At 56.8% G+C, this 57,671-nt stretch carries 53 protein-coding genes and 1 pseudogene (2 of these 54 running past the window's edge); 19 read left to right on the forward strand and 35 right to left on the reverse strand.

Going from position 1 to position 57,671, the window contains the following annotated elements; genetic code table 11:
* On the reverse strand, window positions 1–389 hold the 5' portion of the coding sequence (locus tag VXJ35_RS21185) for a peroxiredoxin (RefSeq protein WP_054763204.1). It extends 214 nt beyond the left edge of the window; the window shows 389 of its 603 coding nt (coding positions 1–389); the start codon lies at window positions 387–389; the stop codon falls past the left edge of the window.
* Between the two features lie 245 nt (window positions 390–634).
* On the opposite strand from VXJ35_RS21185, the gene VXJ35_RS21190 reads away from it, so the two are divergent.
* Entirely contained in the window at window positions 635–1,147 is a 513-nt protein-coding gene (locus VXJ35_RS21190) for a hypothetical protein (RefSeq protein WP_054763203.1), read from the forward strand.
* 19 nt (window positions 1,148–1,166) lie between these two features.
* Here VXJ35_RS21190 and nadC read toward each other — a convergent pair whose 3' ends face one another.
* Window positions 1,167–1,994 carry a carboxylating nicotinate-nucleotide diphosphorylase gene (gene nadC, locus VXJ35_RS21195; RefSeq protein WP_064023082.1) on the reverse strand — a complete coding sequence of 276 codons (828 nt, stop codon included), beginning with the start codon at window positions 1,992–1,994 and terminating at the stop codon, window positions 1,167–1,169.
* A 103-nt stretch (window positions 1,995–2,097) separates the two neighbouring features.
* Between nadC and ampD the strand changes: the two genes are divergently transcribed.
* On the forward strand, window positions 2,098–2,670 hold the full coding sequence (gene ampD, locus VXJ35_RS21200) for a 1,6-anhydro-N-acetylmuramyl-L-alanine amidase AmpD (RefSeq protein ID WP_064023632.1): 573 nt from the start codon (window positions 2,098–2,100) through the stop codon (window positions 2,668–2,670).
* Between the two features lie 12 nt (window positions 2,671–2,682).
* Here ampD and VXJ35_RS21205 read toward each other — a convergent pair whose 3' ends face one another.
* The 14 genes from VXJ35_RS21205 to VXJ35_RS21270 form a co-directional block, all read right to left on the reverse strand.
* Window positions 2,683–4,611 (reverse strand): dynamin family protein, encoded by a 1,929-nt coding sequence (locus VXJ35_RS21205; RefSeq protein WP_064023083.1) that lies wholly within the window; start codon window positions 4,609–4,611, stop codon window positions 2,683–2,685.
* A gap of 101 nt (window positions 4,612–4,712) precedes the next feature.
* The gene (gene pyrE / locus VXJ35_RS21210; protein WP_064023084.1) at window positions 4,713–5,351 is read right to left on the reverse strand and encodes an orotate phosphoribosyltransferase; all 639 of its coding nucleotides are present in this window, start codon (window positions 5,349–5,351) and stop codon (window positions 4,713–4,715) included.
* A 48-nt stretch (window positions 5,352–5,399) separates the two neighbouring features.
* Window positions 5,400–6,530, reverse strand: coding sequence for a radical SAM family heme chaperone HemW (hemW, locus tag VXJ35_RS21215; RefSeq protein ID WP_064023085.1), 1,131 nt, complete (start codon window positions 6,528–6,530; stop codon window positions 5,400–5,402).
* Window positions 6,531–6,541: 11 nt separating this feature from the next.
* Window positions 6,542–6,982 (reverse strand): VOC family protein, encoded by a 441-nt coding sequence (locus VXJ35_RS21220; protein ID WP_064023086.1) that lies wholly within the window; start codon window positions 6,980–6,982, stop codon window positions 6,542–6,544.
* 71 nt (window positions 6,983–7,053) lie between these two features.
* Window positions 7,054–8,139: a chemotaxis response regulator protein-glutamate methylesterase gene (locus tag VXJ35_RS21225; RefSeq protein ID WP_064023087.1), complete on the reverse strand. Its 1,086-nt coding sequence runs from the start codon at window positions 8,137–8,139 to the stop codon at window positions 7,054–7,056.
* Window positions 8,136–8,642, reverse strand: coding sequence for a chemotaxis protein CheD (locus VXJ35_RS21230; RefSeq protein WP_064023088.1), 507 nt, complete (start codon window positions 8,640–8,642; stop codon window positions 8,136–8,138). Before VXJ35_RS21230 ends, VXJ35_RS21225 begins: the two co-directional genes overlap by 4 nt.
* A gap of 13 nt (window positions 8,643–8,655) precedes the next feature.
* A complete protein-coding gene (locus tag VXJ35_RS21235) occupies window positions 8,656–9,495 on the reverse strand; it encodes a protein-glutamate O-methyltransferase CheR (RefSeq protein ID WP_064023089.1) in 840 nt (279 codons plus the stop codon).
* 8 nt (window positions 9,496–9,503) lie between these two features.
* Window positions 9,504–10,064, reverse strand: a complete 561-nt coding sequence (locus VXJ35_RS21240) for a chemotaxis protein CheW (protein WP_054763201.1) — start codon at window positions 10,062–10,064, stop codon at window positions 9,504–9,506.
* A 9-nt stretch (window positions 10,065–10,073) separates the two neighbouring features.
* Entirely contained in the window at window positions 10,074–13,058 is a 2,985-nt protein-coding gene (locus VXJ35_RS21245; protein ID WP_082881032.1) for a methyl-accepting chemotaxis protein, read from the reverse strand.
* A gap of 119 nt (window positions 13,059–13,177) precedes the next feature.
* Window positions 13,178–17,254, reverse strand: a complete 4,077-nt coding sequence (locus VXJ35_RS21250) for a methyl-accepting chemotaxis protein (protein ID WP_064023090.1) — start codon at window positions 17,252–17,254, stop codon at window positions 13,178–13,180.
* Between the two features lie 41 nt (window positions 17,255–17,295).
* On the reverse strand, window positions 17,296–19,476 hold the full coding sequence (locus tag VXJ35_RS21255) for a chemotaxis protein CheA (RefSeq protein WP_064023091.1): 2,181 nt from the start codon (window positions 19,474–19,476) through the stop codon (window positions 17,296–17,298).
* 3 nt (window positions 19,477–19,479) lie between these two features.
* Window positions 19,480–19,773, reverse strand: coding sequence for a lipid asymmetry maintenance protein MlaB (locus VXJ35_RS21260; RefSeq protein WP_064023092.1), 294 nt, complete (start codon window positions 19,771–19,773; stop codon window positions 19,480–19,482).
* A 64-nt stretch (window positions 19,774–19,837) separates the two neighbouring features.
* Window positions 19,838–20,206 carry a response regulator gene (locus VXJ35_RS21265; protein WP_054762806.1) on the reverse strand — a complete coding sequence of 123 codons (369 nt, stop codon included), beginning with the start codon at window positions 20,204–20,206 and terminating at the stop codon, window positions 19,838–19,840.
* A gap of 9 nt (window positions 20,207–20,215) precedes the next feature.
* Window positions 20,216–21,289, reverse strand: coding sequence for a methyl-accepting chemotaxis protein (locus tag VXJ35_RS21270; protein ID WP_157198255.1), 1,074 nt, complete (start codon window positions 21,287–21,289; stop codon window positions 20,216–20,218).
* Window positions 21,290–21,530: 241 nt separating this feature from the next.
* Between VXJ35_RS21270 and VXJ35_RS21275 the strand changes: the two genes are divergently transcribed.
* On the forward strand, window positions 21,531–21,866 hold the full coding sequence (locus VXJ35_RS21275) for an ASCH domain-containing protein (protein WP_064023093.1): 336 nt from the start codon (window positions 21,531–21,533) through the stop codon (window positions 21,864–21,866).
* Here VXJ35_RS21275 and VXJ35_RS21280 read toward each other — a convergent pair.
* The 5 genes from VXJ35_RS21280 to nth form a co-directional block, all read right to left on the reverse strand.
* Window positions 21,844–22,602 (reverse strand): DUF2063 domain-containing protein, encoded by a 759-nt coding sequence (locus tag VXJ35_RS21280; protein WP_064023094.1) that lies wholly within the window; start codon window positions 22,600–22,602, stop codon window positions 21,844–21,846. The two genes, VXJ35_RS21275 and VXJ35_RS21280, sit on opposite strands and share 23 nt — an antisense overlap.
* A complete protein-coding gene (locus VXJ35_RS21285) occupies window positions 22,602–23,450 on the reverse strand; it encodes a DUF692 domain-containing protein (protein ID WP_064023095.1) in 849 nt (282 codons plus the stop codon). The genes VXJ35_RS21280 and VXJ35_RS21285 overlap by 1 nt, the downstream gene beginning before the upstream one ends.
* 3 nt (window positions 23,451–23,453) lie before the next feature.
* Window positions 23,454–24,017 carry a DedA family protein gene (locus VXJ35_RS21290; RefSeq protein ID WP_064023096.1) on the reverse strand — a complete coding sequence of 188 codons (564 nt, stop codon included), beginning with the start codon at window positions 24,015–24,017 and terminating at the stop codon, window positions 23,454–23,456.
* Between the two features lie 30 nt (window positions 24,018–24,047).
* The gene (locus VXJ35_RS21295) at window positions 24,048–24,602 is read right to left on the reverse strand and encodes a hypothetical protein (protein ID WP_064023097.1); all 555 of its coding nucleotides are present in this window, start codon (window positions 24,600–24,602) and stop codon (window positions 24,048–24,050) included.
* Window positions 24,603–24,706: 104 nt separating this feature from the next.
* On the reverse strand, window positions 24,707–25,342 hold the full coding sequence (gene nth, locus VXJ35_RS21300; protein ID WP_064023635.1) for an endonuclease III: 636 nt from the start codon (window positions 25,340–25,342) through the stop codon (window positions 24,707–24,709).
* A gap of 187 nt (window positions 25,343–25,529) precedes the next feature.
* Here nth and smbP point away from each other — a divergent pair, with 187 nt between their 5' ends.
* Window positions 25,530–25,865 carry a small metal-binding protein SmbP gene (gene smbP / locus VXJ35_RS21305; protein ID WP_064023098.1) on the forward strand — a complete coding sequence of 112 codons (336 nt, stop codon included), beginning with the start codon at window positions 25,530–25,532 and terminating at the stop codon, window positions 25,863–25,865.
* A gap of 86 nt (window positions 25,866–25,951) precedes the next feature.
* Here smbP and VXJ35_RS21310 read toward each other — a convergent pair whose 3' ends face one another.
* From VXJ35_RS21310 to VXJ35_RS21350, 9 genes are all read right to left on the reverse strand, one after another.
* The gene (locus tag VXJ35_RS21310; RefSeq protein ID WP_064023099.1) at window positions 25,952–26,785 is read right to left on the reverse strand and encodes a thymidylate synthase; all 834 of its coding nucleotides are present in this window, start codon (window positions 26,783–26,785) and stop codon (window positions 25,952–25,954) included.
* 86 nt (window positions 26,786–26,871) lie between these two features.
* Window positions 26,872–28,020 (reverse strand): DUF1624 domain-containing protein, encoded by a 1,149-nt coding sequence (locus tag VXJ35_RS21315; RefSeq protein ID WP_082881033.1) that lies wholly within the window; start codon window positions 28,018–28,020, stop codon window positions 26,872–26,874.
* Window positions 28,021–28,198: 178 nt separating this feature from the next.
* The gene (locus tag VXJ35_RS21320; RefSeq protein ID WP_054762819.1) at window positions 28,199–28,393 is read right to left on the reverse strand and encodes a hypothetical protein; all 195 of its coding nucleotides are present in this window, start codon (window positions 28,391–28,393) and stop codon (window positions 28,199–28,201) included.
* Window positions 28,394–28,690: 297 nt separating this feature from the next.
* Window positions 28,691–28,873 (reverse strand): hypothetical protein, encoded by a 183-nt coding sequence (locus VXJ35_RS21325; protein ID WP_064023100.1) that lies wholly within the window; start codon window positions 28,871–28,873, stop codon window positions 28,691–28,693.
* Window positions 28,874–28,875: 2 nt separating this feature from the next.
* Entirely contained in the window at window positions 28,876–29,142 is a 267-nt protein-coding gene (locus tag VXJ35_RS21330) for a hypothetical protein (protein ID WP_064023101.1), read from the reverse strand.
* A gap of 208 nt (window positions 29,143–29,350) precedes the next feature.
* On the reverse strand, window positions 29,351–29,977 hold the full coding sequence (locus tag VXJ35_RS21335; protein ID WP_064023102.1) for a DUF4276 family protein: 627 nt from the start codon (window positions 29,975–29,977) through the stop codon (window positions 29,351–29,353).
* Window positions 29,974–31,176 (reverse strand): AAA family ATPase, encoded by a 1,203-nt coding sequence (locus VXJ35_RS21340; RefSeq protein WP_064023103.1) that lies wholly within the window; start codon window positions 31,174–31,176, stop codon window positions 29,974–29,976. Before VXJ35_RS21340 ends, VXJ35_RS21335 begins: the two co-directional genes overlap by 4 nt.
* 383 nt (window positions 31,177–31,559) lie before the next feature.
* Window positions 31,560–32,783 carry a hypothetical protein gene (locus tag VXJ35_RS21345; protein ID WP_064023104.1) on the reverse strand — a complete coding sequence of 408 codons (1,224 nt, stop codon included), beginning with the start codon at window positions 32,781–32,783 and terminating at the stop codon, window positions 31,560–31,562.
* Between the two features lie 27 nt (window positions 32,784–32,810).
* Window positions 32,811–35,339, reverse strand: coding sequence for a TonB-dependent receptor (locus VXJ35_RS21350; RefSeq protein ID WP_064023105.1), 2,529 nt, complete (start codon window positions 35,337–35,339; stop codon window positions 32,811–32,813).
* 238 nt (window positions 35,340–35,577) lie between these two features.
* Between VXJ35_RS21350 and VXJ35_RS21355 the strand changes: the two genes are divergently transcribed.
* Both VXJ35_RS21355 and VXJ35_RS21360 read left to right on the forward strand, forming a co-directional pair.
* Window positions 35,578–35,991, forward strand: coding sequence for a GFA family protein (locus tag VXJ35_RS21355; RefSeq protein WP_064023106.1), 414 nt, complete (start codon window positions 35,578–35,580; stop codon window positions 35,989–35,991).
* Window positions 35,992–36,016: 25 nt separating this feature from the next.
* Entirely contained in the window at window positions 36,017–37,012 is a 996-nt protein-coding gene (locus tag VXJ35_RS21360; protein WP_157198256.1) for a Gfo/Idh/MocA family protein, read from the forward strand.
* A 135-nt stretch (window positions 37,013–37,147) separates the two neighbouring features.
* Here VXJ35_RS21360 and VXJ35_RS21365 read toward each other — a convergent pair whose 3' ends face one another.
* The 5 genes from VXJ35_RS21365 to VXJ35_RS21385 form a co-directional block, all read right to left on the reverse strand.
* Window positions 37,148–37,864 (reverse strand): VPLPA-CTERM sorting domain-containing protein, encoded by a 717-nt coding sequence (locus tag VXJ35_RS21365; RefSeq protein WP_064023107.1) that lies wholly within the window; start codon window positions 37,862–37,864, stop codon window positions 37,148–37,150.
* A complete protein-coding gene (locus VXJ35_RS21370) occupies window positions 37,861–38,103 on the reverse strand; it encodes a hypothetical protein (protein ID WP_157198257.1) in 243 nt (80 codons plus the stop codon). Before VXJ35_RS21370 ends, VXJ35_RS21365 begins: the two co-directional genes overlap by 4 nt.
* 228 nt (window positions 38,104–38,331) lie before the next feature.
* Window positions 38,332–40,875 carry a TonB-dependent receptor gene (locus VXJ35_RS21375; RefSeq protein ID WP_064023108.1) on the reverse strand — a complete coding sequence of 848 codons (2,544 nt, stop codon included), beginning with the start codon at window positions 40,873–40,875 and terminating at the stop codon, window positions 38,332–38,334.
* 171 nt (window positions 40,876–41,046) lie between these two features.
* Window positions 41,047–42,021 carry a FecR family protein gene (locus tag VXJ35_RS21380; RefSeq protein WP_064023109.1) on the reverse strand — a complete coding sequence of 325 codons (975 nt, stop codon included), beginning with the start codon at window positions 42,019–42,021 and terminating at the stop codon, window positions 41,047–41,049.
* 63 nt (window positions 42,022–42,084) lie between these two features.
* The gene (locus VXJ35_RS21385; protein ID WP_231914803.1) at window positions 42,085–42,606 is read right to left on the reverse strand and encodes an RNA polymerase sigma factor; all 522 of its coding nucleotides are present in this window, start codon (window positions 42,604–42,606) and stop codon (window positions 42,085–42,087) included.
* A 375-nt stretch (window positions 42,607–42,981) separates the two neighbouring features.
* Between VXJ35_RS21385 and VXJ35_RS21390 the strand changes: the two genes are divergently transcribed.
* The 13 genes and pseudogenes from VXJ35_RS21390 to VXJ35_RS21450 form a co-directional block, all read left to right on the forward strand.
* Window positions 42,982–43,488, forward strand: coding sequence for an RNA polymerase sigma factor (locus tag VXJ35_RS21390; RefSeq protein ID WP_064023110.1), 507 nt, complete (start codon window positions 42,982–42,984; stop codon window positions 43,486–43,488).
* An 82-nt stretch (window positions 43,489–43,570) separates the two neighbouring features.
* Window positions 43,571–43,723, forward strand: a pseudogene (locus tag VXJ35_RS21395) (FecR/PupR family sigma factor regulator); the annotation flags it as partial.
* A gap of 336 nt (window positions 43,724–44,059) precedes the next feature.
* Entirely contained in the window at window positions 44,060–44,722 is a 663-nt protein-coding gene (locus VXJ35_RS21400) for a FecR family protein (RefSeq protein WP_231914929.1), read from the forward strand.
* A 776-nt stretch (window positions 44,723–45,498) separates the two neighbouring features.
* Window positions 45,499–46,008 carry a sigma-70 family RNA polymerase sigma factor gene (locus VXJ35_RS21405; RefSeq protein WP_197495920.1) on the forward strand — a complete coding sequence of 170 codons (510 nt, stop codon included), beginning with the start codon at window positions 45,499–45,501 and terminating at the stop codon, window positions 46,006–46,008.
* A gap of 6 nt (window positions 46,009–46,014) precedes the next feature.
* Complete coding sequence (locus VXJ35_RS21410) at window positions 46,015–46,980, forward strand: FecR domain-containing protein (protein ID WP_064023112.1); 966 nt, start codon at window positions 46,015–46,017, stop codon at window positions 46,978–46,980.
* Window positions 46,981–47,402: 422 nt separating this feature from the next.
* Window positions 47,403–49,832 carry a TonB-dependent receptor gene (locus VXJ35_RS21415; RefSeq protein WP_064023113.1) on the forward strand — a complete coding sequence of 810 codons (2,430 nt, stop codon included), beginning with the start codon at window positions 47,403–47,405 and terminating at the stop codon, window positions 49,830–49,832.
* 89 nt (window positions 49,833–49,921) lie between these two features.
* Window positions 49,922–51,148, forward strand: a complete 1,227-nt coding sequence (locus VXJ35_RS21420) for a PepSY domain-containing protein (protein ID WP_064023114.1) — start codon at window positions 49,922–49,924, stop codon at window positions 51,146–51,148.
* Window positions 51,149–51,247: 99 nt separating this feature from the next.
* Window positions 51,248–51,754, forward strand: coding sequence for an RNA polymerase sigma factor (locus tag VXJ35_RS21425; protein ID WP_064023115.1), 507 nt, complete (start codon window positions 51,248–51,250; stop codon window positions 51,752–51,754).
* Window positions 51,747–51,875: a hypothetical protein gene (locus tag VXJ35_RS21430; protein WP_269454918.1), complete on the forward strand. Its 129-nt coding sequence runs from the start codon at window positions 51,747–51,749 to the stop codon at window positions 51,873–51,875. The genes VXJ35_RS21425 and VXJ35_RS21430 overlap by 8 nt, the downstream gene beginning before the upstream one ends.
* A gap of 254 nt (window positions 51,876–52,129) precedes the next feature.
* Complete coding sequence (locus VXJ35_RS21435) at window positions 52,130–54,565, forward strand: TonB-dependent receptor (protein WP_064023116.1); 2,436 nt, start codon at window positions 52,130–52,132, stop codon at window positions 54,563–54,565.
* Window positions 54,566–54,880: 315 nt separating this feature from the next.
* Window positions 54,881–56,104, forward strand: a complete 1,224-nt coding sequence (locus tag VXJ35_RS21440) for a PepSY domain-containing protein (protein ID WP_064023117.1) — start codon at window positions 54,881–54,883, stop codon at window positions 56,102–56,104.
* Window positions 56,105–56,231: 127 nt separating this feature from the next.
* Window positions 56,232–56,765: an RNA polymerase sigma factor gene (locus VXJ35_RS21445; RefSeq protein ID WP_231914804.1), complete on the forward strand. Its 534-nt coding sequence runs from the start codon at window positions 56,232–56,234 to the stop codon at window positions 56,763–56,765.
* Between the two features lie 59 nt (window positions 56,766–56,824).
* Window positions 56,825–57,671, forward strand: partial view of a FecR family protein gene (locus VXJ35_RS21450; RefSeq protein ID WP_064023119.1) — the 5' portion only. Its footprint extends 119 nt past the window's final position; the window shows 847 of its 966 coding nt (coding positions 1–847); its start codon is at window positions 56,825–56,827; its stop codon lies beyond the right edge, outside the window.

A 57,671-nucleotide genomic window follows, 5' to 3' on the forward strand; every position in this document is an offset into this window, starting at 1 on the left:
AGGAAGCTGCCGCGATAGGCTACGCCGCCTTCGGACTCTACGTCGTAGTCTTGGGCAATCGTGTGTTTCAGGTCTGCCGCCAGGGTATAGCGGACCGGGCCGATACCGCCTTGGTTGACCGGTGTGTTACGCCAGGCGTTGTGTGTGAAATGCGAATCGATGGAAACGCCGATCACTTCGACGCCACGACTTTTGAATTCGTCGATGCGGTGGTCCAACGCGATCAATTCGCTGGGGCAAACGAAAGTAAAATCCAGCGGATAGAAGAAAAGTACCGCATATTTGCCGCGTGTCGCTTCAGAAAAGCTGAATGAGTCAACAATTTGGCCATCGCCCAACACCGCAGGAACTGTAAAATCAGGGGCTTGCTTACCTACTAAAACGCTCATCGATTTTTCTCCATATTTATTTATAAAACAGAAGGTTAAGACATTTTTTCCGCCTCTGCGAGAAGGCTGAATCCTATTCTACACTAAATTAGTTGGTAATCGCCTAATAATCCCCGCAAATTCCGCTTGCAAGACAGTAAATTTCGCGCTAACGTGTAATCCACGGCTTACATAAATAACAGACGGTCTGCGTACATTGTTATTCCGACTATGCGGGCTGTTGTCAAACACCTGGTTTACGACGTATGGCAAAAGTAAAACACATCACTGAACCCGACGCATTCGGCTTTCAAGTCCGCATCGTCCGCCGCGGCAAAGAAAGCAGCCGTTATTTTTCCCACAAATTGTGGGGCAGCAAAACCAAATCGCTGAAGGCGGCCATTACTTGGCGCGACCAGATGTTGGTGGTGCTGAAAGGCAGTAAAACCCGCTTTCTGAAACCGCCGAAGAATAAAACCACTACCGGCGTAACCGGCGTTTCCAGAACCATTAAATTCGACCACCGCAAGGACAAAAGCTATCTTTGTTACACGGTGTTCTGGGTCAAAGACGGCAAGTCGCGCAACAAGACCTTCCAGGTCGGCAACGTCGAAACGGTGACCGCAGACGACGAATTGCATGCCTTCAGAACCGCGCGCCTGTTTCGCAGTTGCTACGAGCACGCCATCGACCACGACGCGGAATTCGACGACAGCAAATTCGCCAACTGGAAAAAATTGCGGCTCTACGAAAACGAGATGCTGAACGCGGTCAACTGACCGCGCCGGCGAGACCGGATCAGCCGATGCGCATATCGATGCGCATCGACAAATCCACAGCTTTGACATTTTTGGTCAGCGCGCCGATCGAGATAAAATCCACGCCGGTCTCGGCAATGCTGCGAATGTTGTCCAGCGTAATATTTCCGGACGCCTCCAGTTCGACTCGGCCTCGACTCAGGCTCACCGCTTTCACCAAGTCGGCCCGACTGAAGTTGTCGAGCATCACCCGATCGGGTTTTGCCGCCAAGGCCTGTTCGAATTCGTCCAGATTCTCGACCTCCACCTCCACCGGCACGTTTGCCCTGCTCCTGGCGGCACGCACGGCGTCGGCAATGGAGCCGGCAGCCAGGATATGGTTTTCCTTGATCAAAACGGCGTCGAACAAGCCGATCCGATGGTTGAAACAACCGCCGCACTTTACCGCGTATTTTTGTGCCAACCGTAATCCTGGCAAGGTTTTACGCGTGTCCAGCACCTTACAGCCAGTGCCGGCCACCGCATTCGCGTATTCGCGGGCGACGCTGGCTGTCGCCGACAGCGTTTGCAGCAAATTCAGCGCTGTGCGCTCCCCCGTTAACAGCGCCCTGGCCGGACCGCTCAGACGGCACAATACCGCCTCGGCAGCCAGCCAATCGCCGTCGCCGCACTGCCACTCTATCGCCACTTGCGGGTTGAGCCGTTCGAACACGGCATCGAACCAAGCCGTGCCGCACAACACCATGCCTTCTCGGGTCACAACGGTCGCGCTGGCTTGAATCTGTTCGGGAATGATGTTAGCGGTTAAATCGCCGTCGCCGATATCTTCGGCTAAATAGCGGTCTATCTCTGCGGGGTTGGGTTGCATGGCACGGTTGATTGTCGGAAACGGTGACAGCATTATAAACAAAGCCGGCCGGCCGCGGCTTATCCGGCCGAGTTACAATGGCGCAATTGCCGGAGCGAGAACGATGAAAATCCAAGACCATTACCTGGATCGGGCCCACCAAGTCCCGTCGCCGAATTGCGACGACAGACCTGATCCGCAAGACATCTCGCTACTGGTCGTCCATTGCATCAGCTTGCCGCCGGAACAATTCGGCGGGCCTTACATCGACCAACTGTTCTGTAACCGGCTCGATCCCGACGCCGATCCCTATTTCCGGGATATTCACCAATTACGGGTGTCGGCGCACCTGTTGATCCGCCGCGACGGCAGCATCCGCCAATACGTTCCATTCAACCGCCGCGCCTGGCATGCCGGCGTTTCCAACTATCTGGGCCGCGAACGCTGTAACGATTTCTCGATCGGCATCGAATTGGAGGGCTCCGTGACGCAAGCCTATACCGATGCGCAATACCTGCAATTGGCGGAGGCGGTTGCTGCCCTGTTGGCGGCCTATCCCGGATTATCCGCCCAGAGGATAGCCGGCCACAGCAACATCGCCCCGCAGCGCAAGACCGACCCCGGCCCGCTATTCGACTGGCGGCGTTTTCACGATTTGTTGAAATTGCGCGAAGAACCGAGCCAAAACCCGGTATAAAAACAAAACCGGCTAGTCGGCCGGCTCCAAATGCACCGATTTCATGATATCCAGCAACTCCTGGTACTGGGTTTGCAACGGCCCCAGTTCGGCTTCCAGCTGGGCGATACTTTCCGCCAAGCCGCCTTTGGATTCGTTGATCTTGCGCAACATGATCAACCGGCTTTCGATCTGCCGTTTATGGTCTTTGATCTGGTGCATCAACGGCGACAACACGCTATTGCTCCAGGTTACCGCGTCGCGTTGCGCCTGTTGCAAAATGTTGCGGGCCTTGGCGATCAAGGTGTTGTAAAGCTTATTGACCACGATGCTTTGTTCGGTCATCGTGGTTCTTGCACTATTGCGGAAGGCTTCGCCTTCCTCGAATATCTGCTCCAACTCGAATTGGTGCTGTTTGATCGAGAACAATTGCGGCTCGATTTCCTTGAAGCCGTATTCGTCCTGGAATTTCTTATGAATAGCCTTGATCAGGCGCCGGGTTTCCTCGGTCAAATCCACCGAATCCTGCAATAAATCGCGCAATTCGTCGAACAACTTGCGCATGTTTTGTTTCATGCCGTAAGTGGTCAGGCTCTTGCTCATGTCTTCCTTGGTACGACGAATGATCTCGTCGATTTTTTCCTTGGCGAACGAATCGATCAGCATTTTCGCCTGTACCGCAAACACTTTCCGGCTGGCCTGAAAGTTTTCGATATTCGCCATATAGGCGTTTTGCCGGTCGCGGGTTTCCGCCATCAACTTGCCGGTCAATTCCTGGTTCTCGAAATCGACTTGCTTGAATTCTTCCAACTGCTTCTGGGCATGGTTGATCTTGGCCTCCATCAGCTTGACCGACTCGCTGATCAAAAAACCGATTTCCTTATCCACCACGCCTTTCAGAATATCGCGGCGTTGATTCAAAATATCTTCGGACAGGTAATTCTCGAGCTGGCGCAAGCGGCTTTTTTCCAACAAGGCCTCGTCGCCTTTGACTTTCGCCAACAGCGCCTGCTTGGCCGAAACCGGGAAAATCACCTCTTTTTCCAGATTCAGAATCATCGCCGAGGTTTCGATCTGCTTCTGGATCGCCGCTTCGTAGCCGGTTTCGCCGGCCAAGTCGTCCCACATCGAGTCGATCTTGTTCATCACCACGGCCAAACCTTGGCGGCGGTTGCCTCGGGAACCGCAGACGTGGCTTTTCCACATTTCCAAATCGCTCTTGGTCACGCCGGTATCGGCCGCCAGCACGAACACGATGGCCTGGGCGCTGGGCAGCATGCTCAAGGTCAACTCCGGCTCGGTACCCAATGCATTAAGGCCCGGAGTATCGAGAATACACAAACCCTCTTTCAACAAGGGATGCGGAAAACTGATCATGGCGTGGCGCCAGCATGGCACTTCGACGGATTCCGGATTGATGATGCCCTGCTCGGCGGCTTCGCGCTCGTTCCAGAGTCCGAGCTTGTCTGCCATATCCTTGGATACCTTTTTGGTCGCGATCAACTCGCGGAACGCTTCCTGCATCTGGGTCGGCGAGTCGCAATTCAAATCGATCTGGGTCCAGCGGTCCGGGTTGCGCTTGTAATCCATCAACGAAATGTCTTCCAAGCGGCTTTCGATATTCAACAAACGGATGTAACTGCCGCCTTTTTCGTCCCAAAACAATTCGGTAGGCGACATCGTCGTGCGTCCCGGCGAGGACGGCAGCAAACGCACGCCGGTTTCGGCGAAAAACAACGAGTTGATCAACTCGGTTTTGCCGCGGGAAAACTCGGCGACAAAGGCCAGCGTCACGCGGTCGTTATGCAAGCCCTGCAAAATATTGAGCAAGGTATCGGTACTTTGCGGATCGTTGAAGCGGTAGCGATTGCGCCAGTCGCGATACATCTCGATGCCCTGAATCAGTTGTTCGCGCCAATGCGTGTACTCGTGCAACTGTTCTTTAAATTCCAGATTTCTCATGGCTCGCCTTTGTGCTGACTGTACTCAATATGGGGGCTAATAGTAACGGCTAAGTGTAGACCAATAATCCACAAGCATTAGCCGGTAGCGCGCGTCGCGGCTCAAATTCCGTATTGTTGGCGGTAAGCGCGAATCACCGGCAATTTGTCGGCATAAGCCGGATCTTGAGCGATAAACTCGATGATGTCGGCCAGGCCGATAATCGCCAGTACCGGAATGCCGAATTGGGCCGACACTTCCTGCACCGCCGACAACTCGTTTTGGCCTTTTTCCTGGCGGTCCAGCGCGATCACCACTCCGGCCACGGTCGCGCCGGCGGCGCCGATGATGTCCACCGATTCCCGCACCGACGTGCCGGCGGTGATCACGTCGTCCAGAATCCAGACCTTGCCTTGCAGCGGCGCACCGACCAGCGTGCCGCCCTCGCCATGGTCTTTAGCTTCCTTGCGGTTAAAGGCGAACGGGATGTCGGCTTTCAACCGGGAATAAGCGATCGAAGTCGTGCTGACCAACGGGATGCCCTTATAGGCAGGGCCGTACAGCACATCCACGTCTACACCGGCATTAATCAAGGTCTGCGCATAGAACTGGCCCAATTGGTCGAGTTGGGCGCCGGTATTGAACAAACCGGTATTGAAAAAGTAAGGGCTGATCCGCCCCGACTTTAATTGAAATTCGCCGAACTTCAGCACCCCGCAATCCAAGACGTACTGAATGAACTGTTTCTGGTAATCGAGCATGATGGGAATGTTACAAAATCAAATAGGGCTCATTATAACCGTGCCCCTCTAATCGATGAATTTTTCTAGGACCAGATCCAACAAATCCCAACCCCGCTCGGTGCAGACATAGTGCGTTTGTTGCCGGCTCAACAAGCCTTGCTCCAGGCAAATGGCCAAACCGGGCTGCAGACTGGACTCCGCCAAACCGGTTGCGGCATGAAATTGCGCAAAATCGAAGCCGGCCTTCAAGCGCAATTGGTTCATCAGAAACTCCAACGGCAATTGTGCTACCGGAATCGGCTCCGGTTTTGCCGCCCATCCGCCGTGCAAATAGTGCTCGGGGCTTTTCGGCTTGACGGTACGCACGATATCGCCCGGCAAAGTCCGACTGATTTTGCCGTGGGCGCCGGCACCGATACCCAGGTAATCTCCGAATTGCCAATAGTTTTTGTTATGCCGGGATTCCCGGCCGGATTTGGCGTAAGCCGAAACTTCGTACTGTTGAAACCCGTACCCGGCCAAGAGCTGTTGACAACGTTTCTGCGCAGCGAATATGGCATCGCCATCCGGCAAGCTGGGCGGAAATTTATGGAAGTAGGTATTGGGCTCCAGCGTCAACTGGTAGAACGAGATATGTGTCGGCGCTAGATCGATCGCAGTTTGCACATCGGCCAGCATCTGTTCGGGACTTTGTTCCGGCAAACCGAACATCAGATCCAGATTGAAGTTGTCGAATCCGGCCTTTACTGCAATCTCCGCCGCCGCAACGGCTTCATTGGCGGAATGCACCCGCCCCAGGATTTGCAAATGCCGATCCGAAAAACTCTGGATGCCGATGGACAAGCGATTGATGCCCAAAGCGCGGAATTCGGCAAACTTGGCGCTCTCGAAGGTTCCGGGATTGGCTTCCAGCGTAATCTCGCAATCGGCCGCCAACTCCACCATTCGTGTTATCCCAGCAAACAAGCGGCTTAGCGCATCCGGCGAAAACAAGCTAGGGGTGCCGCCGCCCATGAAAATACTGCCGATTTGACGCGGTGTCGGCAACAAGCTCAAGTCCGACCGCAAATCGGCCAGCAAGGCATCGATATAAAGCAGCTCCGGAATCGGTTCCTTAACGGCGTGAGAATTGAAGTCGCAGTAAGGGCATTTGCGGATACACCACGGAAAATGAATGTACAGGCTTAACGGAAGCAAAGCGCTATGCCTTACCAGACGCCGGTAGTCGCCATAGAGGCCCAAGGCTCTTGCGGCGCCAACGCCGCGCCTTTTTGCAGCAATTCGATGGATATTTGGTCCGGCGAACGAATGAAAGCCATATGGCCGTCGCGCGGCGGCCGATTGATGGTAACGCCTTGGTCGGCCAATTTTTGGCAGATTGCGTAGATGTCGTCCACTTCGAACGCCAGATGGCCGAAATTACGGCCGCCGCTGTAATCTTCTGGATCCCAGTTGTAAGTAAGCTCGAGCAGCGGCGCATCGTTCGCGGCGGCGCTCTGCCGATCTAACGCTGCCGCCAAATACACCAGGGTAAAGCGCCCGGCTTCGCTATCCATGCGCCGAACTTCGGCCAGACCCAGTTTGTTGCAGTAAAAATCCAGCGATTCGGCGAGATCTTTCACCCGCACCATCGTATGTAAATAACGCATGATTGCCGTCCCGGAAACAAAACGCCAATTATGACCGAGACCGCGGCGCAGTTTGCTTTTTTTGCACGGAATTACTTGCCGTACTGCTCGATCAGGCCGGCAATCGCCTGCAACGGCAGCTCTTGTTGTACTGCGCCCAGTTTCACCGCTTCCTTGGGCATGCCGTACACCACGCAGGTTTTTTCGTCCTGGCCGGCAGTGCGAGCCCCGGCCGCGTACATTTCTTTCAAACCGCGCGCGCCGTCGTCGCCCATCCCGGTCATGATGATGCCCAACGCATTCTTGCCGGCCCATTTCGCCACCGACCGGAACAGCACGTCCACCGAAGGCCGGTGCCGGTTTACCAACGGGCCGTCCTGCACTTCCACCACGTATTGCGCGCCGCTGCGCTTTACCGTCATATGTTTGCCGCCCGGTGCGATCAAGGCGCGGCCCGGTATTACCCGGTCGCCGCTGACCGCCTCCTTGACTTCGATTTCGCAGATACTATTCAAGCGGGCGGCAAAGGCGCCGGTGAACTTCTCCGGCATATGCTGCACGATGACAATACCCGGTGCGATCCGGGACAACTGGGTCAACACCACCTCTAAAGCCTGAGTGCCGCCGGTCGACGTGCCGATAGCCACCAAGCGGTCGGTGGTCGCGGCCATCGCCGAGGCCTGAAGGGTGCCGGCCGCGGCGGGAGCCGGCTCAAACGGTTTTGCCGGCCGAGCGTGAACCGCCATGGTCATGGCCTTCATCCGCCGCATATCGGTCATTGCCGCCGCTTTCACCGCATGCACGATGTCGCCGCTATCGTCCTCCAAAAAGGCTTTCAAGCCGGCCTTGGGCTTGGTAACAATGCCGGTGGCGCCGGCCGCCAAGGCCTGCATCGTGGTTTCGGCGCCTTTTTCGGTCAAGGTAGAGCAAATAACTACCGGCGTCGGCCGCACCGACATGATTTTCTTCAGGAAGGTAATCCCATCCATCCGCGGCATTTCCACATCCAACACGACCACATCCGGCCAATCCTGATTCATTCTGGCCATCGCAAAGATAGGGTCGGATACCGAACCGATAACTTGGATGTCGGCCGACTTGTTTAACAATTGGGTCAACACTTGGCGTACCACCGCCGAATCGTCGACCACCAGCACTCTGATTTTTTTTTCGCTCATGCCTGTATCCGCTCCAACCCCTTCGAAACGTGCCGCATCCAGACGTGGCCACTCCACAAATCGAAAATCACATTCCGGTGGCCGGTACCGCCCAAGTGTTCGGCTTTAAGTTTGAAACCGTGATGGGCCAGCAACTCTCTGCCGGCTATCACATTACTATCCGGTACACTGATCCGGTCGGGCTTGGATTGTCCAGGAAACTGGTCCCCGCCGCCGAACATTTTCACTTCGTAATCTTTCGGCGAAGTGTTGGATTTACGTAGCTCCTGCATGAACATCAACAGGGCTTCATCCGCATAGCGTCCGTCGAATTGCGTTGCCCGCTGCCGGCGCCGGCTCCCTGGCAACATGAAATGGCACATGCCGCCGATATAAAGCGACGGATGCCACAACGTAATCGCCACGCACGAGCCCAAAACCGTCCGGATCCGAGTCTCTCTGTCGCCGAAATAAAGTTCTCCCGGTTGCAAAAATATCTCCAGAAAGAACTCCGGCTTGTTCATGCCGTACCCGTGATCAAGCGTCCACCGGCTTGCGGTAGATCGATGGCGTAATGATCTGCAAATCGGTCTTCATGCCGTTTAACGACTCCGAGTGGCTGACGAAGAAGTAGCCGCCCGGCAGCAAGTACTTGGTGATACGCTCCAGCAGCCGCTGCTTGGTTTCCATATCGAAGTAAATCATAACGTTGCGCAGAAAAATCACGTCGAACATGTCCAAGTTAGGCAGATTACCGATCAAATTGGCGTAAATAAACTTAACATGCTTGCGTAAGGCCGGATCGATCAAAAAATAGCCGTCGAACTCGCCGGTACCCTTCAAGCAATACTTTTTCAATAGCGCTTGCGGGATTTTTTCCGCCCCATGGCTCGGATACAGGCCACGCCGGGCCTTCTCCAAGATACGGTTGGAAATGTCGGTTCCGACAATCTCCCATTGGCCGAACCGGGATTGGTTGGCCATTAGCATCGCCAGGGTATAAGCCTCTTCGCCGCTGGAACTTGCCGCACTCCAAACCCGAAATGTCCGGCGAGGCGACTGTTGCGGCAGAACGTGCTGGGTCAGAAAATCGAAATGCTTGGGTTCGCGAAAAAAATAGGTTTCGTTGGTGGTCAATAAATCGATCGCCATCGTGGTTTCGTTTTCGAAACCGGGCCGGCCGAACAAGCGGAAATACTCGGTATAGCTGTCCAAGCCATGGTGTCGCAGCCGTTTCTCCAAACGCCCCACCACCATGGCCTGCTTGCTATCGTTGAGAACGATCCCGGCGCGTTTGTACAAAAAATCCTTGATCCAGGCAAATTCATGCTGGTGTAAGACAGGTGCCGAGCCGCTAACGTGGTTAATGGCCACCATTTCCCCCTTTAATCGGCCGTTCCTTCCGCGGTAAACCCGGAAACGGTTTGCCCCAAGGCCACCATTTCATCCACGGATAGCACTTTGCCGACGTTCAACAGGATCACGAAGCGATTATCCCGTTTCGCCATACCGTTAATGAAATCGGGCCGGATACCCGCGCCGAAACTGGGCGGCGGCTCGATATCCTGCGGACCGATGTCTACCACCTCGTTGACCGCATCGACGATAATCCCGATATCCTGGTTATGTCCGTCTTCATGCTCGCCGGCGGCAGTCTCGACAATGACGATGCCGGTGCGCTTGGCTATTTGGGTCGCGCCCTTGCCGAACCTGGCCATCAAATCGATGACCGGCACCACACTGCCGCGCAGATTGATCACACCGCGCACGAAAGCCGGCATCATCGGCACTTCGGTTAGTTGGCCGTAATCGATAATTTCCTTGATATTCAAAATTCCCAACGCATAAACTTCGCCGCCGAGCACAAAAGTCAAATATTGGCCGGCAGCAGCCAAGGATTCCGTAGCTGCCGGCAACTGGCTGGATGTAGTCGCGATTGCTCCCATGCCGCCCTCCTAGAAGCGCTCGAATTGGCTGAGATCGAATTCGGCTTCGCCGCCGTAACTGGAGCTCGGATTCGAAGCCGGTTTAACCTTTTCCACCCGACGCGGGACGCTCTTAGCGCGCCGCACCCCGCTGCCGCCGTGGCCGATTTTGAAGAAGGCCATCAACGATTGCAGTTGTTCGGATTGGCAGGTCATCTCTTCCGCCGTCGCCGCCAGCTCTTCGCTGGCCGAGGCGTTTTGTTGGGTGATTTGGTTCATTTGGTTCATCGCGTTGTTGACTTGGCTGACCCCGGCCGATTGTTCCTGCGAGGCCGCGGCAATTTCTTGCACCAGGTCGGAGGTTTTGGCGATGCTCGGCACGATTTCGTCCAGCAGTTTGCCGGCCGTTTCCGCCGTTTTTACGCTGCTACCCGCCAGTTCGCCGATTTCTTGCGCCGCCACTTGGCTGCGTTCCGCCAGTTTGCGCACTTCCGCCGCCACCACGGCAAAGCCTTTGCCGTGGTCGCCGGCCCGTGCCGCTTCGATCGCTGCGTTCAGCGCCAGCATGTTGGTTTGGTAGGCAATGTCGTCGATGATGCCGATTTTGGCGGCGATTTCTTTCATCGCGTCTACGGTTTGTTTCACCGCGGCGCCGCCTTCCACCGCTTCTTTGGAGGCTTTGCCGGCCATGCCGTCGGTGACTTTGGCGTTTTCGGCGTTCTGGTTGATGCTGGCCGCCATTTCTTCGATGCTGGCGCTGGTTTCTTCGACGCTGGCCGCTTGTTCGCTGGCCGCTTGCGATAGCGATTGCGAGGTGGAGCTGATTTGTTCGGCGGCATTGGTCAGTTGGTCGGCCGCCACGATCACTTCGCCTATGGTTTTCGACAGGTTGGCGATGGTGTTGTTGACGGTGTCTTTGAAGTCGCCGAGCTGGCCTTGGTAGTCGCCGTTGATGGTGCGGGTCAGGTCGCCTTGTTCGACCAGGCTCAGGACGTCGACCGCTTCGTTGAGCGGGCCGATCACGCCGTCCAGGGTGTCGTTGACGCCTTGCACGATTTTTCTGAAGTCGCCTTGGTGTTTGTTGGCGTCGGCGCGGGTCGATAACCTGCCGTCACGCGCGGCCTGGGCCAACATGTCGGCGTCGGCGACCAGGGCGTTGACCGCGTCGATGCAGGTGTTCAGGTTGTTTTTGATGACGTTGAAGTCGCCGTTGTAGCTGTCGGTAATTTTGGCCGGAATCGCGCCGCGCGAGATTTTGTCGACGTAGTCGGCGGCCACGTTCAGCGGGCCGATCACGGCATCCAGGGTGTTGTTGACCCCTTGCACGATTTTGCGGAAGTCGCCTTGGTATTGGCTGGCGTCGGCGCGGGTGGCCAAGCGGCCTTCGATCGCGGCTTTTTCCAACGCCGCCGCTTCCGCCACCATGTTGCCGATCGCGTCGATGCAGTTATTCAGGTTGTTTTTGATGGTGTTGAAGTCGCCGTTGTAGTTGTCGCTAATTTTGGCCGGGATGTTGCCTTTGGAAATATTGTCCACATAGTCCGCCGCCACGTTCAAAGGCCCAATCACGGCGTCCAAAGTGTTGTTGACCCCTTGCACGATTTTACGGAAGTCGCCTTGGTATTGGCTGGCGTCGGCGCGGGTGGCCAAGCGGCCTTCGATCGCGGCTTTTTCCAACGCCGCCGCTTCCGCCACCATGTTGCCGATCGCGTCGATACAGTTGTTCAGGTTGTTTTTGATGGTGTTAAAGTCCCCGTTGTAGTTGTCGGTAATTTTGGCCGGGATGTTGCCTTTGGAGATGCGGTCGACGTAGTCGGCGGCCACGTTCAGAGGGCCGATCACGGCATCCAAGGTGTTGTTGACGCCTTGCACCAACTTTCTGAAATCGCCATGGTGTTTGGACGCATCGGCACGGGTCGCCAGTTTGCCTTCCACCGCCGCTTGCGCCAGCAGGTTGGCGTCGGCGATTACGGCTTTCAAATTGCCGCGAACCAGTTCGACCGCCTCGTTGATAAAGACTTTTTTCCCCGGCAATTTTTCTATCGGCGCATCGAAATCGCCTTCACCGAAGGCTTTGAATACGCCAACGGCCATTTTTTTGACGGCGATATGGGCATTGACCATATCGTTGACGCCTTTCGCCACCGTTTTGAAACTGCCGTGGAATTTAGCGGTATCCACGACCACGTCGATATCGCCTTTTTCGTGTTCGGCAGACATATGGTCCATTTCGGCCAACAAGGCTTTAATGTTATCGCTCAGGCGCTTCATGTTGGCCATCACACTGGTCTCGTCGCCGGCGCGCAATGCGATTACCGTGCTCAAATCGCCTTGCGATATCTTGTAAGCGAGATCGGAAACGAAGGCCGGTTCGCCGCCCAATTGCTTCATCAGATTACGAGCGATGAAAAAACCTAACAAGCCGACCACCGCGATAGACAACAAGGCAATCGTTGCCGAAACCGCAACGGCGCTCGATTGGATCGAAACGGCTTCGTCCGAGGATTTTTTGCCCAAACGCTGGCTATACTCGCTATGGTTTTTAAACGCGGCCAGCAGTTTGTCCACCACCGGCTGGCTCCGCATCAACAACTCTCGGGCTTCGCTGCTTTTATTCTGCCGGGATAACTCTCGCACCTTAGCGCTCAACTTGTCGTAGTCCGCCAGAGCGGTTCTATCGTCCTGAAGCAGCCGTCTGTCTTCGTCATTGGCCAATAACCCTTCGTATTGATTCAATGACTTATCGATATTACGGCGTTTGGTTTCGATTTCTCGTTCCACGCTCTGCATCGCCACATCATCGGTCTCTGTCAGATGCTGCCAAACGTGGACACGAATGCCTGATATCCGGCCGGCGATATCGTTCAACAACAATACGCTCGGCAAGGTATTGACGGTGTTGAAATTGGTGGCGTTATAAACCTTATCTATCTGCACATAGTTAAAGCCCGCCAATCCGGCCAGCCCCAGTACGGCAGAGCCGATTAATATCAACAAACGCTGTGTGACTGTCATGGGGTACTCCTCCGCTTTTTAATTTAGTTGGCTCATGTTTTAAAGCTGATGCCTTACGGCAAATACGGCGCCGGCAACCGACCATAGGCAATGGAGCCGGATCGGATCAAGCCGGCTGGTTACAAGTTGGCTTGAATCTTCAATTCGGCGATTGCCAACCCTACCGCGCTCGATGCGGCGGCATAGGCACTGCCTCGATCCAGCATCGATTCGGCCTGGTCGTATTGGCCGCTGTTGATAATCTCCGCCACTCGGCCCGCTTCCCGATGAAACACGGCGTGCTTTTGCATACAGTCACGAAAACTGGGCAATTGCTGGTATTGGCGCTTGCCGGGGCCATGCAACCATTTACCCAACTTGCAACAATTGTCGCGGGCGATAGTGGCCGCATCCATTTCCTCGCGATGGCTGATGCCCCGCCGCAGCTTGATTTTCCATTCGCTATGCGCCTGTAACGCTTCGTCCAAATCGATGGCCGGCTCGGCATCGGCGTATCGCTGATTGCGGCGGGTATCCGCCCCGCTGCCGCCGTGGCCGATTTTGAAGAAGGCCATCAACGATTGCAGTTGTTCGGATTGGCCGGTCATCTCTTCCGCCGTCGCCGCCAGCTCTTCGCTGGCCGAGGCGTTTTGTTGGGTGATTTGGTTCATTTGGTTCATCGCGTTGTTGACTTGGCTGACCCCGGCCGATTGTTCCTGCGAGGCCGCGGCAATTTCTTGCACCAGGTCGGAGGTTTTGGCGATGCTCGGCACGATTTCGTCCAGCAGTTTGCCGGCCGTTTCCGCCGTTTTTACGCTGCTACCCGCCAGTTCGCCGATTTCTTGCGCCGCCACTTGGCTGCGTTCCGCCAGTTTGCGCACTTCCGCCGCCACCACGGCAAAGCCTTTGCCGTGGTCGCCGGCCCGTGCCGCTTCGATCGCTGCGTTCAGGGCCAGCATGTTGGTTTGGTAGGCAATGTCGTCGATGATGCCGATTTTGGCGGCGATTTCTTTCATCGCGTCTACGGTTTGTTTCACCGCGGCGCCGCCTTCCACCGCTTCTTTGGAGGCTTTGCCGGCCATGCCGTCGGTGACTTTGGCGTTTTCGGCATTCTGGTTGATGCTGGCCGCCATTTCTTCGATGCTGGCGCTGGTTTCTTCGACGCTGGCCGCTTGTTCGCTGGCCGCTTGCGATAGCGATTGCGAGGTGGAGCTGATTTGTTCGGCGGCATTGGTCAGTTGGTCGGCCGCCACGATCACTTCGCCTATGGTTTTCGACAGGTTGGCGATGGTGTTGTTGACCGTGTCTTTGAAGTCGCCGAGCTGGCCTTGGTAGTCGCCGTTGATGGTGCGGGTCAGGTCGCCTTGTTCGACCAGGCTCAGGACGTCGACCGCTTCGTTGAGCGGGCCGATCACGCCGTCCAGGGTGTCGTTGACGCCTTGCACGATTTTTCTGAAGTCGCCTTGATGTTTGTTGGCGTCGGCGCGGGTCGATAACCTGCCGTCACGCGCGGCCTGGGCCAACATGTCGGCGTCGGCAACCAGGGCGTTGACCGCGTCGATGCAGGTGTTCAGGTTGTTTTTGATGACGTTGAAGTCGCCGTTGTAGCTGTCGGTAATTTTGGCCGGAATCGCGCCGCGCGAGATTTTGTCGACGTAGTCGGCGGCCACGTTCAGCGGGCCGATCACGGCGTCCAAAGTATTGTTGACCCCTTGCACGATTTTACGGAAGTCGCCTTGGTATTGACTGGCGTCGGCGCGGGTGGCCAAGCGGCCTTCGATCGCGGCTTTTTCCAGCGCCGCCGCTTCCGCCACCATGTTGCCGATCGCGTCGATGCAGTTATTCAGGTTGTTTTTGATGGTGTTGAAGTCGCCGTTGTAGTTGTCGCTAATTTTGGCCGGGATGTTGCCTTTGGAAATATTGTCCACATAGTCCGCCGCCACGTTCAAAGGCCCGATCACGGCGTCCAAAGTATTGTTGACCCCTTGCACGATTTTACGGAAGTCCCCTTGGTGCTTGGTCGCATCGGCGCGGGTCGATATCTTGCCTGCCACCGCCGCTTGCGCCAGCAGGTTGGCGTCGGCGACCAGGGCCTTGATGTTACTGCGGACCTGTTCGATGGTTTCGTTGATAAATTTCTTTTTCCCCGGGAATTGCTCAATGGCGGCATCCATATTGCCTTCGCCGAATTCCTTGAAACAAGCCATGGCTTTCTTCTTGACCTCGATATGTCCGAATACCATGTCATTGACACCCTTGGCCATTGCCCGATAGCTACCATGGAAACGGTTTTCATCGATTTTGACGTCGATATCGCCGAGGTCGTGCTGGTCGGACATGTGGTGCATTTCTTCAATCAGGCCATTCAACGCATCGATGCAGGTATTCAGATTATTTTTGATGGTGTTGAAGTCGCCGTTGTAGTTGTCGGTAATTTTGGCCGGAATCGTGCCTTTGGCGATGTTGTCCACATAGTCCGCCGCCACGTTAAGCGGACCAATCACGGCATCCAGTGTGTCGTTAACGCCTTGCACAATTTTGCGGAAGTCGCCTTGGTGTTTGGTCGCATCGGCCCGGATCGACAACTTACCCTCCACCGCCGCTTGCGCCAGCATGCCGGCGTCGGCTATCAAAGCTTGCACCGAAAATACCGCGGCCTTGACGCCTTCGTTGAGCTGATTGAATTCCAAGCCGTAATTGTTGTCGTCGCGCGGCGGTATTTCGCCACGTCCGAGCAAGGTCATGGCATTGATCATCGAAGCTACCGGCTTTAGCACGCCCATCGCGATATACCAGCTCAAGCCCAGGAAACCCAACAAAAACAGCGATACCACCGCCAACGTGGCGTTGATCGTTCCGTCCAGCCGCGCCACGCGCGCATCCAAACCGCTATGCAGCAACTTGCCGAATCCGGATGACATGGCGAAATTTTGTTGAATGGTCTCGCTCAAAATCCTGAAATATTCGTCATCGGCAAGCTCCAATTTGGCGGGCTGCAAAATTTCGGTCTCGGCCAAAGCCAGGACCTGTTTGGCATCGACACTAGCCTTAAGCAATGCCGAACGGATACCGGAATCCGCGAAAGCGATTTTGGCGATGTTCTCATCGACTAACGTCAATGTCTCTTCGGTATTGGCGACCAATTCGCGCAGGTAAGCGGCTTCTGCCGGCGTAATCACCTTTCTGTGTAAAATCGGCGCACCTATTCCGCGCAGCATGCCCAATTGCTCGGACAGGTCCGGAAATAAAGTGATCGCCAACACTTGCGTGTAATACGTGTCGTTTTCCGGATCCAATGCCAGACCGGATGCATCGCCGAGCTTGCGATTGAAGGCATGTAATTGCGCGATGAATTCGCCATGCCGTGCCACATTGGCTTGAGCATCCATCTGGTCAACGACGGCCGCCAAGGTCTGCCACCGGTCTTGGATGGTTTTCCAAGCCGGCGTTAAACCGAGCCCGGAGAAACGGTTATCCAACTCGGCAACATTGGCCAACTGGCGCTCGATTTCGTTGCGCTTCGCCTCCCTGGCATCGCTTTGGTCCTTGTTACCCGCAATCACCATCGCGTTCAAACCGCGGTGCTCCACTACCAATTTCATCAAATTGATGGTTTCGGTGGCGTAATCGACACCCTGTTTTTCTTTCAAGGCGAAATTTCTATCGTCGACGCTGCGTCCGACCAATAAGTAGGTCGGCACGGCGAACATCACAATGGCGAGTACGATCAAAGCTAAAAATTTTTGCCACAGTTTTATCTTGCTCAGCATGGTGTTCAGTGTTTTCGGTTGAAATGGATTGCTGATGCGGCCGGCCTTGATGTCGGCATATAAGCTGGCAGCCGCATCGACATCGCGGCGTTGGGGTTTAAAACGTAGAGAGCGGTAACCAACGATTTTGCCTTGGGTATAGACCGGCGAGACGTTGGCCTCCACCCAATAGAAATCGCCTTGTTTCGAGCGGTTTTTTACTAACCCGCTCCAGGTATTGCCTGCGGAGATGGTGCGCCACATCCATTCGTAGGCCTCGGCCGGCATGTCAGGATGGCGAACGATGTTATGGGGTTGCCCGATCAGCTCCTGCTCGGTAAAGCCGCTCAACTTGACGAAAGCCGGGCTGACGCTAGTGATGTGCCCTTTTAAATCAGTCGTCGAACTCAGTATTTCGTCTTCGCCGAAATGCAATTCGACATCGGTAACGGGTTGATTATTTCTCATGGCTTAATTCCTGATTCGCAAAGAGAATGACCGGCAAAGCATCATGCCGACATCGACAGGGCCTGGCGCTGCATTTTCTGTTCGAAGGAGCCGACCAGCACCGGCACGTCGAGGATCAAGGCCACCTCGCCGCTACCCAGTATGGTCGAACCGCCCAGGCCTTGGGCATGTGCAAACAGCTTGCCTAGCGGTTTGATCACCGTCTGAAACTCGCCGAGCAAGCGATCGACAACCAAGCCGGTCTTGGCGCCGGCCACGTCCACCACTACCACATTCGCCCGCCGCGGGGGTTGGTCGTTGATGCCGAACAGATTGCGCAGACGGATAAAAGGCAGCACTTCGCCGCGCAAGTCCATGTAGTCGTTGTTGCCGTTGTCGTCGGTCAATTCGACGCATTCGACGACCCGGTCCAGCGGGATCACAAAGGAGGATTTACCGACGCCAACCAAAAAGCCGTCGATAATCGCTAACGTCAAAGGCAAGCGGATACGCATCGTCGTGCCGACGCCCAAGGTACTCTCGACTTCGATGCTGCCGCGCAAATCGGTGACGTTACGCTTCACCACGTCCATACCGACGCCACGGCCGGATAGGTTGGAAATTTGCGCCGCAGTGGAAAAGCCGGGTTCGAAAATCAACGAGTAAACTTCTTGATCGGTCAACTTGGCATCGGCCGGCACCATGCCTTTTTCGACGGCCTTGGCCAGGATGCGTTCGCGGTTCAAGCCACCGCCGTCGTCGCTGACCTCGATGGCGATGGTGCCGGATTCGTGGTAGGCATTCAGCCGCAACGTACCCTGGCCGGGCTTGCCGTTTTGCAGGCGGACTTCGGCCGGCTCGATACCGTGGTCCATGGCGTTGCGCACCAAGTGCATCAGCGGATCGCCGATTTTTTCGACGACCGATTTGTCGACTTCGGTTTCGCCGCCGGTGATGGCCAGATTGATGTCTTTGCCCAATTCCTTGCTGACATCGCGCACCACACGCTGGAAGCGGCCGAAAGTCGTGCCGATCGGCACCATGCGCAGTTGCAACGCACTGTCGCGCACTTCTTCGACCAGACGCATCATTTCGCCGGTGGCTTCCAGCAATGCGGATTGCGCGGTTTGCAAGGCACGCAAATTGACGCCGGCGCTAGAGATCACCAATTCGCCGATCAAGTCGATCAATTTATCCAAACGCTCGGCATCGACTCGAATGCTTTGGCTTTCGCGGGCTTTGTTGTCTTTAATCTGTTTTTGCTTTTCCAGCGCTGCCGTAACCAGCGGTTGCTGCACCACCTGCTGTTCGACCAGGATTTCGCCGATCGGCTGCGCCGGCTGGCTGGCTTCTGAGTCGGATTTTTGCTTACTCAGGCCGTCTTCCAGTTCACGCTTGGTCAGTACGCCGCTTTTCACCAGCAATTCGCCAAGGTAAGCGTCGTCTTCCGGCAAGGAACGGATCAATTCGATGTAGTCGGCTATCGCGCTTTCCAACGGCAAGATGTGAATGATGCTGTCGGCCCGGACGAATTCGAATACGTTCTCCAACGCTTCCTTACCGGCATCGCTTTTGACGTCGATTTCGAAGCCTAAATAATTGGTTTCCGGGTCCATTTCCGCGGCGGCGGGAATCCGGTTGGTGATCGTCGTCAGATTGACGATACTGCCCAGCGTCGTCAGATAGCGGATGAAAGACAAAGGGTCCATGCCGTTGCGCAAAGAATCCTCGCCAAACCTGAGCGAGATATGCCAATTGCCGGTTTCTACTTCGCCGCCGCCGCTGGCTTCCAAATGGTCCTGCGCTTGAGCCACGGTTGCCACCGGGGCGGAATGGCCGCCATCCAGAAACGGCCGCAATTCGGCGAGCAGCGCATCGCCGGCCGTTGTCATATCCGGATTTTCCTCGACATCGCCGTCGACCACCGCCCGGATCAATAACGCAATGTGGTCGCAGCACGGCAACAACACGGCCACCAGATCGGAACTGACCTCGATTTTGCCCTCGCGTAGTGCGTCCAGAACGCTTTCGACCACATGAGTGAATTTAACGATGTGGTCCAATCCGAACAAACCGGAGGAACCCTTGATGGTATGCGCGGCACGGAAGATCGAATTGATCCGTTCGGTCGGATCGGAGCCGTCTTCCAGACTCAACAGGCTGTCTTCCATGTCTTGCAACAGCTCCAGACTTTCTATCGTGAAAGTCACCAGAGCGGCCTTCATTTCGGCATCGATATTCATCGGCTAACCCTCGCTGTGCGAAATGACCACTTGGTCGCCAAAGGCCGTGGTCAGATTGGCAAGCTCCAAAATGTCCAACACCGCCTTGCTATGCATGACAAAACGCAGAGTTTTCCCGGCACGAGCCGCCTCCCGCTTGGCCAGAATCAACAATTGCAGACCGGCGGTATCCATTTCCGCAACCTGGGAAAGATTGATTTCCAAATCGTCGCCCGAGCTTAAAAAACTCAATACATTGTTTTTTTGCTCCGCCGCGGTAAAGATGGTCAATTCGTCTTCTATCGTTAGAGTTTGCATCGTCGAACCCTTGCCCTTAAATGCGATTTGCCTGAAACGCCGAACAGCAGTCAGCGGCGAACCCTTAAGGCAAAATCAACTTCGCTACGGCAGCCAGCATCTGCGCCGGCTGGAACGGCTTAACCACCCAGGCTTTGGCGCCGGCGGCTTGCCCTTCCTGTTTCTTGCCTTCCTGCGATTCGGTGGTCAGCATGATGACCGGAGTGAATTTGTAGGCCGGCAACTGCTTGAGTTCTTTGACGAAGGTGATACCGTCCATGTTCGGCATATTGACGTCGGAAATCACTAGGTGCACTTTCTGGCCGGTGAGTTTGCTCAACGCGTCTTTACCGTCCACTCCTTCTATCACCTCGTAACCGGCGCCTTTCAGCGCAATACTGACCACTTGACGAACGGAGGCGGAGTCATCGACCACTAGAATTGTTTTTGCCATTGTTTGATCCTAGAAAAAAGTAATATCGGTAGCGGGTTGTTGGTGGTTGACATTACCGCGATGGGCGCCGTGCTCGGAAACCATCGTGTAGGTACTGCTCAACTCATGCAGAATGTCGTCTGTCGCCAGCGGTTTGAGGCCGAATACGCCGTCGCCGTGGCTGCGCATAATGTGGCGCGGCAGATTGCCGATGCTGTCGCGAACATGGGATAAAACCTGACTGATCCGGTCCTGAAATTGAAATTGCACCAGCGATTCGTCTATCTCGCGTTTGATTAGACGGGCTTGATTGTCCATGTCGTCCGAGTGGCGCTGCAGCGTTTCGAACACGCCGTGCAATGCACTCATAACGGTTTGGATATTGCCTTGCGATGCGGCGACGGCCGCAGTTTCGTTTTCGGTGCTTTTCTCGACGGCCACCAATGTGATTTGGATCGCGCCACTGACCTGGTCGACCTTAGAACCTATCAATTTACCGGTCTCGCCGGACAAATTGGACAACTTGCGCACTTCATCGGCCACCACTGCGAACCCGCGGCCGGCTTCCCCGGCCCTGGCGGCTTCGATGGCCGCATTCAACGCAATCAAATTGGTTTGCTCGGCGATCCGCGCCACTTCCCTAGCCATGGTTTTCAGTTCATCGATAAACCCGGCCAAGGAGCGGATTTTGCTCAGTACCTGCAAGTTTTCCTGTAAAGAGGCATCCAGCGATCCGACGACTTTTTGCAGATTGGCGTTACTGGCCGAAAAAACGTCGTCGTGACCGCCGAGCGCCGGCTTGCTCGACACACCTAGCAAGGTATCGAGTCCGTCGGTAATCGCGGCAAAGCGTCCGGTCAATTCGGCGACGGCCTGATCCATTTGCCGGCGCGACGATTCGATGTGATTCGACCAGACCGGCGCGATTTCGTCGGCAAACTTGTCGATTCCGGCAAGGTATTTTTCCAAATCGGCGGTAGGCAGCGACGGCGGTGGTTTGGGTTGATTTGCCAACTCTTTCAGCAATCGACGTTTGGTATACGAGGCAGCAAACCAAGCGCTGCACAACGAACCAACCAACAATAAAAGTAATACTTGAAACATCGGCACTGGCTTCCGCCTCCTTTTCCGCTTAATCGAATTGCTCGAACCTGTTCAAAGACTCGCTGGCAAACGTCTGTCAAGCAGTATAGCTAGGCAATCACGCATTACTAATGTGCGAATGTAGGAAATGTCCGACGCGCCGCAATTAAACCTTAATAATTGCGGGCCAGTTACGGGAGAGGCTTGTATTGCTCGGGCAACACTCTTAAAGTGTCGCGTTTTTGCGCAATCGAAGAAGACTATGAACGACTACCCTGAAAAGACTTGCGAGATCGACCGACTGATCCGCCATCCTAAGCTGGTGGCGGCGGCACTGGCCGGCGACAAGACCCAACAACGCCGGGACGGCCTGTACGCCTACCCAGGGGAAACGTTCGTTTTGGAAGGCGTCGAGTTCGAGGTCACCGCGGTGGAGCGGCAACGCATCGGCGATATGAGCGACGCCGACGCCCAAGCCGAGGGCTATCCGAATTTGGCGGTATATAAGGATTTGATCTTGCGCATGCACAGCGGCATGGAATGGAACGACGACGGCCTGGTCTGGCTACACTGCTTCAAGCGCCGCCAGCCGGAATAACGATCCCTTTTTCGGCCAGTTCCCGCAACATCGCCAAGCCGTTGCTGTGCAACAGTTGCGGCTCGACCTGCGGGAATTCGACTGCGACGATTTGCAAACATTGCGCGACGGGCATCGGCCCCCGGTCTTGCAGGATTTGCAGCAAGCTTAGCGTCAGACCGCTCACCTGCAGAAAGTGAACTTGGTCCGCCTGGTCGCGATAGACGACCAGGCAAGTCGCTTGCTCGGGCGGCTGCGCCGGCAGGAAATCCGGACCGATGCGGTGCACCGGATATTGGTACAACAACGGCCAGGCCAGCGCCGATAACGCAATCGTTTGGGTGGATAGGTTGTCCAAAAACGCTTGGTCACCCCGATTCGGCGCATCCTTGGCAATCGACAGCGCCATTTCCACCCATTCGTAATGGGCCAGCTCCAGCAGAAACGGATAGTCGTTCGGCTGATTGCGCTCGTTTTGCAAATACTCCAAAAACTCTTCGGCAATCTCGGAAAAATACGGCGTCCGGCAGTGGTGGCGGGAAAAAAAATCCTGCGTCAACTCCAGCCATTGTGCATCGTCCAGAATGGCCCGTAACACCGGAAAATTGCTGGCAATGAAACTATCGATATTGTTGAAAAACAATTCGCGGTACATCGCCATCCGTTTAGGCTCGACATCGGCCGGCAGCGGATTGCTATACGGATCGCGGATATAGGCGGCAAACCGCTGTTGCGTGGATTGAAAAGATGCTGCCATCAAGCCACCCGTTTTTCGGCGGCAACGGCATGCTGTTGAATGGCGCCGATCGTGTCCACTTCCCGTAACAATTCGGCCAGGGGAGGAATGTTGAAATCCCGTTCCAGCAAGGTCGGGAAAACGCCGAATAGATCGTAAGCCGTCGCCAGCAACGTCCAGACCGGGTCGATCACCGCTGCGCCGTGGGTGTCGACCAAGAAGTCTTCGGCTTCGACGTAATGGCCGGCAATGTGCGCATACGCGATCCGCTCGGCCGGCACGGCCCGCAAAAAGGCGGCGGCGTCGTAACCGTGGTTGACGCTGTTGACGTAGATGTTATTGATATCGAGCAGCACATCGCAATCGGCCTCAGCAACGACGGCATTGAAAAAATCGATCTCGGCCATTTCCGGCCCGGGCGCGGCATAATAGGAAATATTTTCGATGGCGATGCGCTGTTCGAGAATGTCCTGCACCCGACGAATGCGGGCCGCTACATGTTTGACCGCGTCGGCGGTAAACGGCATCGGCATCAAATCGTAGAGATGCCCGCCATGGCTGCAATAGCTGAGGTGTTCGCTGTAAAACTTGATGCCGTGTTCGGCCATGAACCGTTTAAGATCGCGCACGAACTGTTCGTCGAGCGGATCGCTGCTACCGATGGACAGCGAAAGGCCGTGGCAAACGAAGTCGAAGCGCTCGGTCATGGCCCGAAATTGCTTGCCGAACTTGCCGCCGATCGGCATCCAGTTCTCCGGCGCCACTTCGTAGAAGCCGACTTGCGTTGGCGGCTGGTCGACAATCTCGCTCAAAAACGAACGGCGCAAACCCAGGCCGGCACCGTGGACCAGATTGCGAACGCTCTGCATCGATTACTCTTCCGGTTTATGCGTCGAACGCCAAAACAAGGCCAGACCTATCGCCACCAACACGCCCAGAATATACATTTCGTATTTTTTGACTTGGCCCATGATGGATTCGGCAAATTGGCCGAAGGTATAGCCCAAGTAACCGACAGCGATGGCCCAAATCGCCGCCCCCAGAAAATTCAAGGCAAAAAACTTCAGCGGATGAATCTTGCTGGCGCCGATCACGAACGGCGTCACGTTGCGTACGCCGTACAGAAAACGGAAACCGAGAATCACCGGTATCTGGTGTTTGTGCAGCAGATCGAACACTTTGTCGGTTTTACTATGCCAAAGCGGCCTCTTCTCCAAAAACGAGATACCCTTCCAGCGTCCCAGATAAAAGAAGGTCTGGTCGCCGGCAAAGGTGCCGAGGAACGCTGTCAACATGACCCATTCCAGCGCCAAATAGCCGCTATGCGCCAAAAAGCCGGCAATCACCAGAATGGTTTCGCCTTCCAGATAGGTACCGATGAATAAGGCCAGATAACCGTAATCGATAACCAGCTGTTGTATATCCTGAAAATCCATAACGTCGATTCTTACCGTCAGGTCGGAGAATTAATGGCCGGCCGCTTTGTCGGCATCCACTTTGCTGCCGCAACTGCCTTCGCCGCCTTTCATCATGGCACCGCAGCTATGCTCGCCGGCTTTTTTATCCGGATTCATCATCGCGCCGCAACTTCCTTCCTCACTTTGTTTCGGCTTGTCGGCATTACCATGGTCCATGCCGCCCATCATGCCCATGCCGCAGGCGCCTTCCTTGCCTTTCATCATCGCACCGCACATGTTTTCCATGCCCGGCTTCATCTTGCCGCCGCTCATCATGCCACCGCACATGCCTTCGCCGCAGGAACCCTCTGCCTTCTTCGCGTCGGCTTTCTTGGCGCCGCCAGCCAATTTTTTACCGTTGCTGTCCATCGCATTGGAGCCGCAGGCACCTTGGCTGATTTTGCCGTTGGAATGCTCGGCGTGCGAAGTAGCGACCTGCATATAGCCGCCGGACAGTTCCGACAACGCAAACGGATTGGACTCGGCTTGCGCGTTCGCAGCGATTCCGGACAAAAGGGCACCGCCCATTGCAACGGCCAACGGAGATTTATTGAATTTTTTCATGTAGATATCCTCTCGTGCGTTTTTGTAATTATGTTATCCGGCCCGTTTCCGGCCGCATTACGAATGGCAAACGTCCTGCTGCTTCGGTCCTGATTATTGCATATTCAGACTGGATTCTTGTCCTTAAATTCGCACAGGTCCGCGATACAACAAGCCCCGCAGCGCGGCTTTCGGGCGATACAGATGTATCGGCCGTGCAGGATCAGTAAGTGGTGCGCATCTTTTTTATAGGGCTTGGGCACCGTCTTTTCCAGTTTCTTCTCCACCTCCAGCACGTTTTTTCCCGGCGCCAGGCCGGTGCGGTTGGCGACCCGGAAAATATGGGTATCGACCGCGATGGTCGGCTGGCCGAATGCGGTGTTCAAAATCACGTTGGCCGTTTTGCGGCCGACGCCGGCCAGGGCTTCCAACGCGTTCCGATCGCGCGGGACCTCGCCCCGGTGCTTTTCCAGCAGAGTCTGGCAAAGTTTTATGACATTTGCCGCCTTGCTATTAAATAAACCGATGGTCTTGATGTGCTGTTTCAAACCGTCTTCGCCCAAAGCCAAAATCGCCTGCGGCGTATTGGCGACCGGAAACAATTTGGCGGTCGCTTTGTTGACGCCCTTGTCGGTCGCTTGCGCCGACAACACCACTGCCACCAGTAATTCGAACGGCGTGCTGTAATTCAATTCGGTGGTCGGATTCGGCGTGGCCTCGGCTAGGCGTTGAAAAATCGTCAGGCGTTTTTCACTATTCATATCGGTTTGGCAAAATCGGGTTGAAGTGTTCCAGGCCATTCGAACTTCGGCAAGCCGATCCGGCTAGGCTGGCAATGCATGCATCAACTGTGGCAGCTAAATTTAATGGAACCATTCCTCGCGCCTCAAGTCTTTAACTAGCCACCGCAAGGGGGCAACTCAACACACAACAAAAATCGGGGGATTTATGAAAACATTAACAGCGATTACCGTCAGCGCACTATTGTTTGCCAGCAGCGGCGTATTTGCCGAAGAACATGCCGCAACCGCGCTGGAACACGCCAACCAGGCCGTGACCCACGGCAAAGCCGGGCATTCCTCGGTATTGGTAGAACACGCCGAAGCCGCTCTGCCCCATGCCAAAAAAGGCGCCGAAGTCGCCAAAGGCGAAGCCAAAACCCACATGGAGGCCGGCGTCAAATCTCTGGAAAGCGCGGTCGAGCACGGCAAAATGGGCCATGCCGACGTTGCGACCAAAGCCGCCGAGGAAGCCGTCGAACATATCAAAGCCGGCAACAAATAATCCGCAAAACGCCCGCTATAAGCTCCCAAAGGCCAGTTGAGGCCATCGGGTAGAGGCGCAGCCAATGCGCTTCTACCCGCAATCCATCATACCGACACGGCCCCGGCAATATGCGGGTGCGCCTGGTAACTCAGCAATTCGAAATCGCTAAACCGGTAATCGAAAATCGAATCCGGCCGGCGCCCGAACTGCAACTGCGGCAGCGGCAAAGGCTGGCGGCCCAATTGCAATTCTACTTGGGCAAAATGGTTGCGGTAGACGTGGACGTCGCCGAACGACATGATCAGATCGCCCGGTTCGAAGCCGCATTGCTGGGCCAGCATATGCGTCAATAACGCCACGCTGGCCTGGTTATACGGCACACCCAAAAAACAATCGGCACTGCGCTGAGTCATCATGCAAGACAATTTGCCATTGGCGACGTAAAACTGGTAAAGCACATGGCACGGCGGCAACGCCATCCTGCCGGCCGCCGCATTTTCGCGCGGCCCTATCGTTTCGTCCGGCAGAAAGCCCACGTTCCAGGCACTGACCACGTGCCGCCGCGAGTCGGGTTTACGCTTCAAGCCGTCGACCAGAATCTCGATCTGGTCGTAGCAGGTGCCATCCGGCCCCAACCAATTGCGCCATTGCGCGCCGTAGACCGGACCGAGCTCGCCGTCCGGGGTCGCCCACTCGTCCCAGATCGTGACGCCATGGTCGTTCAAGTATTTGATATTGGTGTCGCCGCGCAGAAACCATAACAACTCGTAGGCTATCGATTTGAAATGCAGTTTTTTGGTGGTTAACAACGGGAAACCGTCTGCCAGGTTATAACGGATTTGCCGGCCGAATACCGAGCGCGTCCCGGTGCCGGTACGGTCGTTTTTGTCGACGCCGTTGGCCATGATGTCGGCCAGAAGATCTAAGTAGGGTTGCATAGCGGGTTAAATCGAAAAAATAGCAGCAGTATATCGGGGAACGGCTACCGGGCGGAAACGGTTCTGCATTTACCGGCAGCGCTTGGCTACAAATATTGCAGCCAACGCCACTGCGGCCGCGCCGCTTTAAACGCTTCGAACCAGCGGCACACCGGATACAGCATCAGTAATACCAGCAACCAAAAGCCGTAAACGCCGACCAAGCCAAAACCGTAATCGGCCGGCCAATCTTTCTGCCATATCCCTCCGCCCATCACTACCGCCACCGGACCGCCGTTGATCAGCGCCACCAGTACCGCCAGGCCGTGGATCGTGTATAGATGAATCAGATAATAGAACAGCGGAGTCCTGCCGAATACTTGCAGTACCGGCAACGGCCGGGCCGCAAGCGCCAAAAACACCAGCGCCGGCCCCAACGTCATCAGCAAATACAACAGTGACGGCGGATATTTGTGGCAGTTTAGAAACGACAGCAGCGTGAACGACGGGTCTGGGTAGGCTTGCCACGGTTGCGGATCGCCGTACAGATTGCTGTAACGCAACGCGACAAACCCGGCAAGCAAGCTACAGCCCAGTAGCATCAGCCGCCGAGGATTTCGCCATTGCTCCACGGTCAACAAATGGCCGAAGCCGTAACCCAAGGCCATCACGCCGACCCAGGGAATCAGCGGGTAATATGGGTTCAATTGCCAGCCTGCGCCCAAATCGATGTCGTCCCCGGTATGCAGCACCGACCACCACGGTCCGAACCAACCCAAGTCGGTAGGTTTAAGCCCATCGAACAAATTGTGCCCAACAACCATCGATCCGCCGATCGCGACGACCCAACCCAACGGCAATTTAACCAGCGCAGCCAACACGATCATCGACCAGCCGAGCGCCCACAACACGCCGCCGTCGATGTGGCGCAAATCGGCGCGAAAATTCCAGGCCCAGGCTTCTACCGTACAAACCAATACCAGCAACAGCAAACCGCGCTTGGCGAGAAAACCGCTAACCGGGGCGTCCGTACCGCGCTTAGCCGCCCACAAATAAGCGCTGGTGCCGGCCAGAAACACGAACACGGCCGCGCAGAAATGCGTAATCCAGCGAGTCAGGAACAGCGCTGCGGTGGTTTTCTGCAAATCGGTAGGATCGAAATGGGAAATACTGAAATAATCGCGGGTATGGTCCAGCGTCATCAACATCATGACCAATCCGCGCAAATTGTCCAAGCAAGCGATACGTTGACTCATAGAAATGCGGCTGAACCCAACTAAAAGGGCTTAGCTTAGCGGCTCAGCGGCGCAAGTCAAACAACGCCTATCGAACAACCCGGCTAGGCCGGGCAACCAGTCGCAAACCGAGGTTGGCCGCGCCGGATACCGCCGGAACCTAAGCGCCGGAAAGCCTGGTTTAGCCGAAAATCGGCGCTCAAATCACGCCCAAGCTGGTACACAGCAACAACAGGCTAGAGCAGCATATCGAGACCAGAATGGTCAAGCCGACCGCAACATCGGCAAAAGAAGCCAAATACGCGTAAACCTTACGTCCGTTAATGGCTTTGGCTTGAATGACAGCGACCTGGGCAAAATCCGCGACTTTCGGATTATGGTGATAGGTGTTCATAATCGCCCCCGGTATAGTGATTTTTTGTCGTCAAAATACCAGCATAAAGCGAACCTACGCACAAAACCGTTTCAAAATCAATGCCGACGGCTATCCGAACGAACCGACGTTAGCTTCGTGGACCGGCAAGTGTCAAAAAACGCGACACGGCCAGCCGGCAAGTCGCCGCTTTGGTTACGCCGCCTAGCCTTTGCGGCGCCAAGGGCTTGTATACCAAGCCGGCTTCCGGGCGCGCGATCCGGGTGGCTTATGTCGTCAAATTATTCGACACAGTGCGGCGCCAACAGACGACAGCTATCAGCGGTGGTGGCGATGGCGATGATGCCAACCGCCGCCGTGGCGCGGACCGGCATCGTAGCCGTAACCGCCGTGAGGTGCATAATACCCGGCCGGGCGATGGCCGTAGGGTACGTAGGCCACGCATCCCGAAAGCCAGAGCAAACCGGCCAACAACCCCCAAGTACGCATAATCCGTTTCATGGCTACCAACCGCGCCGGTAATCGTAGTCGGGGTAAGGCGCGTGACGGTCGTGCCGGTAATCGCGCGGCGGCGGCAACGCATGGTAACGCGGCGGCACGCGTTGGTAACCCCATCTCGGCGGCAGATACGCCGGGCGGTAAGGCCCGTGGTGGTGCCGGTAATGCTGGTGATGGTGGCCGTGGTGGCGGCCATGCCCCCAATCTCCGTGCGCGGCGGCCACACCGGAAAATGACAAACAAAACAAAGCGATGGCTAACAACCTGAACATATATCCTCCTTTGCGGACTGTTTCAGTTGCAGCAGATTGTTCTCCATTCAGCTTAATATCGGCTTAGCGCGGCTCACTTCGCGGCCAAACGAGAATCGCAGCGCCAAACTCATTCTCGCCACGATGACAACGGACTGTTTCGCAATAGATAGCGGTTCAACCGATTTACCAGGCGCAACATCGGTCGATCGACAGCCGGCTATAACCGCTATACCGAATCGTCCCTAACCGGGATGGAATTAGGCCCAGCGGCCAATGACCGTTTACGCCATTCGCTGCAAAGCTTTCTGAACGAGCGACTACGGTCAAATGCTAGCTGCAAGTTTATTTGCGCGGAAAACGCCGGTTGATCGGTGGTTTCGCCATACGAACGGTTGGCCACGCAAGCCTTGATCCAGCCTTTGGCATCGCGCGGTTGTTCGGGATCGACAAGCTTTGCCGGGTCATAAGTAAAGCCTCGATGTCCCTGTAGCGATTCGGCGGCGGCGATAAACCAGGCCTCGTACTCTCTGTTTGCTAACACCACGGAAATTTTCCGGTGCGGGACGATACTTTCGGCGCGCCGCAAAATCTCTTGGCCCAGTTCTACGGGGCAGTCATCGTCCGCATCGAACAGAATCAATATCCAGCCCTCGTCGCCGCATTTGTTAGCGGCAAGACTTAAGTGGCGGCGAAATTCGTCCTCTCTGTTTAAAAAGCGGTCGCGACGAACTCGAATCGGATACCCCACATCGACGTGTATGTCCGGGGTTAACCACTGGTTGAGTCGCCGTAACAGAATGGGTAAAGCAATGACTTCGCCATCGCCTTCCACTATCGCGGTTACATTGATCACGGCCGACTATCTCCAAATAAATCGGTTTGCTTTTGTTCTTCCAATTCCAGTTGTTTGCGGTCGGGAACCAATTGATTGAGGCGCAGCAATTCGCCGGCAGAGAACAGCGAGTCTCGGATCGCTTGCCGAGACGCTTCGTCGATAGGGCCGATCCGGGTTTCGCCTTTTTCGGAAACCACCGACAATAATGAATCGGCGCTTAACTGCAAATCGTCGAGCAGGTCCGGACTATGGCTAGTGACGATGATTTGAGTTTCTTGCGACGCCCGATTCAGCGCTTCGCGCAAAGCCGAACTTGCCGCCGGATGCAAAGCCGTCTCCGGCTCTTCGATACCGATCAAGGTGGGGGCGTAATCCCGGTTACCCTGAAATAGCGCAGCCAATATTCCCAGTGCCCTTAACGTGCCGTCCGACATGTTTTGTGCCAGAAAGCGCCAGGGGTGCTTAGCGCCGGCCATGTCCTGCCGAAATTCCAAAGTCTCCATCGGGCCAATGGACTTACGCTCCACGCCATGAACCATAGGTACGACGGTTTGCAAATAGTCCTGGATGATGGTCATGCGTTCCGGCGAAACTCTTTCTAAATGGCCTATGACACTGGCGATGTTTTCTCCGACCGGCTTTAATAACCTGCCCTCTTGCGGTTTTTGCAGTTCGCGCATTAACTTGGGATTCAAATTGTAAAATCCCATGGTGGAGAGCAGATCGAAAACCGGACGAAATTCGGTCATGCCGGAAGCGGCGACCAAGGCCAAACGGTCGGAGGTCACAGAGGGGAACGTCGACTCGCTAGTGTTGCGCAGTTTGCCTTTATCGATCTGGAAAAACGGGCCTCTACCGATACCTTCCAATACGCATTCCTCGGTCTGCACTTTGTAGCCTTGGCCGGAAAGCGCGCCAACATTGAATGCATAATGCCCTCTTTGCCCGTTAGCAAGCGAGAATTCCAGACGAATGCCGAAATGGTTTGGATGGCCACTGGAATATCTGCGCACTTCCGACAGGCCGCCACGTTCGTTTAAGGCATTGTCCAGCGAACTGGTTAAGGCATCTCGCACCAAGTGCAAGGCGTCGAGGAAATTGCTTTTACCGGAACCGTTTGCCCCGACCAAATAGGTGAGCTGGTCCAATTTTACGTTGCAATAACCGATGCTTTTGTAGTTCCGTAATACGACGCGAGTGATATGGGCATGGGCCATGGGCTCTAACTTCTCTATGTTTTGATACAGGTAACTTGCTGGATTCGCCTACCTTCAACCCAGAACCTTGAGTTGGCCACGGGCCGAGGAGACCCGACGGATATATCGAAATAACCGGGCTTATGCTTTTGAACGACTCGTCAAAGCGCATCCTTTTCCGGTTATTCAAGCCGGAGCTCAACTTGCTGTGCCCATGTTACCGAAGTTAGCGGCGATTGCAGCAAAAGGCGTTCCGGAAACGGCCAGACCCAACGCGCAGCCGCCCGCGGCAAAATTTGACTTTATCGGCAGATCGACCCGCCGCGATACCGACTTAACCCAAGCCGGCCCCACTGCAGCGTTTCGCTAAGCCGGCTTTCGGGCTCCTCACCGGTACAGCCGCATCAATTCAATTCGACCACGGCCAGCCTTACCCGCTTCAGGGCCGGATCGGTCCAGGCCACGTAGGCTTGGTTGCCGATCACTTGCGTCGCCAGATACTTGCTAGGCCATTTCGGGAATCCGCCGCGATACAGCGTGGTGCGGCGGCTGATTTTACCGTCCTCGCCGAGCTTGGCCACGCGCAATTCGTCGTCCGGCCCCTGCCGGCCGCGCCAACTGACCAGTGCCGAACCGTCGTCCAGCAACGTGGCATTGGCGTAACCGCTGGCGTCGGCATCCAGCTCGACCGGTGCCAGGAACGTTTCTCCGCCGTCGTGCGAGAACGCCGCCTTGACCCGGCCCTTGCCGTCGGCGGCGCTGAACCAAGCCACCACGGCATTGGCCGGTGCCAGATCGACTGACGGCCCGTTGCTAGGGCAACCGCCTATCACCCAGCCGTCGGCGTGGACGCTGCCGATTTGCGGCGTTGCGCTAACCGGCTGCCAGCGCACCGCACTAATGTCGCGGATTTCGCCGGCGGCATGGTCGCGGTAAACCGTCAGCAAGCGTTCGCCGAGCGCCGCAGTGTAGCTGCGGCAGCAGGAACAAACGTCGTTGTCCAGAATTTGCTCGGGATTCGCCCGCCAATCCCTATCGATCACGGCCGACACCAACTGGTAGCGGTTGGTTTTCGGATCGGCGGCCGGATCGTGGCTGGCTAAACGCATGTCGGTCCAGACCAATGCCAAGCGCCCGCCCGGCAGCGCCGCCAGCGACATTTGCGCGTCGTAGACCCGCGCTGCCGCGCCGTAAGGTTTCAGCGGCGCGCTCCAGCTCAGGCCGCCGTCGATAGAGCGCGCCAGAAAAATATCGGAAGCATAACGGTCCGTCGAGTCCGTCGGATACGGCATCCAGGCAGCGGCCAGGCTGCCGTCGCTCAAGCCCAGCACGACGGGCGGATCGGCCAGTTTGCCTTGCTCGCGGATTACCGTTAACGGCAGGCTCCAGCCCGTTTTTTCCAGCACGGCAAATTTGGCGGTGCTGGCATTGCCGTCGGTTTCCACCCAACTCAGGATCAGCTCGCCCGCCGCGGTTTTTTCCAAATGGTGTTGCTGGCTATTGTCGGCGGCCGGCACTGCCAGTTCCCGCCATTTCAGCGGCCGGTCGGCGAAGGCGGCGGAGCTGGCAACCGCCAGCAAAACCGAGACTGCGAATCCGGCCGTTGCGGCCCGCGAAAATATGTTCATGTCGATTACCTCTGCATCGCTGCCGGATCAGTACTCCACCCGAATCGAGCCGACGGCGGTCAGCGGCGCCCCCGGATAAACCCCCAGCGCCGGCGCGACGTTGGAATCGGGATCAGTGGATTCGTAATATTCCTTATCCAGCAAATTGCGAATGTTGAATTGGGCGGTAATCCTGGAACCGCCGATTTTGTGTTTATACGCCAAGAATGCATCCATCCGCACGTAGCCCGGCATCTGGAAGCTATTGGCATTGTCGCCTTCGCGCTGCCCAGCGGCAACCCCGCCGAGGCCGGCACTGAAGCCGTCCTTGGCTGCATAGCCGTTGGCGTCGTAGCGCAACCACAAACTGCCGGAATGTTCCGGCACGTTGTTTAAACGGTTGCCGCGGGTAGCGCCGCTGTAATCCTTCAGCACCCTGGCATCGGTAAAGGCATAGCTGCCGATCAGGCTGAAGTTGTTGCTCAAGTAACCGGTCATATCCAGCTCGATACCCTGGCTGCGCTGTAGATTGGCGATTTTATCGAACGGGTCCGGCGTGCTTAAATCGTTGACCAAAATATTATCCTTTTCCAGGTGGTAGTAGGCCAAAGTTACCAATAACCGTTGGTCGAACAAGCGGGTCTTGATGCCGGCTTCGAATTGTTCGCCGATCTGCGGATCGAAGGTTCTGCCGTCGGCGCTTGGTGCGTTATTGGCCCCGAACGAAGTAGTCCAGTTGCCGTACAGATTCAACTCGTCGAACAATTCGTAGGCAATGCCGACCTTGGGGCTGAAGCCCTGGTCCTCCCTTTTGAAGGCATTGACCTGGCTCTCGGCGGTGGCAAAATCGAAACCGTTGCCGCGCCCGGTCTCGGTCCAGTCATAACGGCCGCCGCCCATGACGTGCAGCTTATCCCACAACGTGATTTGGTCCTGGAAATACACGCCGTACCAGCCGTTGTAAATCGAGGCGCGGTTACCGATGCCGCCGTTCGCCGCCGTGCCGAAAGTGTCGCCGACCGTAGCAAAGGCATTGTCGAACGTCGCTTGCGGAATACCGTAACTGGGGTAAGGATCGTAGATATTGATCGCCAACGCCGGATTGGCGCTCTTCCAACGGCCGTCGCCACCGTACTTGTTGAACGTGCGGTAAAAATCGAATCCGACCAACAAGTCGTGTTTCAGCTCGCCGGTTTGAAATTTACCGGTGACATCCAGGTTGGCGGCGTAATGCTCCTGCTCGGTGATTTGCCGGAAAATATTGCGCTGCATCAGTCCGGTGGTCTGATTCAGCGCGGCCGCCGCGTTAAAAGCCGGCCCCGGATTGACGAAAGTGGTGCCGCCCTCGGCCAGACTGGCCAGGAAGCGGTTGTGGATGGCCCAATCCTGATTGAAGCGGTGGTTGATTTCGGTGCCTATTTTGACGCCGGATTGCTCGCCCATCGGCGTGTTCGGATCGCCCAGGTTGCGGCTGATCGGGATCGCCGCCGGCCGGTTGCCGATTACCGGAATGCCGAAGTCGGCCGGCGCGGTTTTATCGGTGCCTTCGATGTCCAGGGTCAGGTCGGTGGCATCGCTGGGGCGCCAGATAATGCTGGGATTGAATACCATTCGATCCACCGAGACGAAATCCCGAAACGAGCCGTTGCTCTGGTAAGCGCCGGAGAAGCGGTAGACCAGCGATTTGTCCGCCGTCAGCGGACCGCCGGCGTCCCATTGGGTCCGGTAATGGTCGTAGTTGCCGAACTGCTGTTCCAACGAGTAGTAGGCGCTATCCAGGCCGCGTTTGGTGGTCAGATTGATCATGCCGCCCGGCTCAGTACGGCCGTAGAGCTGGGCCGGGCCTTTGATGACTTCGACGTTTTCCAGATTGCCGGCGTCGAAATCGCCAAAAAAGGCCTCGCTGGCCATCAGGCCGTTGCGGTAGACGTTGCCGTTGCGGAAGCCGCGAATAATGAAACCGGTGCCGCCGCCGAGGGAAGGATTGGCGCGCACGCCGCTGACGTTTTCCAGCGCATCTTTAATCCGGGTGGTTTTCTGGTCGTCCATTACCGCCCGCGATACCACTTGAATCGAGGTCGGCGTTTCGAAAATCGGGGTATTGGTCTTGGTTGCGGCGAAGGACTTGTCGACCGCATAGTCCTTGCTGTAAGGGTCGCTAGCGCCATAACTGCGGGAACCGGACACCGTTACCGCAGACAGGGTCGAAACCTCGGCTGGCGCAGCCGGCGCCTTTTCCAGCGTGATGGTGCCGTTGGCGGTCGTGCGCGGCGCCAACCCGGAGCCGGACAATAAGCGTTGCAGCGCCTGTTGCGCGGTGAACTGGCCTTTTACGCCGGGCGATTGCAGGCCCGCCGCCAGTTCAGCCGGATAACTGAGCGCCATGCCGCTGGCGTCGGCAAACGCGTTCAACGCCGCTGCCAGCGGCTGCGGGGCGATGTCGAACGCCTGTGTCCGCTCGGCGGCAAACGCCGGCGGCATGCCGGCTAGTGCGAACGCCGCCAGCGGCAGCGTCCGCAACATAAACGGGAAAGGACGGAATACGCCGCGCAAGCTGCGGCTGTTTCGGCTGGCCATTGCTATCTCCTGAATTGGTACGAATTTGCCTCAAACCTTGAGGATGCAATGAAGACGGGCCAGCACAAGTTTCCCTCAATACGCCCGGCGATTTTTTTAGGCGGGCTGCGCCATCCGCCGGCGGCAAAGCTTGACGGCGCTAACGGCGCAGGTGCATGCTGCGGCACTTTCCACCACCCGCCGAAACCGGCCGGATTGCTTGCTCCGGCCGGCGACAGGCGACACTAGAGGAGGCTCCATGTCCGAAACCACGTTAAACGGCAGTTGCCTGTGCGGCGCCGTAAAGTTTCAAGTCCGCGGCCAACCGCAACGCTTCTACCACTGCCATTGCCAACGCTGCCGCAAGGCCTCCGGCAGCGGCCATGCCAGCAACCTGTTCTTGACCGACGCCAGCTTGAGCTTCAGCCAGGGCGAAGCTCTATTGAAGCGGTTCAAAGTCCCGGAAGCCCAACGCTTTGCCCGCCAGTTTTGCAGCGAATGCGGCTGCGCCGTGGCCCGTTCGGTACCGGAATTGAACGCGGTATTGGTGCCGGCCGGCACCTTGGACGACGAGGCGCCGATCCAGCCGCAAGCGCGGATTTTCTGGGACTCGCGTGCCGCCTGGTCTTGCGCCGGCGACGATTTGCCCCGCTTCGCCGAATACCCGGCGTAAGCGTTCCGCTCCAGGTCCGGCACCGATGGCAATCGCACTCGACCAAGTCCGCTGGGGCATGATCGGTTGCGGCGCGGTCGCCGAACGCAAAAGCGCTCCGGCCTTCAACAAGATCGCCCATTCCCGCCTGATCGCGGTAATGGGCCGCAACCCGGCCAAAGCGGCGGACTATGCGGCGCGCCGCGGCGTAGCGCGCTGGTACGCCGATGCGGAGAAGCTGATTGCCGACCCGGAAGTCAATGCCGTGTACATCGCGACGCCGCCCTCCAGTCACGCCGAATATGCGTTGCAGGCCTTGGCCGCCGGCAAGCCGGTCTACGTGGAAAAGCCGATGGCCTGCCGCTACAACGAATGCCTGACCATTAACCAAGCTGCCGATGCAGCCGGATTACCGTTGTTCGTGGCGTACTACCGGCGGGCGTTGCCGTATTTCTTGCAAATCAAACAGTTGCTCGATGCCGGCGCGATCGGCACGGTATTGGCCGTCAACATCAGTCTGGTGCAATCGCCGCGTCCGGCCGACCGCAATCCGGACCGGCTACCGTGGCGGGTCAAACCCGAGATCGCCGGCGGCGGCTACTTTTTCGATCTGGCCTGCCATACGCTGGACGTGCTGGATTTCATGCTCGGGCCGATCATCGACGTTAGCGGCCATAGCGCTAACCGCGGCGGGCTTTATCCGGCAGAAGATACCGTTGCCGCGTCGTTCCGCTTCGCCAATGGCGCCATCGGCTCCGGTTTTTGGTGTTTCGCCGCCGCCGAAACCGGCCGGGCCGACCGCGTCGAAATTCTGGGCAGCGCCGGCGCCATCCGGTTTGCCAGCTTCGCCTTTACCCCTATCGTGCTGGAAAACGGCACCGGAACCCGCCAATGGCTGCCGCCGAATCCGGAAAACATCCAGTTGCACCTGATCGAAGCGATTGTCGCCGAATTGCGCGGCCTGGGCCGCTCGCCGTCCACCGGTGCAACGGCGGCCAGAACCCAATGGGTGATGGACGCTATCGCCGGACATTTGGCCTGAAGCGGTAACGATACGGACCCGACCCGTAACTACCGTTCGCCCGCCGCGTAGCGAATCCGCCAGGGCTGAGACGACTGCCACGCGCTTAGCCGAAGGGCTCAACCGGGGCGAAACGCCTGTGGCAATAGTACCGGCTCAATCCTGAGCTTCAACGCGACGGCGTCCGCAGATGCCCAATCCGGCCAACGCGCTGCCGAACAACCAAACTGCGGCCGGCAGCGGCACCGACGATACGTTGCCCGGCGCTACCGCCCAAATGTTGCTGTACCTGGGCAAGCTGCCGTTCATCAAGCTGAAGTTGTCGATGGTGCCGAACAAGGGCCGAGCCACATCGGCATGAGTGGCACTGGTCACATCAGCCGTCCAAAAAAACGGGGGAACCCAAGTGAACGGGCCGGTGGCCGCGTATTGGCCGGCGCCGATCGCGTCGATCAAATGTTGCGCCTCGGCGCTGGTCGGCAAGCGCCACTCGGCAACGGTCCTGCTGCCGTATTGGTAAGAAAAGCTATCTGCCCAGGCCGAAGCCGCCCACCAACTACCCAACCAGCGGCCCAGACCGGACTGGTAACTGAGATCGTTGGCATCGATGGTGTGCGCGCTGCCGACCGGCGGCGTGACCACACTGCCGAGCAACGGTCCGGTGTAAGGATTCGTAGCGGGATTGGCGGAGCTGCCGGCAATATCCAGGCTAAAGGCATAGCCGTCTGCCATCCAGGTTACATCCGACACATCGTCGTAAATCAAGCCGTTGCCGATGCTGGTCAGACTGGCCTGCGCCGGGGCGCAAAGCAAGGCTGTAGCGACCAGAACCGCAGGGGTGAGCCAACTATCGCGAACGTCGATAAATTTCATTTGAAGCCTCGTAAGGAAATGGGAATGACAAATGCACTGATCCCGGCGTAGTAGCCACGGTCGGGAGCGAGCGCGATGCTGGAGATGAAAGAAACATGCCAACGCAAATTACCGGAGATAACGCGTGGTTTAACCGGTCGCAGGCAATCAAACTGCGTGAAATCACGCAATCGGTGGGTGATTTGGCGGATGAGCCTCGGGCCTGAATCGAGGACAACGGCCAAACCGAATTCGAACATAAACCGCTACGCCTAATAGACGTTCAGACGTAACGCGGGGTAACGGATCACGCCCTCTGTCCGGCGGCTTGCGGACCGACCGGCTCGGGCATTGATAGCCCCCTGCCGCTCCGATACCGATGACAACTTTCCCTCGTTTTCTGCCAAGACCCATCGTAACCGTTTGCGGGCGGGAGACAGGAAGGCGGGTTGCGTATCATGCCGCAGCCCGCCGGGTCGGAGCCGGTTTTAGAACTCGACCTTGATCGAGCCTATCGCCATCAATGGCGCGCCGGGATAAATACCGTTGCGCGGCGAGACGTTGGCGTCCGGATCGGTCGATTCGTAATAGGTTTTGTCCAACAAATTGCGGATGTTGAACTGGGCCGTGACCGGAAATTTATGCACGTTCCATTTGTAGGCGGCAAATGCGTCGACCCGCACGTAACCCGGCAACTGGAACGGGCTGCCGTAATAGGCGTAATTGCCTTCGCGCTTGCCGGCCAGCACGCCGCCGACGCCCATACTGAAGCCCTCCGCGGCCTGGTAACCGTTGGCGTCGAATCGGAGCCATAAACTGCCGGAATGTTCAGCGACGTTGGGCAGCCGGGTACCTTCGTAACCGTCGTTATTTTTGGTGATGCGGGCATCGGTATACGCGTAGCTGCCGATGATGCTGAAGTTGTCGCTCAAGCGGCCGCTGACGTCGAGCTCTATACCCTGGCTGCGCGCCTGGCCGATGGCGGCATTGTCGGTCGGGTCCGGCGTGCTCAGGTCGGCGGTCATGATGTTGTTCTTGGTCAGATGGTAATACGCCAGCGTTGCCAACAAGCGGTCGTCGAACAACTGGGTTTTGACCCCGGCTTCGAATTGTTCGCCGGTTTCCGGCGCCAAGGCCTGGCCGGCGGCGCTGACGCCGTTATTGGCGCCGAACGAATTGCTCCAACTGCCGTAAACGCTGAGCCAGCGCCAGGGTTGGTACAGAATGCCGACCCTGGGGCTGAAGGCTTCGTCCTTGCGTTTGACGGACGGATTGGAATATTCCAGCGCATTTTCCGCGACGGCTTCGGTAGTGCCGCGGCCACGGCCGACTTCGGCCCAGTCGTAACGGCCGCCGCCGTAGATATGCAGCTTGTCCCACAAGGTGATGTGGTCTTGAAAATAGGCGCCGTACCATTCGGTGACGAACATCGAGTATTCGCGGCCGGGCTGCACGTAAGTAGCCAAGGTCGAATCGAATACCGACGAGGGGATGCCGTAACTGGCCCGCGGGTTGTAGATATCGATGTCCAGCGCCGGATTGCGGTTCTGCCAGTCGCCCTGGGTATGGTACATGGTATGCGATTGGGTGTAGTCGAAGCCGACCAAGGCGTCGTGTTGCATCCCCAACAGTTTGAATTTACCGGTCAGATCCAGATTGGTGGTATAGGCCTCGACTTCGTTTTCCTGCGAGAAAATATTGCGGCCCAGCGTGCGGTTGTCGGCCAGCAGGGCGTTACCGAAGGCCGGCGACGGGTTGACGAACACCTGTTCGTTGTTTTCCCGGCTCATCAGGAAGCGGTTATGGATCGCCCAATCTTGGTTGAAGCGGTGGTTGAACTCGGTGCCCAAGTGGACCTTGCTCAAATGGTCCACCGGATCGTTGGTGTCGCCGAAACTGTTGCCGATCGGAATATTGGCCGGGCGGTTGCCGATGGCGGGAATGCCGAAATCGGCCTGGTAATCCTGCTTTAACCCTTCGACATTCAAGGTAAAGTCGGTCGCGTCGCTGGGTTTCCAGGTGATGCTCGGCGACACGCTGACCCTGTCGGTAAAGATCAAATCCCGGAACGAATTGTTGTCCTGGTACGAACCGGAGAAGCGGTACAACAAGGTTTTGTCGCCATTCAGCGGGCCGGTGGCGTCCCATTGCGTCCGGTAGTAGTCGTAGGAACCGAACTGCTGCTCCAACGAATAAAACGGCGTTTCCGACGGTTTTTTGGTGGTGACGTTGATCAGGCCGCCCGGTTCGCTGCGGCCGTACAGCATCGCCGACGGCCCTTTCAAGATCTCGACGCTTTCCAGATTGGCAATGTCGAATTCGCTGTTAAAGCCGTTGGATTGGGTCGTAATCAGGCCGTTGCGGAATACGTGGTCCACTTTAAAGCCGCGAACGATGAAGCCGGTGCCCATGCCCAGCGTGGGTTGGGCGCGGACGCCGCTGACGTTTTCCAGCGCATCCTTGATCCGGGTGTTTTTCTGGTCCTCCATCACCGCGCGCGGCACCACCTGGATCGAGGCGGCGGTATCGAAAATCGGCGTATCGGTCTTGGTGGCGGCAGCGCTATGCGACTCGGCGTACTCCCGGCTGCGCGGGTCGTTATCGTCGAAGCCGGACGCTTTACCGACCACGGTAACGCTGGGTAGCGTCGTCGAGCCGGGCGCGGATTGCGGCTCGTTCACCGCCGTTTTTTCCAGAATTACCGAATTGCCCTGGCCGGCCTTGTGCGCTAATCCGCTACCGGCCAATAACTTTTGTAAGGCTTGGTCGGCGGTCATGCTGCCGGACAACGCCGGCGCCTGCAAACTCTTGACCAGGTCCGGCGAGTAAACGAACTGGATTCCGGTTTGCTCGGCCAGTTGACTCAAAGCCGCATACAGCGGCTGTGCGGCGATATCGAATCGGTAAACCGCGGCGGAATTGGCCGCTGCCGGCTCGGCCAGACTGGGTTGAAGCGCTGCCGCGGCGCTGAGGCCCAGGCATAACGTGGCGGCGGCGCGTTTACGGCTGCGGCGGAGACGAAGAGGTTTCATATTGTCCTTGGTGTTTAGTTGATTCCAAGGCTAATACGCGTGGCACGACGGAAAGCCGTACTGAAAATCTGCGGCAAATTGTCGCGGCTTATCGTGCTATTCGAACGACAGAGCGCATGCCGCAAGCGGACGGCGCCCGTGACCAATTTGGATAAGGCGTTGTGCGGTCGGCTATCGGTGCAAAAACAGCCAAGGCCCCGCTTTGACCACCGTTAGCGGCAGAGTTTGTTGCAACGCCGCCAGCCAGTCGTCGATATGCTCCAGGTCGACGGCGATGTTGACCGGCCGCTGCGCCAGCTCCGGGTCCAGCAACCGAATCGGCACCCGCCGGTAGCGGTTGATTTCGGCGACCGCCTCGCCCAGCGTAATGAAATTGGCGATCAGCCGGCCGCGGCGCCAGGCGGAAACGGTTGACGGATCGACCGGTTCCGGTGCACTTAAGCCGCCGGCGCCGAAGCGCAGGCGCTGGCCCGGCGCCAACACCGCGCTGTCGGCTTGCGCGCCCTGCGCAGACGGCCGGCTGGAGCGGACCTTGCCCTGCAACAGGCTGACCGAACCGGAACTGCCGTCGTAGCGCACCACAAAACGGGTGCCGAGCGCTTCGGTGGCGGTCGTACCGGCAATGACCCGGAACGGCCGGGTCGGATCGTGGGCCACGTCGAATTCGGCCTCGCCGCGCAGCAGTACCACGCGGCGCTCGTTAGCGTTCAACGCAACGTCTAGCGCGGTATCGGTATTCAAGTGGACGACGCTGCCGTCGGCCAAGGCGACCGAAATCCGTTCGCCGATTTGCGCCCGGTAATCGGCCCAGGGGTGTTGCCAGTAGTCGGGATAGAGCCCAGCCACAACCATCAACACTAGCGAAGCGGCCGCGGCCAGGCTCAGGCCGCGGCGCAACCAGGCCCGGCGCTGCGGGTGGGCGGGTAGCGCCCGGCGGCGCTGGCGGTCGGCCTGCAATGCCGTCGGCAGTTGCTGCCACAATTGCTCGATGTCGCGGTAGGCCTGCTCGTGGTCGGGCGATTGCCGCCGCCACTGCGCGCAAGTCGCAAGCGCATCCGGTTCGGCGCTACCGGAGGTCAGCCGCAAATGCCAGTTCACGGCTTCCTGCTGCAGGCGTTCGCGACGTTGTGCGGGCGTTTCGGACATCGGGGTAAGGCTGAGCGGTTGGCGGGCGACCACTATAACCAAAGCCGCACTCGCAGTGCCATATTAATGCTCCGGCCGGTCCAGAGCCTTGCGGCAGTGCAGCAGCGCTCTGGCCAGTTGTTTCTCCACCCAACTGCAGGAAATGCCCAATTGCTCGGCAATCCGGGCATGGCTCAGGCCTTCGACCCGGCTCAGAAATAAAATCTCGGCGCATTGGTCGGGCAGTTCCGCCAACGCGCTCTGGACGATGCCAAGCTGGTCTCTGGCCTGTATCAACCGTTCCGGTGCGGCGGAGTCGTCGGCCTCGTGTGGCCGGTCCAGGTAGCGGTCCAGTAGTTCGCCGCGGCGTTTTTGCCGGCGCACATGGTCGATGGACAAATTGGAGGCCACGGTAAACAGCCAGGCCCGCACCTCGGTCTCGCTGCGCGGCGGCGGTTTCAGCAGCATCAGCCGCAGGTAAATGTCCTGGACCAAATCGGCTGCCGTTTCCTGGCAATGCAGGCGTTGATTCAGAAACCGCTGGATTTGCGGGCGGGAATTCAGAAAAGTCAGGTAAATATCTTGTTCGGAAAAAAACATGCTCATTAAAACCGGCCACTCCCCGCATCGGTCGAACCAACGGCGTAGCAGAGTTTGTGCCATTTCCCGCTTACGGTCGCCGGCGCCGGTTACGCGGAAACCCAAGTCGCATTAAGCAGGCAGAACTGCGGCAAATGCCGCAGTTTGCGAGGCATTTGCCGCAGTGGCTTGGCGTACGCATCGGTAATTTCGGCTGGGGAATATGCCTCTGCCGCGCCGAAATTCGCTAAGGGCGGGCACGGGCCAGACCGCAATTTCCGGTGCCGCAGCCGGATCGCTCCGGCCGAATGCGATAGCCCGCGCCGGGCGGTCCGGCTCCGAGCCGATAGGTATGGCCTGCAATTTGCTGCCTTTGGCTACCCTGCACCCCTTACAGCCAACATGCCAACCGTCGGCGAATCCCAATTACTTGACGCTTTTTTGCGCTACCAATCGGAAATCCGCCAATTTCTGGCGCGCAAGGTCGGCTGCAGCGATAGCGCCGCCGATTTGACCCAGGAAACCTATTTGCGCGTCGCCGGCTATGCCGGCGCCAACGAGATAAGCAATCAGCGGGCGTTCGTGTTTCGCGTCGCCGACAATCTGGCCCTGGACCATTTGCGCAGTAGAGCCAGGCAAGAACGACGCGACGGCGGCCTGGTCGACGAGGACATCCCATGCCACCAACCGCAACCGGATAGCGCGCTGGAGGGCCAACAACAAATGGAATTGTTCGAAAAACTCATCTACGAACTGCCGCCACAGTGCCGGACGGTATTCTTGTTGTGCCGGGTGGAAGGCAAGCGTTATTCCGAAATCGCCGCCGATCTGGGAATATCGGCGCGCACGGTGGAAAGCCATATGCACAAGGCCTTGCAGCTATTGAAAGACCGTGTCGATTTCTTTTAATCCGGCAGCATCATGCAACTTAACCCCATTTTGAAATCGTGGCATCATGCCAACCCCGGCCCATCGCTTCGCGCCCCTCATCATGTCCGATAAGCAGCAGTCAACGTCATCCCTAGCGGTTTCCGACCAGGCCAGCGCCTGGTTTGCGCGCCTGCAAGCGGACGACGCCGGCGACGACGAGCGCCGCCGCTTTAAAGAGTGGTATCGCGCCCATCCCGAGCATGCCGAAGCCTACGAAAAAACCCGCAAGCTGTGGAGTCTGCTGCAAATCCCGGCGGAGCGCGTTCACCAGCGCCTGCAAGAAGCCAAAACTGAACCATCCTCCATCATTGGAGGCTGCTGTGAAAGCCCCTCTCCTCGCGGGAGAGGGGTTGGGCCGAGGGGGAGTAAACAAGGTAAAACATTGGTTTATACGCCCTCACCCTGCCCTCTCCCAAAAGGAGAGGGTTCTGTTTTGACTTTTACGGCAGCCCCCATTGGGAGAGAGCTGGATGAAGGAATCTTACAAACGCCACAACCCGGCGGACGAAACCTGCGTTGGTTTTCTTTGGGTTGCCTGAGCTTATTGTTGATGGTTGCCTGCTGGCGCTTACCCGCTCAATTAGAAAACTGGCGCAGCGATTACCACACCTCCGCCGGTCAGCAACTCGGCATCGATTTGGAAGACGGCTCCCGGCTGACCTTGAACACCGATACCGCGTTGGCGGTCCGTTATAGTGACAATGTGCGCAAGATCGAATTGCTGCGCGGCGAAGCCTATTTCGAAGTGGCACCGAACAAGAACCGGCCGTTTGTCGTCGACGGCGGCCAAGCGACGGCACGAGCGGTCGGCACCGCCTATAGCGTTCGCAAGCAAGCCGACGATCTGCGCGTCGTCGTCAGCGAAGGCACCGTGGAAGTCGTCGCCGATCAAGCCAAGGCCCTGGTGCATGCCGCCGAGCAGGCCGAATACCGGCAAGGACGGCTGCAAGCCGTTACGAAATTGGATAACGACGACGCGCTGGCCTGGCGGCGCCAGCAGATTGTGTTCCACCGCCAGCCGTTGACGCAGGTGTTGGAAGAGGTCAACCGCTACCGCAAGGGTCGCATCGTCGCCGTCAATCCACAGTTGGCGGAGAGGGTCGTCAACGGCGTCTTCAACAACGGCGCCCCGGACGCGGTGGTGGCCGCACTGACGGCCACCTTGCCGGCCAAAGCCTTGCAGATGCCGGGCGGCCTGGTGTTGCTGTATTGATTCGGGATTCGGCCGACTTGCCAACGGCAGCCTCGTATTGCAATCGTCCAGTTGCTGCACAGGCCCGGTCTACCTTCGAACCCGCGCAACCCCGACGCGCTTTTAGATATTCCGTCAAATCACGCACTTTTTGCCATCGATAGGCCATATCACACAATTTGCTTAAGCCACCTCGCGGTTGTTCGCCATCTCGGCCAACGAAGCGCATTTATCGTGCTAAGGAATTGGTCTCAAATAATTTGCCGCACTCCGAGCCAATCGCTCCCATGCTCCGCGCTTATCGTTATACACAAGTGTCGTCATGCCCGCAGGACGCGGGCATCCAGTGCCATGGACGGTAACGCTAAGCTGTCCTTGCAGCCTGGGGTCTACGGCTCCGGCACAAATCCGTCAGGAACGGATTTGCATTAACCCGAAGGGCATTGGGCAGAATAGCCCAATGTGAATCCCTGCCGGAATGACGGTTGTTAAAAAAGATGTGTAAACGATGAGTGCTCCGCGTACCCAAGGGCATAAATGGGAACCATAAGCGGAAGTTATTTGTAGCGAGCCCCTGAAACGTAAGTCGCTATTTTTTGAAAAACTCCACGCTACGCCCGGCTTTAAATCAGCGTCTTAACGCAAAGGACCAATTCTTGCTTAACGATGGAGTTTGCAAGCAAAGAATATTTTGTTTTGATCGCCCCATCTACAGCAAGCGTTCCATGCAAAACCAATCCCTTTAGCACAACAAGCTATGGATGAAGGCACTTACCAAGCAAGCTAAGGTTTAATCGATGACCACACAAATGATTGGCAACGGCGCACAGGACTTGACCCGGCTTTATCAAGACCATCATCCCTGGTTGCTGAAATGGTTGGAAAAGCGGGTGCAGGACCGCCTGCAGGCGGAAGACCATGCGCACGACACCTTCCTGAGCGTCATTGCCTCGAACGAGACCTCCAACCTGCACGAGCCGCGCGCCTATCTGGTGACGATAGCCAAGCGCCTGCTGATTAACCACTGGCGCCGCGCCACCATCGAGCAGGCCTACTTGGAGCGCCTGGCGGCCTATCCGGAACGGCTGGCGCCGTCGCCGGAAGAAAATGCCGTCATTCTGGAAACGCTACGCGAAATCGACGACTTGCTTTGCCAATTGCCGGCGAAAGTCCGCAAGGCCTTCCTGATGGCGCAACTGGACGGACTCACCTACGCCGAAATCGGCCGGCGGCTCGGCGTCAGCGACCGCATGGTCAGGAAATATATGGCGCAAGCCATGTTGCAGTGCCTACTCGCCGGTTTTTAACGCCGCATGCGTCACAAGCATAATCCGGACATCGCCCCGCGCATCCTGGCCCAGGCCGCCGAGTGGTTTGCGCTGTTCGGCTCCGGCGAAGCTCGCCAAGACGATACCGCAAAGTGGCAAGCCTGGCTGGACGCACACCCGGACCACCGCGCCGCCTGGGCTCGGGTCGAATTCTACACCGACAAATTCAGGGCATTGCCGCCCAAAGCGGCCTACGCCGCGTTAGACGCGCCCGATTTATACCGCCGGCGCGCGATCAAAAACCTGGTACTGCTGGGAGTCGTGGGGCTAGGGAGCTGGCAGGTTTCGCGCAGCCGCATTTGGCACGAATGCACGGCGGATTACCAGACCGCGGCGGGCGAAAGCCAAACTCTGGCTCTGCCCGACGGCTCGACGGTGATTCTGGATAGCGGCAGCGCGTTGAACCTGGCCTTCTCCGCCGATTGGCGGCGGCTGCAATTGCTGTCCGGGGAAATTTATATCGAGACCGCGCCCGACAAGTCCGGCCGGCAGCGGCCGTTTGTCGTCGACAATGAGGATGGCCGGGTGCGGGCGTTGGGGACGCGCTTCAGCGTCAGTCAACGGCAAGGCCGCAGCCGCGTCGCCGTGTTTGCCGATGCGGTGGAAATACAGCCGGCGCATGGTTCGGTACCGAAGCAGGTGTTGCGCGCCGGCCAGCAGACCGGTTTCAGCGCGAACCGCATCGAGACTATCCAATCGAATCCGCTCGACCGGCCGGCCTGGACCCAGGGCGTCATCATCGCCGACGACATGCCGCTCGGCGAATTTTTACTGCAACTGAGCCGTTACCGCAAAGGGTACATCACCTGTTCCCCGGAAATCGCCGGCTTGCGCATCGTCGGCTCCTTCCCGTTGCAAGACACCGACCACATCCTCGCCTCGCTCGAAGCCACCTTGCCGGTCAAGTTGAGCCACCCGCTGCCGTATTGGATGAAAGTCCTGCCGCGTTGAATCGGGAGCGATTGGCGGTGTCGCTTAACGGGCGAATGACCCGTAAGAGCGCGTAGCGAATTCGCCCCTACAAAATGGGTTAGACGACACGAATATGAAACTCAGGATTGTTGCGACAGTGTCGCTGCAATTGGATTTAGATTCCTCAACTGTAGGGGCGAATTCATTCGCCCTGTTTGCGTTGGATGCCGATTTTGATTCGTGGCGATTGAAATCGCCCCTACAATCGGTTCAGGGAAGTTATTTCCAGCCATATCCTAAAGCCGCTTCCACAAAAGCATTTCGTTGAAAAGGCAAGCAAAAATACGCTGAAAAAACCTGCGCGTGCGGTCTTTTAAAGATTTTTTCATATCGCGGTTCCGCTTTTGCGATTTCGATTGACATAGGTAGTGACAACAATCATTTTCAAGGAGATAGAACCGATGTCACCCACCAAACGCCGTTGCCGCCCCGGCTTTCAATCGTCGCGCTTGCAGCAAGCCGTAAAAGGCATGCTGCTGCTGTCCGCACTGACCGTTTCCGCAGCCCCTTACGCGGAAAGCGATGCCGACACGCTGAGCGTTAAACATAGCTATCACATCGGCGGCGGTTCGTTGAGCCAGGTACTACGCCAGTTTGCCACCGCATCCGGCTTGCTGTTCGTCGCCGAAGCCAGACTGACCGAAGGCAAAACCAGCGCCGGGCTGGACGGCGATTACACCGTCGAGGAAGGCTTCAGGAAACTGCTGGCGGGTTCCGGCCTTACCCATGCCATTGCCAGCGACAAAACGGTGACCTTGAAAATTGCGCAGCCGCAACCCCAATCCGGCACGACGGCAATGCCGGCGGTGACGGTGGTTGGGAAGGCGGTTTACGATTCGACAGACCCTTACAACGAAGACTACCGCCTACCCAATGCCAATACGGCTACCAAAACCGATACGCCGATTATGGAGACACCGTTTTCGGTCCAAATCGTGCCGAAACAAGTTTTACAGGATCAACAGGCCGTTCGTTTGAAAGACGCATTAAAGAACGTCAGCGGCGTAATGCCGGGAGGCGATCAAAGCCGTAGCGACGAATTTATCATTCGCGGCTTTAGAAATAACACGGTGTATCGAAACGGTGTTTTATCTCCGGCATTAGGACAGAGAATTGGCATGAATCGCCGAGAAACGGCGAATCTGGAAAGAGTCGAAGTGCTGAAAGGTCCGGGCTCAATTCTCTACGGACGAGCGGAACCGGGCGGCATTATGAATGTTGTGACCAAACAGCCGTTGGCGACTCCTTATTACTCGCTGCAGCAGCAATTCGGCTCTTTCGATTTTTATCGCACCACGCTCGATGCGACCGGTCCGATTACCGATGACGGCAGCCTGCTGTACCGCTTCAACCTGGCTTATCAGGATTCGAAATCGTTTCGGGAATTCGTTGGGGACGAGCGCGTGTTTGTGGCACCCGTGCTACGCTGGAATATCGATCCTCGCACGCAAGTCACTTTCGAATTTGAATATTTAAAGGATGACTATTCTCTGGAACCTGGCATTCCCAATATAGGCAACCGTCCGGCACCGTTACCGCGCGAGCGTAATTTATCGGAGCCTTATACAAAACGCAGCAAGGAATTCATGCTGGCCAGCATGAATTGGTCGCATGAATTCAATGATAATTGGACCTTGCGTCATCGTTTCAGTTACGAAAATTTCGAAAACCAGCATACCGGCTTGTTCTTTCTAGGCAATGTCGCCGCGAACGGCACAATCAACCGCCGCTTTTTTGTCGACAACTTCCCATCACAGCGCTATTTCAACAACATAGACCTCACCGGAAAGTTCGAGACATTCGGGCTCAAACATACCTTACTTCTCGGCGGCGATTATTTTCGCGCCGACGACCTGATTACTCAAATTGGCGTCGCTGCTCCGGCTATCAACATCTACAATCCTGTCCATAGTCCCCTGCCGTCGCTACCCACCCCCACTTTTGGCGACAAAACCACCGCTTGGTACGGCCTTTTTCTTCAGGACCAGATCGAACTGCCGCTCAACGTCCACGTTTTGGGAGGACTTCGCTACGACAGCGCAACAGTCGATAACAATCTGCTAGGCCGCACCGTTTCCGACGACGACCGCGTTAGTCCGCGCGGCGGTGTACTCTGGCGCCCGCTGAACTGGTTATCGCTATACGGTAGTTACACGGAGAACTTCAGCCAGTCGAATAGCCAGTTCAGAACGGACGGAGTCATTCTGCCACCGGAAACGGCACAGCAATGGGAAACCGGGGTAAAAACCGAGTTTTGGGACGGACGTTTATCGGCGACCTTGGCGTATTTCGACTTGACCAAACAGAACGTGCCCGTATTCGATCCTCTGAATCCCTTGGTGCCCAAAACGGCCGGCGAAGCCGAAAGCCGCGGCCTGGAATTCGACCTATCGGGCGAAGTTTTGCCGGGTTGGAGAATTATCGGGGCTTATTCGTACCTGCCGTTCGCCAAGATCACCAAAGATGTCGCCGCAGATGGGGGTATTGGCAATACCGGTAAACGGCTGGTACTCGACCCGCGTCATTTCGGCAGCTTGTGGAATACCTACGAATTCCAGACCGGAGATTTGCAGGGGCTCAAACTCGGAGCCGGCGTCACCGCGGTCGGCCAACGGCAAGGCGATACCGCCAATACTTACCAACTGCCCGGCTATGCCACGCTAAATCTGATGGCGAGCTATTCCATGTCGATCAATTCGGCGAAATTAACTGCCCAAATTAACGCTGATAATCTGTTGGATAAGCAGTATTTCGCGGCATCCAATGACGGAAATCAAATATTTTTCGGAGCCCCGCGCACCTTCATGGGGGCGATTCGGGTGGAATATTGAACAACGAGACGGAATGTCAACCTACGCTCCGCACGGTCGGCACTCACCTGAACGAAACAAATCAGGCAACAATCTTGTGAGGATTTTCAATGCTTAGCTCGATGGCGATAGCGAAAGCCGATACTCATCTGGCCAAACTTAAAGCCCGCCGCAAACTGTGGCTGGATGTGCATTTGTATCTCGGCCTGATTGCCGGCGCGGTATTGGCCGTAGTCGGATTGACAGGCAGCTTTGCGGTATTCTTTGTGGAATTGCAGGAGATTTTAAACCCGGAACTGGCTATCGTTTCCACGCCGGTTGAGGATAGAAAAAAGCTGCATTCCTTGGATGAGATGGTTGCCGCGGCGGAAGCCGTCAAGCCGCTGGGAAGCCGTTTTTTCAAAGTCTATTACCCCCGCAAGCCCGATATCGCCTACAAGCTGTTGTATTTTGTCCGGGATGACAAACAAGCGAAAAACGGCGACGGCTATTACATTTTTGTTGACCCTTACACGGCAAAGGTCAACGGCACACAACTGTATTATCTTAAGGATCGATATTGGGGGCGGCCTATCGTCGGCTTCATCATGCAATTGCACTGGTGCCTGCTGCAAGGCAGAACCGGTGCCGACATTAACGGTATTTTGGCCGCGATTTCCATCATTTCCGTATTGACAGGATTGATACTCTGGTGGCCGTTGACCGGAAAATTCAGACAGGCTTTAATCTTTAAGCGCAATGCCAGTGCCGTGCGCTTTAACTTCGACCTGCATAAAACATTCGGCTTTTATTCGGCTATCGTGCTGCTGCCGGTATTGTTTTCCGGCGTCTATTTTAACCTGCCCGAGCGGGTCAATGTGCTGGTCGGATTGTTCTCGCCGGTCAACCGTCCGACTGCGTTTAACAGTATTCCGGCAGAAATTCGCAGCAAACCGCCGCAAGCCGGACAACAGGCGTTAAGTTTGTCAACCGTGGAAGCCATTGTGCAAGAACGCTATCCCACAGGTCGCTTATGGATGCTCGACGGCCCGAAAAGCCCTGAAGGCGTCTATAAGGTCATGCAGAAGGACGTGACCGAGTTAAGCCGCTTTATCGGTTATCGCGATGTCGCCGTCGACCAATACAGCGGCGAGATAGTCAAGGTTTACGATAAAAGTGTCGGCAGTAGCGGCGATATATTCCTGGATTGGCAATGGCCGTTGCATAGCGGTTACGCTTTCGGTTGGGTGGGGCGGATGTTGGTGTTTTTCTCCGGCTTGGCTTGCCCGATATTGTATGTAACGGGGGTAATTCGTTGGATGCAAAAACGGCGGGCCAAACGCGCTAAAGCCAACTAGGTACGCACCGCGTACCTTTATTTGTCGTTTGATTCTTCGGGAACCATCGAGTGGTATGCGGTGCATACCCTACGCATCTAACACTATCGATTTTCGACCATGACCTCGAACCATCCGCCGCTAACCGCCGCCTTTTTACGCCATCAGCCCGAGTTGCGGCAATTCCTGGTGCGCCGCGTGAATTGTGCCGATACGGCCAACGACTTGCTGCACGACACTTTTCTACACATCGCCGACTATCCGGCCCAACGGCAAATCGCCAACAGCCGGGCATTTCTGTACCGGGTGGCCGGCAATCTGGCGCTGGATTACCTGCGCGGCCAATCCCGCCGCCAAACGTGGGACGGCGGAGAGCTGGATGACGAATGGCCCTGCCCAAGCCCGCCACCTGAACACTGCGTGCAAGGCTGGCAGCAATGGCAAGCGGTGGAAATCTGGCTTCGCGGCTTGCCGCCTACCCATCGCCAGACCCTGTATCTCCATCGTCTGCACGGCAGGACGCATCGGCAGATCGCCGCCGAGTTGCAGGTCTCGGAACGCCACGTCGAATACCTGTTAAGCCGGACCGGAAAATGGCTGGTTGAAACCGGATTGGGCGATGGCTGATGATAATCCGTCCCAAAATGCCGCCGGCCTCGGAAAACATCGAAAATGGTATGTGGAGCATACCCTACGCAACTTCTCTGAATCGATTGTAGGGGCGATTTCAATCGCCTTGGGCGAATGAATTCGCCCCTACAAGACTTTCGTAAATCGGGAAGTTAATTTTGGCGAAACCCTAAGCCGAATCCGAGCTTTACAACTGATAAGAAACACTAGTAGCCATCGGCACATTTCAAGTCAGAATCGGTGGTGGGTTTGAGTGATGAATTACGCACACCCATCGAAAGTGAAAAAAATTTTTCTATCGCCGCTAAGGGTAAACACAAACTCGCGTCGTCTTTGTCGATAACACCATTCATTGACAAAGGAGATTGACGAATGAAACACCCCGCACCGGCCCGCCGCAGCCATTTCTTCGCCTTGGCCGCCGCCGGCTTGTTGGCGCCCGCCGTCACGGTTGCCGCCGATCCGGCCACGCAAAATTTCGACATCCCGTCCCAAGCACTTTCCTCGGCGCTGACCCGTTTTTCCGCAGCAACCGGCTTGCAAGTGCTGTACGAAGGCGACATCGCCGAACGCATCACCGCCCCTGAACTAAAAGGCGTTTACAGCCCCGAACAAGCCTTGCAGAAAATGCTACGGGGCTCCGGCCTGAATTACCGGTTCAGCAACGGCAATACCGTGACCTTGGAAAAGGCGGCAGTCGTCGCACCGCAATCGGCAGCTGGCACAGCTACCTTACCTAGCGTGACGGTATTGGGCAAAACGGAGTCCGATCCCAACGATCCCTATAACTCCGACTATCGCCTGCCCAACGCCAGTGCCGCGACAAAAACCGACACGCCCATCATGGACACGCCAATGTCGATACAGGTCATCCCCAAACAAATCTTGAAAGACCAACAGGCAATTCGAATCAAGGATGCGCTGAAAAATGTCAGCGGAATAAATTGGGCGACCGACCCGATGTACGAAGGCTTTCAACTGCGCGGTTTTCAGACCGACGGCACCACCACGGTTTATCGTAATGGGTTGCGCATCCGGCGCGCCGTGCAAGAGGTGGCCGATCTGGAACGCTTGGAAGCTCTTAAAGGTCCGGCCGCGGCGGCGTATGGTCGAATCGAACCCGGCGGCTTAATCAACATTGTCACCAAAAAGCCGCTGGATACCCCTTATTACGCATTGGAACAGCAGTTTGGCTCCTACGATATGTTCCGTACCACGGCGGACGCGACCGGGCCGATCAACCAGGACCATTCCTTGTTGTACAGAGTCAATTTGGCTTATCAAAACAATGAGTTTTTTATCGACAAAATGGATCAGGAACGGGTGTTTTTCGCGCCTTCCGTTACATGGAAGCCCAGCGACCGTACCGAGGTCAATTTGAATCTGGAATATCTCTACGACGAGCGCACCAGTTACACCGGCTTGCCCGTGCAGGGCAATCGTCCAGCCAACGTACCGATCAGCCGCTACTACGGTTTTGGCTCGGATAACGAAAAATCGGTATTCGACAAGTTTTTGATCGGGTTCGATTGGTCGCATCAATTCAACGATGATTGGAAAATCCAGCATCGCTTTCACTACTACAAGCTGGATTACCAAATCAACAATTCTTCATTTTTTCCTGGTCGGGTCAATCCCGCCAACAATCGCACCGCGGTACGGAATGTGACAGATAGGCCGATCGATATTACCGATACCGTCGCGACCAATATTGATCTCACCGGCAAATTCAAGCTGTTAGGCACTGAGCACCGGGTGTTGGCGGGATTCGATTACTTTTGGGAAGATTTCGAAGCCCAGGGTTTCTTCGGTGCCCCCGCGCCGGCCAGCCTTAGGCCGGTCGTCGATATATTTAATCCGGTCTACGGCCAAGTTCCATCCGCTGCCAGCCAGGGATTCAATAATTTCAGCACGTTGGAGCAATATTGGTACGGCGCTTACTTTCAGGATCAAATCACTCTGTTCGACAAGTTGCATATCATGGGCGGTGGACGTTACGATTGGGCGACGCGCAGCAGCGGCGCAGCCTCGAGTTCCATTGAAGCCGCCAGAAACAGTGAGACTGAAGTCAAGAACGAGGCATTCAGTCCGCGCGTGGGCGTGGTCTATCAACCCTGGCCCTGGCTGTCGCTGTATGGAAATTACGTCGAATCACTGGGCGGGGCGAACAGCGCGTTGGCGTCAACCGGAAAACCACTGGATGCCGAAACCGCTCAGCAGCACGAGGTTGGATTCAAAACCGAATGGTTCGATAAGCGGTTGATGACCACCGTTGCCTTTTACGAATTGACCAAACAAAACATCGCGACGCCGGACCCGGTAAATACCCGGTTTTCCGTGCAAACCGGCGAAGCTCGCAGCCGCGGCATAGAAGTAGACGTATCGGGCCAGATTACCGACGGCCTGAATTTGATTGCGACCTATGCCTATACCGATGCGGTCATCACACAGGATAACAGCGGCAATCAAGGCCGCAAGCTATGGAACGTGCCGGCGAATTCGGGAAGCTTCTGGGCGAAATACTCGTTTCAAGACCCCGCTTTACGCGGCCTGAATGTTGGTGCCGGCGCGTATTTGGTTGGCGAGCGGCAAGGTAATAATTTGAATAATTGGCAAATGCCGGGCTACGTCAGAGTCGATGCTTTGCTCGGCTATTCCTGGGAGATAGGCAACTCCAAAGTGACCGCGCAGTTGAACATCAATAATCTGTTGGATAAGACGATCTACGAAACATCGGCATTCAACGGCTATTTGACTCAGCCGGGCGCGCCGCGCAATTTCATGGGTTCGATTAAGGTGGAATTTTGACGCTCCGAATAACGAAGCGTATTCGAAGGCATGAAGGCTTCGAATTCATCCGATCACGTTTCACGGATCGGCCTTGGGTTACCAATCCAAAGCCGAAAAGTCTAGCCCGCGTAGGTTGAGGTTCCTATCGTCTCCCTTACGCTCTACGGCTTTTGCCTTAACGGCATTGATTAAAACTCCGTCCGGCCAACCAAGCCGGTATGGGATTTTTCGGTGCCGGAACGTCTTATTCAACAATGGGCTTTCCGGGCAAAGTTGCGATTGGCTTGGACAACTTTATTTTCTAATTTTCAAGGTTTTTTTCGGGCTACAAGCATGAGTACCAATCTCTATCAACCTGCTTCGGCGGTTCGAAAAGAACTGCAAAATCCTAGCCTTTCCCGTTTAAAATTCCGCCGCCAACGCTGGCTGACCGTACATCTCTGGCTGGGCCTGACGCTGGGCCTGCTGCTGTCGATTTACGGGATCACCGGCAGCATCCTGGTGTTTTATCCGGAAATCGACGAATGGCTGCATCCCAATATGCTGGTCGTGCAGGCGCCGGCTCAGGCAAGCTATCGGCCCCTGGCGGAAATTTTCGCGGCCGGCAAGCAAGCTATGCCGGCAAACGCCAAGCATAACTTCGCCACCTATCCGCGCAACGAGTATGCGGCCTTCAAACTGCGCTTCGCGGTGGCCGATGCCAGCGGCGCGGTGGAACGCTGGGAGGTAGGCGTCGATCCTTACACCGCGAAAGTCACTGGCAAACAGTTGCAGGGCCGTTCCGACGAATGGCTGCCCTACACGTTTATCGATTTAATGTTTGAATTGCATTACGCCTTACTACTGCCCAACGACATCAGTACGGTGGTGGTCGGCGTGTCCGGCGCTCTATTGATTATCTCGACTTTGACCGGCCTGATCGTCTGGTGGCCGCTGACCGGAAAATGGCTCCAGGCGCTGGTTTTCAAGGCCGGGGCCGGCAAGGTGCGCTTCAATTACGACCTGCATAAAACCAGCGGCTTCTACACCGCGTTGGTGATGGTGCCGGTATTGTTTTCCGGGATTTACATGGTGCTGCCGCACAACGTGGTGCCGGTGCTGGAGCTGTTCTCGCCGGTGACTTACCGCTACTGGTTTCAGTCCACGCCGCCGGCGCCAAACGCCCCGGCCATCGGCATGGACGAGGCGGTGGCGATTGCCTTCAAACAATACCCAACGGGCCGTCCGCACTGGATTTACGGCGCCAACGAACCCACTAAAACCTATACGGTTTGCCAGGACGGCGTCGATGCGCCCGGCAGTATCCTGCAACGCCGTTGCACGGTGATAGACCGCTACAGCGGCAAGATTTTGGACTTGGACGATCCGAGTTTGCCGACCGCGACGGCCGGCGAAATCTTCACCCATTGGCAATGGCCGCTGCATTCCGGCCAGGCCTTCGGCATGGCCGGACGGATTATGGTGTGTATTACCGGCCTGGCCTGCCCGGTCCTGTTCGCAACCGGGGTTATTCGTTGGCTGCAAAAACGGCGGGGTGGCCGCCGCGCGGCAAAATAAACTGCGTCATTTGACCGGTCGGCTAGGCGATATCACCCACTTCCCGCCGCCCCGCCTACGCCAACCAACTGATAACGCGGGCATTTCTCTATGGCATAAAACTGGCTGAGTGTTCCGCCAATCCCAAATGCCAATTCCATTAACCATGAGTCTGGACATCAGTGCCCTGTACCGGCGGTACCGCAGCGAGTTGCTGCACCATTTGCAACGGCTGGTGCAATGCCCGGATGCCGCTCAGGACCTGCTGCAGGAAAGTTACGTTATTCTGAGCCGCAGCGCCGCCGTCGGCGCGATAGAGCATCCGCGCGGTTTTTTGTACCGCATCGCCGGCAACTTGGCTCTGGACCATTTGCGGCATAACAAAATCGTGGACGCGCACCGGACCGCCTGGGCTACCCACGAAGCCGAGCCGTTTCCCGATGCGGCGGAGCAACTGTCGGCCCAACAATGGCGGGCGCTGTTGCATCAAACCATTGCCGAACTACCGCCCCGCTGCCGGGATGCTTTTATCCTGCACAAATTACACGGCAGCAGCTACCGCGACATCGCCAAGCTGTTGGATATTTCCGAAAGCGCCGTGGAAAAGCACATCATCAAAGGCTTGGCGCATTGCCGCCGGCGCCTGGGCGTCCATTTCAACCGCCCTTACCGTGATAGCTGAGGCTCGGCCGGCTCCGGCCGCCCGCTCGATATTCCCTGCCGCCGCTATATAATCCGGCCATGACCCAGCATCCGCCCGTTTCCGTATCCGACGCCGCCGCCGAGCAGGCCATGGCCTGGTTCGTGCGTTTGCGCGCCGAAACGGCGACGCCGGCCGAGCGCGACGAGTTTCAACGCTGGTACCGGGCCGATCCGGCCCACCGCCGGGCTTATGCGCAAACGGCGGCGTTTTGGGGCGACGCCGAATTCGGCCGGGCCTTGGCCGCCGCGGAATTAACTGCGCCGCCCAGCCCACGGCTGCGCGTTCGCCGCCCGGTTCCGGCTCTGGCTGCCGCGGCCTGCCTGACGCTGCTGATCGCCGGCTACCGGCCGACGCTGGATTGTTGGCGAGCCGATTACTGCACAGGCGTCGGCGAGATCAAAAGCTTCAGGCTGGGCGACGGCAGCGAAGTCACTCTAAATTCCGCCAGCGCGATCAGCGTCGACTTGAACGACGGTTTGCGTCGGGTCGAATTGCGCCAGGGCGAAGCCTTTTTCGACGTGCAACGCGAGCCGCAGCGGCCGTTTCAAGTCAGCGGCCGCTACAGTACGGTGCGGGTGTTGGGCACCCGTTTCGCGGTCAGGGAAGACAGCGCCGACGCCAGCGTCAGCGTGGTCAGCGGCCAGGTAGCCGTCGCCCGGCCGGAAGCCGAACCGGCTTTATTGCAAGCCGGCGACAGCATCACCGTTGCCGCCCGCCGCAGCGGCGATATCCGGCACAGTCCGGCCGCCGGCGGCACGGCCTGGCTCAAGGGCTACGCGGCGTTCGAAAACGCGCCGCTGAGCGAGGTCGTGGCCGAACTCGGCCGTTACCGCCGAGGAACCCTGCTCATACACGGCGCACCGCTACGCGACTTGAAAATCAGCG

This window comes from Methylomonas sp. DH-1, from assembly GCF_046097555.1.
Taxonomy (GTDB): Bacteria; Pseudomonadota; Gammaproteobacteria; order Methylococcales; family Methylomonadaceae; genus Methylomonas; species Methylomonas koyamae.

Bases quoted from the DNA above. Each gene is read 5' to 3' on its own strand.
- VXJ35_RS21355 (WP_064023106.1), top strand. From the start codon at position 35,578: ATGTCCGAAACCACGTTAAACGGCAGTTGCCTGTGCGGCGCCGTAAAG.
- VXJ35_RS21235 (WP_064023089.1), bottom strand. From the start codon at position 9,495: ATGGTGGCCATTAACCACGTTAGCGGCTCGGCACCTGTCTTACACCAG.
- VXJ35_RS21270 (WP_157198255.1), bottom strand. From the start codon at position 21,289: ATGTTTCAAGTATTACTTTTATTGTTGGTTGGTTCGTTGTGCAGCGCT.
- smbP (WP_064023098.1), top strand. From the start codon at position 25,530: ATGAAAACATTAACAGCGATTACCGTCAGCGCACTATTGTTTGCCAGC.
- VXJ35_RS21310 (WP_064023099.1), bottom strand. From the start codon at position 26,785: ATGCAACCCTACTTAGATCTTCTGGCCGACATCATGGCCAACGGCGTC.
- VXJ35_RS21265 (WP_054762806.1), bottom strand. From the start codon at position 20,206: ATGGCAAAAACAATTCTAGTGGTCGATGACTCCGCCTCCGTTCGTCAA.
- VXJ35_RS21245 (WP_082881032.1), bottom strand. From the start codon at position 13,058: ATGACAGTCACACAGCGTTTGTTGATATTAATCGGCTCTGCCGTACTG.
- VXJ35_RS21205 (WP_064023083.1), bottom strand. From the start codon at position 4,611: ATGAGAAATCTGGAATTTAAAGAACAGTTGCACGAGTACACGCATTGG.
- VXJ35_RS21275 (WP_064023093.1), top strand. From the start codon at position 21,531: ATGAACGACTACCCTGAAAAGACTTGCGAGATCGACCGACTGATCCGC.
- VXJ35_RS21345 (WP_064023104.1), bottom strand. From the start codon at position 32,783: ATGAACATATTTTCGCGGGCCGCAACGGCCGGATTCGCAGTCTCGGTT.
- VXJ35_RS21380 (WP_064023109.1), bottom strand. From the start codon at position 42,021: ATGTCCGAAACGCCCGCACAACGTCGCGAACGCCTGCAGCAGGAAGCC.
- VXJ35_RS21360 (WP_157198256.1), top strand. From the start codon at position 36,017: ATGGCAATCGCACTCGACCAAGTCCGCTGGGGCATGATCGGTTGCGGC.
- VXJ35_RS21340 (WP_064023103.1), bottom strand. From the start codon at position 31,176: ATGGCCCATGCCCATATCACTCGCGTCGTATTACGGAACTACAAAAGC.
- VXJ35_RS21435 (WP_064023116.1), top strand. From the start codon at position 52,130: ATGAAACACCCCGCACCGGCCCGCCGCAGCCATTTCTTCGCCTTGGCC.
- VXJ35_RS21390 (WP_064023110.1), top strand. From the start codon at position 42,982: ATGCCAACCGTCGGCGAATCCCAATTACTTGACGCTTTTTTGCGCTAC.
- VXJ35_RS21315 (WP_082881033.1), bottom strand. From the start codon at position 28,020: ATGAGTCAACGTATCGCTTGCTTGGACAATTTGCGCGGATTGGTCATG.
- VXJ35_RS21220 (WP_064023086.1), bottom strand. From the start codon at position 6,982: ATGCGTTATTTACATACGATGGTGCGGGTGAAAGATCTCGCCGAATCG.
- VXJ35_RS21365 (WP_064023107.1), bottom strand. From the start codon at position 37,864: ATGAAATTTATCGACGTTCGCGATAGTTGGCTCACCCCTGCGGTTCTG.
- nth (WP_064023635.1), bottom strand. From the start codon at position 25,342: ATGAATAGTGAAAAACGCCTGACGATTTTTCAACGCCTAGCCGAGGCC.
- VXJ35_RS21410 (WP_064023112.1), top strand. From the start codon at position 46,015: ATGCGTCACAAGCATAATCCGGACATCGCCCCGCGCATCCTGGCCCAG.
- VXJ35_RS21290 (WP_064023096.1), bottom strand. From the start codon at position 24,017: ATGGATTTTCAGGATATACAACAGCTGGTTATCGATTACGGTTATCTG.
- VXJ35_RS21295 (WP_064023097.1), bottom strand. From the start codon at position 24,602: ATGAAAAAATTCAATAAATCTCCGTTGGCCGTTGCAATGGGCGGTGCC.
- VXJ35_RS21375 (WP_064023108.1), bottom strand. From the start codon at position 40,875: ATGAAACCTCTTCGTCTCCGCCGCAGCCGTAAACGCGCCGCCGCCACG.
- VXJ35_RS21330 (WP_064023101.1), bottom strand. From the start codon at position 29,142: ATGTTCAGGTTGTTAGCCATCGCTTTGTTTTGTTTGTCATTTTCCGGT.
- VXJ35_RS21385 (WP_231914803.1), bottom strand. From the start codon at position 42,606: ATGAGCATGTTTTTTTCCGAACAAGATATTTACCTGACTTTTCTGAAT.
- pyrE (WP_064023084.1), bottom strand. From the start codon at position 5,351: ATGCTCGATTACCAGAAACAGTTCATTCAGTACGTCTTGGATTGCGGG.
- VXJ35_RS21190 (WP_054763203.1), top strand. From the start codon at position 635: ATGGCAAAAGTAAAACACATCACTGAACCCGACGCATTCGGCTTTCAA.
- nadC (WP_064023082.1), bottom strand. From the start codon at position 1,994: ATGCAACCCAACCCCGCAGAGATAGACCGCTATTTAGCCGAAGATATC.
- VXJ35_RS21415 (WP_064023113.1), top strand. From the start codon at position 47,403: ATGTCACCCACCAAACGCCGTTGCCGCCCCGGCTTTCAATCGTCGCGC.
- ampD (WP_064023632.1), top strand. From the start codon at position 2,098: ATGAAAATCCAAGACCATTACCTGGATCGGGCCCACCAAGTCCCGTCG.
- VXJ35_RS21280 (WP_064023094.1), bottom strand. From the start codon at position 22,602: ATGGCAGCATCTTTTCAATCCACGCAACAGCGGTTTGCCGCCTATATC.
- VXJ35_RS21370 (WP_157198257.1), bottom strand. From the start codon at position 38,103: ATGTTCGAATTCGGTTTGGCCGTTGTCCTCGATTCAGGCCCGAGGCTC.
- VXJ35_RS21405 (WP_197495920.1), top strand. From the start codon at position 45,499: ATGACCACACAAATGATTGGCAACGGCGCACAGGACTTGACCCGGCTT.
- VXJ35_RS21255 (WP_064023091.1), bottom strand. From the start codon at position 19,476: ATGAATATCGATGCCGAAATGAAGGCCGCTCTGGTGACTTTCACGATA.
- VXJ35_RS21260 (WP_064023092.1), bottom strand. From the start codon at position 19,773: ATGCAAACTCTAACGATAGAAGACGAATTGACCATCTTTACCGCGGCG.
- VXJ35_RS21440 (WP_064023117.1), top strand. From the start codon at position 54,881: ATGAGTACCAATCTCTATCAACCTGCTTCGGCGGTTCGAAAAGAACTG.
- VXJ35_RS21400 (WP_231914929.1), top strand. From the start codon at position 44,060: ATGGTTGCCTGCTGGCGCTTACCCGCTCAATTAGAAAACTGGCGCAGC.
- VXJ35_RS21325 (WP_064023100.1), bottom strand. From the start codon at position 28,873: ATGAAACGGATTATGCGTACTTGGGGGTTGTTGGCCGGTTTGCTCTGG.
- VXJ35_RS21430 (WP_269454918.1), top strand. From the start codon at position 51,747: ATGGCTGATGATAATCCGTCCCAAAATGCCGCCGGCCTCGGAAAACAT.
- VXJ35_RS21425 (WP_064023115.1), top strand. From the start codon at position 51,248: ATGACCTCGAACCATCCGCCGCTAACCGCCGCCTTTTTACGCCATCAG.
- VXJ35_RS21230 (WP_064023088.1), bottom strand. From the start codon at position 8,642: ATGAACAAGCCGGAGTTCTTTCTGGAGATATTTTTGCAACCGGGAGAA.
- VXJ35_RS21420 (WP_064023114.1), top strand. From the start codon at position 49,922: ATGCTTAGCTCGATGGCGATAGCGAAAGCCGATACTCATCTGGCCAAA.
- VXJ35_RS21225 (WP_064023087.1), bottom strand. From the start codon at position 8,139: ATGAGCGAAAAAAAAATCAGAGTGCTGGTGGTCGACGATTCGGCGGTG.
- VXJ35_RS21250 (WP_064023090.1), bottom strand. From the start codon at position 17,254: ATGAGAAATAATCAACCCGTTACCGATGTCGAATTGCATTTCGGCGAA.
- VXJ35_RS21350 (WP_064023105.1), bottom strand. From the start codon at position 35,339: ATGGCCAGCCGAAACAGCCGCAGCTTGCGCGGCGTATTCCGTCCTTTC.
- VXJ35_RS21445 (WP_231914804.1), top strand. From the start codon at position 56,232: ATGCCAATTCCATTAACCATGAGTCTGGACATCAGTGCCCTGTACCGG.
- VXJ35_RS21285 (WP_064023095.1), bottom strand. From the start codon at position 23,450: ATGCAGAGCGTTCGCAATCTGGTCCACGGTGCCGGCCTGGGTTTGCGC.
- VXJ35_RS21320 (WP_054762819.1), bottom strand. From the start codon at position 28,393: ATGAACACCTATCACCATAATCCGAAAGTCGCGGATTTTGCCCAGGTC.
- VXJ35_RS21240 (WP_054763201.1), bottom strand. From the start codon at position 10,064: ATGGGAGCAATCGCGACTACATCCAGCCAGTTGCCGGCAGCTACGGAA.